Raw genomic sequence first — 55538 nt, 5'->3', positions numbered from 1 at the left:
TTCTCCGGCTGCGCGGACCGCTTCGGCGCGGGAGCCGCGGACGAAGACGGTGCGGCCGGTGCGGACGGGGCCGGCGCGGCGGGGCTCGGGGAGCTCGCCGCGGGCGGCTTCGCGCCGCCGGTCAGGATGTCGTGCAGCTTGTCCCCGAGGCCCAGCGGGTCCAGGGGGTTGGTGGCCTTGGACGCGGAAGGAGAAGGGGAAGCGGCCGGGGACGGCGCGTGGGAGGACTCGGCGGGCTTCGGAGCCGCGGACTTCTTGGAAGGCGGAGCCTTCTCCGGCTCCTTCTGCTTGCCGGCAGACGTGGACGCGTCCGCGCTCGGCGCCGTACTCGGGCCGCTGCCGGGCTTCTCGCCGGGCTTCGCGCTCGGCTTCTCACTCGGGCCGCCGCTCGGCCCGGACGGCTTCCCCGACTCCGGGGTCTCGCCCTCCGGCGCCGTGTCCGGCGCCGTGGCGCACGCGCCGTCGAACAGCTTCTTGGGCGCGGGCTTGGCGACGGCCAGCGTCGGCGTGAGCCCCATACCCATGAGGACGGCGCTCGGCATCGCCGCGAGGGCGACGGCCTTGCCCGCCGGCATGTGCAGCCGGGCGAGCAGCGGCTTTCTGGGCGCGGCGTGGCGCGGCCCCTCACTCGGCACGGTCGCCTCCGTCCCGCTCCTTGCTGAGCGATACGGCGGCCGCCGGCTCCGCGGCCGCGGTGGCGGCGGGCCTGCCGGGTGCCCAGGAGACGCCGAGGGCGCCGCCGATGAGGGCGAGCAGGAAGCCGATCAGGAACGCGCCGAAGTTGGAGACCACGAGCGAGACCAGCGCGAGCAGGATGGCCGCGACCCCGGCGAAGATCCGCGACTGCTGCTGGAACCAGAGCGTCAGGCCGAGGACGACCAGCAGCACCCCTATGATCAGCGAGCCGGCGCCCGCCGTCGTGGCCATGCGGATGTGCAGATCACCCAGCGTCATGGTCTGGTAGGGGATGTACATGATCGGGAATCCGGCCAGCAGGGTCCACAGACCGCCCCAGAACGGGCGCTGCCAGCGCCACTCCCGGAACGAACGGCGGGCGCGGCCGAATGAACTGATCTGCTGGGGTCGCGTGTCGACGCTCATGTCGTACAGCTCCTCGGGGGCATGGTCTTCGGTACGGCACGGACGCGGTACGGGTGCGGGAACTCCCGCCCCGTACCGGCCCGTTCAGCGTGTCAGCCCTTGGGCACGTCGCACTGGGCCTCGCCCATGTTGACGCCCATGTGCAGACCGGGGAGCGTGAACGTTCCGGCCGAGGTGGCCCAGGCCTTCTGGTCGACGCTGTCGAACCAGACCTCGTCCGCCTGCTGGGCGAACGAGCCGGGGACGTGCGCCCCTTCGCCGTTCTTGCCCGCGCCCGCGGGGCCGGGGCCCTTGGTGGTGTTGTCCACGGACACGCCGATGTCGACGTTCTTGAACGTGGCGTTGGCCTTCATGTCCTCGGCGTCGATGTACAGCTTCGACGCCGTGACCTGCTTGTCGCCGCCGCCCGCCTCCAGCTTCATCGACACCTTCTTGTCGGTGAGCGGGATGGGGATCGTGACGGCCTGACAGAGCTTGGTGATCTGCGCTTCGTCGATGCCGACCACCGCGACGGGCTTGCCGCCCGCCTTCGTCTGGTCCATGGCGCCGTACTGGACGAAGCCGCTGCCGTGCAGCTTCCCCGCCGTCACCTGGAACTGCTGGCCCGACACGCTGAACGACGCCGCCAGCGCACCCTGCGCGACGGCGACCCCGATCGCGGCCGTTGCCGCGACGCTCGGCACCATGACGACGGCGAACCGCCGCCATCTGGTCCCACCGCGGGTCTGAGACTCCATGACTTGCCTCCTTCTCGGACGTACATCTCCGGCTCGGGCTCCGCGTCGCGGATCCGTGCCCGGGGATGGGAGACGTGCTACGTCCTCGGGAAGGAGAGCGCCGCCGTCCGGCGACGCGAAACGCCTCCGGGAACACCGGCGATCACCCCCGAGCGACAACCACTTGGCCACGCCTTCGCGCAACCTCCGGGACAGGCCCTGCCGGAGTGCGGCCGGGACCCCCCTGTCCCTGAACCGGCCCGCGGGGGGCCGGTCCGCCCGGTGGGGACCCATCCCCCGACGCCGGCCGGCTGCCGGGTTGGAGGAATGGACCGAGCTTGGCCGATCGTGGTGCATTCGCGGCTGCCGCACAAGAGGTTCATTACTAGCGAGTAACGAGCGGATAACCGCGGGGCGTCCGGACTGCATCGGCGGGTGGGGAGAGGTCGGCCCACCGTGTCCGGAAAGAAGGGCGGATACGCGAAAAACCCGGGCGAAAGCCCGGGCTTTTCTTACTCGCAGTAACGGAGGCCGCTTCTACCAAGTTTTGGTAAAGCGATGCCGCTGAGTCATGTGGGTCAGAACAGTGCGCGAGAGAGCGCGGTCCGTGCGGCGCTCACCCGCGGGTCGTCCGCCCCGATCACCTCGAAGAGCTCCAGCAGCCGCACGCGGGCCGCGTTCCGGTCCTCGCCCGCGGTGCGCCGGACCGTGTCGATCAGACGGCCGAAAGCATCCTCGACGTGGCCGCCGACCAGGTCCAGGTCGGCCGCGGCGATCTGCGCCTGCACATCGCCGGGGGCGTCCGCGGCGGCCTGGCGGACCGCCCGCGGGTCGACGCCCTGGACGCGCTGGAGGAGCTCGGCCTGCGCGAGGCCCAGCTTCGCCTCCGGGTTGGCCGGGTCGTCCGCCAGCACGTTCTTGTACGCCTGGACGGCGCCGCCCAGGTCGCCCTTGTCCAGCGCCTCGTGCGCGAGGCTCAGCGCGCCGTCGTACGGGCCGGCGGGCTGCTCCGGCTGCTGCTCGCCCTCCTCCGCGGCCTCAGCCTGGACCGGCGCGCCCACGATGCCGAAGCGCTGCTCGGCCACCTGCACGAGCTGGTCGAGCACCTGGCGGATCTGCGCCTCCGGCGCGGCGCCCTGGAACAGCGGCAGGGCCTGGCCCGCCACCACCGCGAAGACCGCGGGGATCGACTGCACGCCGAACTGCTGGAAGAGCATCTGATTGGCTTCGACGTCGACCTTCGCGAGCACGAAACGGCCGGCGTACTCCGCCGCGAGCCGCTCCAGCAGCGGGCCGAGCTGCTTGCACGGCTCGCACCAGTCGGCCCAGAAGTCGATGACGACGGGCACCTCGGCGGAGCGCTGCAGGACCTCGGCCTCGAAGCCGGCCTCGTCGGCGTCGAAGACGAGGCGGCCCGCGGCGGCGGGCGGCGCACCCCGGCGGGCGGCCTCGGCGCGCGCCTGCTCCGCCTTCTGCTTGGCTTCCCCGGCCGCCTTCACCGCGGCGAGGTCGACGACTCCACTCATGGACATGTTCCGTGGCTGCATGCGCCCATCCTCCCCCTTCCGCGCGCGAACCGGAAAAATAGCGGTGGCGTATCGACACCGGGTCCCCACCCGGCGTCCGTGGTTGTCGCTCTTACGCTACGAGCCGTAGCGTAACTGCACCCCCCTCCCCCTCCGCAAGCCCCTCCCGCCTTTGGTTCTACTCGGCGGTAGGGTCCGGTGCCATGAGCTCCGCCGCCTCCTCCCCCGCGCCGCGCCGCACCGGCCGCCCGCGCAGCCCCGAGGCCGACCGCGCGATCCTCGACGCGACGCGCGCCGCGCTGGTCGAGCTGGGCTGGGGAAAGCTGACGATGGGCGACGTGGCCGCGCGGGCGGGGGTCGCCAAGACCACGCTCTACCGGCGCTGGGCGCACAAGAGCGAGCTCGTCGTGGACGCGGTGGCGGCGCTCTTCGACGAGCACCTCGAACTCCCCGACCGGGGCAGCCTCCAGGCCGACATCGAGGGCGTGGTGCTCCAGTTCGCCGCGCTGCTGGAGCGGCCGGAGACGAAGACGGCGCTGATGGCCGTCGTGGCGGAGTCCACGCGCGACGACGCCCTGCGCGAACGCATCCGGGGCGCGATCGTGGACCGCCAGAAGCGGCTGGTCCTGCTGGGGCGGGAACGGGCTCAGGAGCGCGGGGAACTCCCGCGCGAGGAGGATCCGGCGGCCGCGGCCCGCACGGCCGACCTGATCTTCGACGTGATCGCGGGCGCGGTCGTGCACCGCACGCTGGTCAGCGCGGAGCCGGTGGGGCCGGAGTGGGCGCGGGAGTTCGCGGTCATGCTGGTGGCGGGGCTCGGCGCGGGCCTCCGGCGCTGACGCGCACGATCCCTCGGACTCCCCCGGCGGAGGGAGTCCGAGGGACGGGAACTCAGAAGCCGGCCGGCTCCACGTAGATCCCCCACTCGTCCCGCAGGGCGTCGCAGATCTCGCCGAGCGTGGCCTCGGCCCGGACCGCCTCCAGCATCGGCTCGATCATGTTGGAGCCGTCCCGCGCGGCGGTCAGCATGGCCGCGAGGCAGTCCCGTACGCGGGCGTCGTCCCGGCCGGTCTTGCGGCCGGCGAGGACGCGGACCTGCTCGCGCTCCACCTCGTGGCTGACGCGCAGGATCTCCAGGTCGCCCGTCACCGAGCCGTGGTGGCAGTTGACGCCGACGACCCGCTTGTCGCCCTTCTCCAGGGACTGCTGGTAGCGGAAGGCGCTCTCGGCGATCTCGCCGGTGAACCAGCCGTCCTCGATGCCGCGCAGGATGCCGGAGGTGACCGGCCCGATGGGGTGCCGCCCGTCGGGGTGGGCCCGCAGGCCCCGCTCCTTGATCTGCTCGAAGATCTTCTCGGCGTCGGCCTCGATGCGGTCGGTGAGCTGCTCGACGTACCAGGCGCCGCCGAGGGGGTCGGCGACGTTGGCGACGCCGGTCTCCTCCATCAGCACCTGCTGGGTGCGCAGCGCGATCTCCGCGGCCTGCTCGCTGGGCAGGGCGAGGGTCTCGTCGAGGGCGTTGGTGTGCAGGGAGTTCGTGCCGCCGAGGACGGCGGCGAGGGCCTCCACGGCCGTCCGCACGACGTTGTTGTACGGCTGCTGGGCGGTCAGCGAGACGCCGGCCGTCTGGGTGTGGAAGCGCAGCCACTGCGCCTTCTCGGACGTCGCGCCGTAGACCTCCTTCATCCAGCGGGCCCAGATGCGGCGGGCCGCGCGGAACTTGGCGATCTCCTCGAAGAAGTCGACGTGGGCGTCGAAGAAGAAGGACAGGCCGGGCGCGAAGGTGTCGACGTCGAGGCCGCGGCTCAGGCCGAGCTCCACGTACCCGAAGCCGTCGGCCAGGGTGTAGGCGAGCTCCTGCGCGGCCGTGGCCCCGGCCTCGCGGATGTGGTAGCCGGAGACGGACAGGGGCTTGTAGGCGGGGATGGAGCGGCTGCAGTGCTCCATCAGGTCGCCGATGAGGCGCAGGTGGGGCTCGGGCGGGAAGAGCCACTCCTTCTGCGCGATGTACTCCTTGAAGATGTCCGTCTGGAGCGTGCCGTTGAGCACGGCGGGGTCGACGCCCTGCCGCTCGGCGGCCACGAGGTACATGCAGAAGACGGGCACGGCGGGCCCGCTGATGGTCATCGACGTCGTCACGTCGCCGAGGGGGATGTCCTTGAAGAGGATCTCCATGTCGGCGGCGGAGTCGATGGCGACGCCGCAGTGGCCGACCTCGCCGAGCGAGCGCGGGTCGTCGGAGTCGCGGCCCATGAGGGTGGGCATGTCGAAGGCCACGCTGAGCCCGCCGCCGCCGTTGGCGAGGATCATCTTGTAGCGCTCGTTGGTCTGCTCGGCGTTGCCGAAGCCGGCGAACTGGCGGATGGTCCAGGTGCGGCCGCGGTAGCCCGTGGCGTACAGGCCGCGGGTGAAGGGGTACTCCCCCGGCCAGCCGATGCGCTCGAAGCCCTCGTAGGCGTCGCCGGGGCGGGGGCCGTAGACGGGGGCGACCTCGTCGCCGGAGAGGGTGGTGAAGTCGGCCTCGCGCTTGCGCGCGGCGTCGAACCGGGCCTGCCAGCGGCTGCGCCCCGCCTCGATTGCGCTTGCGTCCATGGTGGTCTCGTCTGCCTCTCCGTGCGCCGTTGCGCGAATTTAGTAGGACGTCCTACTAAATCGTCGCGCAAGAGCGCCCCGAACACAAGGGGTGTCCGGGGCGCGGCGCGGTCGCGGCGGGTGGCCGTCAGGCGGTGGCCTGCGCGGGCGCGCCTTCCAGCAGGGGCTCGATCTCGCGCACGACCTGCCGCTCGACGAAGAACGCGGCCGTCGGGATGGTGCCGGAGATCAGCACCCACAGCAGCTTGCCGAACTTCCAGCGCGCCTTGGAGCCGAGGTCGAAGGCGAAGACCAGGTAGATGATGAAGAGCACGCCGTGGATCTGCGAGATCACGAGGGTGGCGTTCGCGCCGGTGTCGAAGCCGTACTTGAGGACCATGCTGGCGCAGAGGACCAGCAGCATCACGGCAGTGGCGTAGGCCATCACGCGGTATCGGGTCAGGACGCTCTTCTTCATGACAACGAGCGTAACCGGCCGTTCCGGGCCGATCTTCGCCGCCCCGCCCGGCCGCGCTACTCCTCTTCGGCGGGCTCCTCGAAATCGCCCGCCGCCACCCGCAGGGGCCGCAGCATCGCGAAGATCTCCCCGCACTCCTCCGCCCCGTACGTCCCCAGGCCGAAGTCCATCGCCATCAGGTCGCGCGTGGCCGCGTCGACCACCTCGCGGCCCTTCTCCGTGATCGACGCGAGCGTGCCCCGGCCGTCCTTGGGGTTGGGCCGCTTGGCGACCAGGCCCGAGGCGACCAGGCGGTCCACGGTGTTGGTCACCGACGTCGGGTGCACCATCAGCCGCTCGCCGATCTTCGACATCGGCAGCTCCCCGGCCCTGCTGAACGTGAGCAGCACCAGCGCCTCGTAGCGCGCGAAGGTCAGCCCGTACGGCTTGACCACGGCGTCGACCTGGCCCAGCAGGATCTGATGGGCCCGCATGACCGAGGTGATCGCAGCCATCGAGGGCACGGAGCCCCAGCGCTGCTTCCAGAGCTCGTCGGCTCGGGCGATGGGGTCGAAGGGGAGGCTGAGCGGCTTGGGCACGGTCCCGAGCCTACCGTTCGGTCACTGCACGGACGGCGGTATCTCAGATCCCGGACGTGACCGGACGGCCCGGCTCCGCGGCCACGGCGGCGGCCTCGCGCACCAGCCGCACCGCCGTCGCGAGGCTCAGCCCGCGCTCGGCCTTGCGCAGCGCCTTGATGGCGTGCAGCTCCTGGGTACGGGCGTCGACCCCGGCCTCGGCGAGGATGCCGCGCACCCACTCGGCCCGGACCTCGCGCTCCGGCCGGGCGGCGTGCTCGGCGATCAGCGCGGCGGCGCGCTCCAGGCCGGGCCGCTCCTCGGCGCCGGCGGTGGCCAGCGCCTCGCGTATCGCGGTGGCGGCCGCCTGCGAGTCGCGGAGCACGACGACCTCGAAGTCAGCGCCGGACTTCTTCGTCCCGCCGGTGAACACGTCGAGCATGGCAACTCCCCCTGCAAACCTTGATCGTGGATCACCGAGAGCCTACGACAAGCCGCACGACGCTCCCCACCACGAGGGTCCCGATCACGCCGCCGCCCGCGACGACCCAGTGCGCCGGGACGTACTCCGCGGCCGCCCCCGCGAGCGCCATACCCGTGCCCTGCACGGTCATCGTCCCCGCGGTCTGCAGGGTCATCGCCCGCCCGCGCAGCTCCTCCGGCACGGCGGCGACGAACCACTGGTCGAGGCCGAGCGTGTACGCCGCGCCCAGGCCCGCGAGCGCCACGGTGGCCAGGGCCCAGCCGAGTGACGGCCTCAGCACGTAGAGCAGGAACGGCAGCAGGAGCACGGACGCCGCGGGGAGGGTGATGCGCTCGCGGGCGCGCGGGCCCAGCAGCGAGCCCGCGAGCACCTCGCCGACGATCGTCCCCACGGGCATCCCGCACATCAGCAGCCCCACGCCGGCCGTGCCGGCGCCGATCGCGTCCGCGTACGGGGCCGCCAGGGACTCCGGTGCGACGAGGAAGAGCGGCGGGGCCCAGGAGAGGAGCAGCAGGGCGCGGGTGCGGCGGTCCGCGAGGAGCTGCCGGGCGCCGGACAGGGAGGCGCCGATGACGTCCGCTGTTCCGGCGGTCCGGGCCGGGCGGTGGGGCGTCCCGAAGCGCAGCAGCAGGGCGGAGGCGAGGAACCCGGCGACCGTGAAGAGCAGGGCCGCGCGCGGGGAGACGGCGGTCAGCAGCAGCCCGCCCGCCGCGAAGCCCGCGAGCTGCGCGCCCTGCGTCACGATCCGGATCAGGGAACGGCCGAGGACGAACAGGTCCCCTTCGCCCAGCACGTCCCCGAGCGTGGCCGACCTCGTACCCGCCAGGACGGGCCCGATCAGGGCGCTGAAGCCCCGCATCGCGAGCAGCACGGCCACCGGCGCGCCCGGCAGCGCCATCACCGCCGCGCTCGCCGCGCAGAGCAGATTGCCGACCACGAGCACGCGGCGGGCGGGAGCGCGGTCGGCGACCCCGGCGAGCAGGGTCCCGCCCAGGAGGTACGGCAGGAACCCGAGCGCGAAGGCCAGCGCGCTGAGCAGCGGCGACCCGGTCACCCGGTAGACGAGGACGGACAGCGCGATCTCCCCGGTGACGAGCCCGAGGAGCGAGAGCAGGTGCGCTGCGAACACGGCCCGGAACTCGCGCACGGCGAAGGCGGCGCGGTAGCCGGCGGGACGGCCGGACAGGGACTCGGCGGCGAATGTCATGCCCAGCAGCCTGCGCAGGCGCGCGCCCCGGACCGTACTCTTTCGGCTGCGGACGAAGGACTGGGTGCGGGCCGGGGGGCCGGAAAGGGTGGCCGGCATGCCGCTGCACATGCACTTCGCACCCGGTGACCTGCTGCGCTGCCGGTTCGGGATCTCGCCGCTGTGGGAGACCCACCAGTGCCTCTACACACTGCTGCGCCCCGAGCGCCACGGCTACCACCTGCCGTGGGTGCGGCGCGGGCGGGAGGCGGCGGCCGGGCTCGACCTGACGCTGCTGTCCCTGCTGATGCCGGGCAGGGGGCACCACCCGGATTTCCTCTGCCCGCCGCCGGAGGGGCCGGTGGAGTCCTTCGAGGACGAACTGGCGCGCGTCCGGGCCACGGACCCGGCGGTGGCCCGGGCCGACTTCGCCCGGTCGCTGGCCTGCACCCCGGGCGCGGCCGGCTCACCGGCGGGCCGGGCGCTCCTGGCCGACCCGGAGGGCGCGGTCCGGCAGCTGACGGCCCTCTTCGAGCGGGCCTGGCACCTGCTGCTCGTACCGGAATGGCCGCGGCTGCGCGCGCTGCTGGAGGCCGACGTGGCGTTCCACGCGCGCCGCCTGGCGGACGGCGGCCTGGAGCGGCTCTTCGCCGACCTGCACCCGTCGCTGGTGTGGGCCGACAACACGCTGACGGTCAGGCACCGCAACGACCACACCCGGTCGCTGGGCGGGCGCGGCCTGATGCTCGTCCCGAGCGTGTTCGCCTGGCCCGACGTGATCGGGGGCTTCGAGGCGCCGTGGCAGGCGACGGTGGTCTACCCGGCGCGCGGCATAGGCGGCCTGTGGGCGGAACGGGACCCGCGGGCCGCGGACGCCCTGGTCCGCCTCCTGGGCCCCAACCGCGCGGCCCTCCTGGCGGGCCTGACGGAACCGGCCTCCACGACGACCCTGTCCGCCCGCCACGGCCTGGCCCTGTCCTCGGTCTCCGCGCATCTGTCCGTCCTCCGCGCGGCGGGCCTCCTGGTCTCCCGCCGCCAGGGCCACCAGGTCCTGTACGAACGCACGCCACTGGGGATAGCCCTGGCGGGCGGGGCGCACGTGTGAAGGTCGCAGCGCCCTGAGGGCGGCGTCCGGCGGCTAACGATGCCGCTGAGGACGCGGAGCCGGCCAGGAGAGCTGCGTGAATTTCTCCGAACCGCCTACTCCGAAGACGCGCGAAGAGTACGGTTCTGTACATGAGTGAGACCTTGCCGATCACTGAGGCGCGAGCCCATTTCGGATCTCTGGTCCGACGGGCCTCGCACGCCCGCGAACGCATCACGATCACCGACCACGGTCAGCCCGCAGCCGTGCTGATCAACCCGGAAGAGCTCGCCGACATTGAGGACGCGCTCGCACTCGCTCAGTACCGAGAGCGGCAAGCCGCCGGCACGACAGCCGGCATCCCGCATGAGGAAGTGCGCGCACTACTCGGCCTGGAGCGTGAGTGAGCTTTCAGATCATCTGGGAGCCGCCCGCGATCGACGCAGCAACCCGGTTCCTCAAGGACGACCCCGAAGGGCTGAGCCAGGTCTTCGGCGCAGTAGACCTGCTGGCGGATGATCCTCGGCCAGCAGGATCGTTCGAGTACGGCTCACCCGACCTGCGGAGAATGCGTGTGGGCTCGTACCGGGTCATGTACGAGATCCACGATCAGTCCATAACGATCGTGATCGTCCGCCTCGGCAGGATCGGCTGACATACGTCGGCAACGACGAACGGCCCGGTCCGGGAGTGCGCCTAAACGCTCCCGGACCGGGCCGTTCCCATAGCCGAGAGGTCAGCCCTCCGCGAGGTACCGCTCGACCGTTTCCACCTTCGACGTCAGGCCGTCCGTCACGCCCTCGCGGATGTCCGCCTTCAGGACCAGGGACACGCGGCCCGCCCGGGCCTCGACCGCCGCGACCGCGCGCTTGACGACGTCCATGACCTCGTCCCACTCGCCCTCGATGGACGTGAACATCGCGTCCGTACGGTTCGGCAGACCGGATTCGCGGACGACGCGGACCGCGTCCGCCACGTACTCGCCGACGTCCTCGCCCACACCCAGGGGCGACACCGAGAAAGCGACGATCATGCGTTGACCACGCCCTCCTTGCGGGCGCGGGCGGCGATGACGCTCGCCTCGGCCTCGCGGCGCAGCATGCGGTCGGCGAAGAAGCCGCCGGTCGGCAGGACGGAGAGGACGAAGTAGAGGGCCGCGGTCTTCACGGGCCACTTGGTCTTGTTCCAGGCGTCCACCCAGAAGAGGACGTAGATGACGAAGAGGATGCCGTGGACGGCGCCCATCACCGGGACGGCGTTGAAGTCCGTCGTGCGCTTGAGCACGGAGCAGACGATCAGCAGCAGGAAGGAAACGGCCTCCGGGGCGGAGACCAGGCGGAGCCGGCGCAGGGCGGAGGCGGTCTTGATGTCCACGGGGGTACGCACCTTCGTGAGTCAGTGGCTGGACAGTGGCGGGACGACTACAGCTTGTGATGACATTCACAAGCTCGTCCATTGTTGCAGCCCGGATCCCGATCAGCGGATCCGGGGTCATTCAGGGAGCAATCGGGGGCCGATCAGGGACCGAGGGCCTGTCGACCGGCGAGTCCGCCCGCTAGCTTCGTCCCGTGGCACAGTTTCGGCTCCAGGGGAGCAAAGTCCTCGCCGTCGACCTGACGGGCGATGCGGTCAAGGCCAAGAACGGGTCGATGGTCGCGTACGAGGGCGACATGACGTTCAAGAAGATGACCGGCGGCGGTGACGGCCTCCGCGGCATGGTCACGCGCCGGCTCACCGGCGAGCAGATGGAAGTGATGGAGGTCAAGGGCCGCGGCACCTGCTTCTTCGCCGACCGGGCGACCGAGATCAACCTCGTCTCCCTCCACGGCGAGACGCTCTACGTGGAGGCCAGCAATCTCCTGGCCGCCGACTCCTCCCTGCGCACCGGCACGACCTTCACCGGCCTGCGCGGCGCCTCCCAGGGCAACGGCCTGTTCACGACGACCGTCGAGGGCACGGGCCAGGCGGCGATCATGTCGGACGGCACGGCGATCGTCCTGCGGGTGACGCCCTCCACGCCGCTCCAGGTCGACCCGGGGGCGTACATAGCGCACACCGGCAGGCTCAAGCAGCACTTCCAGTCCGGGGTCAACTTCCGCACGTTCATCGGCGAGGGCTCCGGCGAGGCCTTCCAGATCCGCTTCGAGGGCGAGGGCCTCGTCTACGTCCAGCCCAGCGAGCGCACGACGTTCGGAGGTGACGTGTGATGCCGTTCCGGCCTCTGAACTCCCGCATGGTCGAGGCGACGATCGCGCCCGGCCAGCGCCTCTTCAGCCAGCGCGGCGCCATGCTCGCCTACAAGGGCGACGTCTCCTTCACACCGAGCATCACCGGCGGCCAGGGCGGCGTGATGGGCATGATCGGGCGCCGCATCGCCAACGAGGCCACTCCGCTGATGACCGTGGAGGGCAACGGCACGGTGATGTTCGGCCACGGCGGCCACCACGTCCACGTGGTGGAGCTGGCGGGCGAGACGCTCTACGTGGAGGCGGACCGCCTGCTCGCCTTCGACGGCTCCCTCCAGCAGGGCACGATGTTCATGGGCTCGCAGGGCGGCGTGATGGGCATGGTCCGCGGCCAGGTCACCGGCCAGGGCCTGTTCACGACGACCCTCAAGGGCCACGGCGCGGTCGCCGTGATGGCCCACGGCGGCGTCATCGAGCTGCCGATCCGCTCCGGCCGCCCCGTGCACGTGGACCCGCAGGCGTACGTCGCCCACCGCGGCGACGTCCGCAACAAGCTCTCCACGGCCCTGGGCTGGCGCGAGATGGTGGGGCGCGGTTCCGGGGAGGCGTTCCAGCTGGAGCTGTCCGGCGAGGGCACGGTCTACGTTCAGGCGTCGGAGGAGAAGCTGTGAGCACGGTGAACGGTCCGGTCGTCTTCGACGCGCACACCCTGCCGTCGGACGACAACGTCAATCCGTACGCCTTCAGCGTGGATCTGGACGGGCAGTGGTTCCTCCAGAAGGGGAAGATGATCGCCTATTACGGGCGCATCGACTTCAACGGCATCGGCCACGGCCGTCTCGACCGCCTCATCGCCCACAGCTTCCACTCCCCGCTGCACGCCGCGGACTGGGTGGTCGCCGAGGGGAAGGGCAAGATGCTGCTCGCGGACCGCAGTTTCGACGTCAACTCCTACGACCTGGAGGACGGCAATCTGACGGTGCGGTCGGGCAATCTGCTGGCGTTCCAGCCGTCGCTGTCGCTCAAGCAGTCGATCGTGCCGGGGTTCCTGACGCTGATCGGCACGGGCAAGTTCGTGGCGGCCTCCAACGGCCCGGTCGTCTTTGTCGAGCCGCCCATCCGGGTGGATCCGCAGGCCCTCGTCGGCTGGGCCGACTGCCCCTCCCCCTGCCACCACTACGACCACCAGTACCTGCGGGGCGTGGTGGGCGGCGTGCGGGCGTTCACGGGGCTGGGCGGGACCTCGGGCGAGGAGCACCAGTTCGAGTTCGTGGGAGCCGGTACGGTGCTGCTCCAGTCCACCGAGCAGCTGATGGCCGACATCCCCACCGGTGAGACCCCCCAGCAGCAAGGGGTCCCCCACGCAACACCCTCGAATCAGCCATCTATGCCCCGGATGCCGGGCCAGCTCGGAGACCTCCAGCGCCGCTTCGGGCTGTGAGCGGTACTCTGCGGAGTGTGACGTCGAACGTGTGACCTCACACTCCGCACCCCGTTGGTTAATCTTTCAACTTTCTTAGGTAGAATTCCTCTATGTCTATGGACACCGAGAACGGCACCCGCTGGCTCAGCGAAGAGGAACAGCGCGCCTGGCGCGCCCACCTGGACGTCAGCCGCCTGCTGATGCACCAGCTCGAACGGGACCTGCAGCCGTTCGGCCTCACCAACAACGACTACGAGATCCTGGTCAACCTCTCGGAGTCCGAGGACCACCGCATGCGGATGAGCGACCTCGCCACCGCCACCCTGCAGTCGAAGAGCCGCCTCTCGCACCAGATCACCCGCATGGAGAACGCGGGCCTGGTCCGCCGCGAGAACTGCGAGTCGGACCGCCGGGGCCTGTACGCCGTCCTCACGGAGCACGGCTGGGACACGATGCGCCAGGTGGCCCCGCACCACGTCGCCTCGGTGCGCGAGCACTTCATCGACCTCCTGGGCGAGGCCGACCTCAAGTCGCTGCACGCCTCCCTGACCCCGGTGGCCCAGCACCTGCGCTCGCTCCGCGGCCGCAGCTGAGCCGGCCCCGCCGCTCCGCCCCGCCGCTCCGCCACCCCGCTCCGCCCGCCGTCAGGGGCGGGCCTCCACCCCGGTGTAACCGGCCCAGATGCGGGCCGGGAAGACGGTGCCGCGCCGGGAGTCCTCACCTCCCACCGCGGCCATCGGCAGGAGCGGCCCCCCGTCCGGCTTCGTGCGGAAGACCGTGACGGCCGTGGACAGGCTGTCCGTGTAGCCCACGTACCAGGCCGAGTTCATCCGGTCCTGGTCGCCGGTGCGGGCCGCCGCATGGCCCTCCGGGGTCCGCAGGGCCTCCGTGACCTCCTCCGCGGTCTCCTTCGCGAAGGCCCGCCGCGCCTTGGCGCGGCTCTCGAAACCCCCCACCGAACGGCCGTCCTTGACGACCTTGGTGACCGAATACGGGTCGTTCTGCAAGCCCTCATGGGCGAACGTCCCGTACGCGGCGGCCATCCGCACGGCGCTCGGCGTGGACGAGCCGATGGGGAACGACTCGTCCGGGCGGGCCATGCTGCCCTTGAGGAGCCCGGCGCGCACGGCCGTGTCGCGGACCTGCCCGGCGCCGGTCTCCTTGCCCAGGCGGACGTACGTGGCGTTGCCGCCGGACGTCAGCGCCCGGCGCAGGGTGGGGTGGTTGTCGTCGGGCCCCTGGCCGGCGCGCAGCTTGCCGGCGTCGTCGTAGTAGCTGTCCGCGTCCGCCCCGCCCTCCAGGGCGGCGGCCAGGACGAACGGCTTGAAGGCCGAGCCCACGGGGACGCCCGAGGTGTCGGCGTTGTTGGCGAAGTGCTTCGTGGCGTCGGGCCCGCCGTAGAGGGCGAGGACGGCGCCGTCCGAGGGGCGCACGGAGGCCGCCCCGACCTGGACGTCCGTGTCGCTGTCCGGCCGCTCGGCGGGGTCGATGCCCTTGGCGACGACGTCGTCGACGGACTTCTTCAGCCGCTGCATCCGGGCCTTGTCGAAGGTGGTGTGGATCCGGTAGCCGCCGTGGGCCAGGTCCTGCTCGGAGAGCATGGCCCGCTGCTTGATGTACTTGTTGGCGACGTCGACGAGATAGCCGGTCTGGCCGCCGAGGCCGCCGGCCACGGACGGCTTGCGGGGCTCGGGGAAGTCCCGGTACGTGTCCCGCTCGGCGCGGGACATGCGGCCGGTCCGCACCTCCCGGTCGAGGATCCACTTCCAGCGCTCCACCGCCCGCTCGTGGTTGCCCGCGCCGACCGAGGGGTCGTAGAGCTCGGCGCCCTTCAACAGGGCGGCCAGCATGGCGCTCTGACTGGGGTTCAGCTTCTTGGCGGGAATGCCGTAGTAGGACTGCGCCGCGGCCTCGATCCCGTACGCCCCGCGCCCGAACCAGCTGGTGTTGAGGTAGCCCTGGAGCACTTCCTGCTTGCTCTTGGTCCGGTCCACCTTCAGGGCGATGACGAGCTCCTTGACCTTCCGGGTGGCGGTCTGCTCCTGGGAGAGGTAGGTGTTCTTCACGTACTGCTGGGTGATCGTGGAGCCGCCCTGGGTCTCCTCGCCGCCCGCCGTGCTGGCGAAGGCCCGCATGATGCCCTTGAACGACACGCCGCGGTCGCTGTAGAAGGTCTCGTTCTCGGCGGCTATCACCGCGTTCTGCGCGGACTCCGGCACGTCGGACAGGTGGACCATGGTGCGGTTGACCTCGCCGACGCTCGCGAGCTGCGAACCGTCCGACCAGTAGTACGTGTTGGCCTCCTGGCGGGCCGCCGCGTTCTCGTCGGGGATGCCGACGGTGGCGTACACGTACGCGAACAGGCCCGCCGCGCACGCGACGAAGAACAGCACCGCCCCCAGCCACTGCCGCCACGACGGGAGCCAGCGGCGCACGCCGCGTCTGCCGCGGCGGGGGTAGTCGACGAAACGCTTGCGGGGCGCCGCGGCCGCCGTCGCCTCCTTCTCGCGGCGGCGGGTGCGCGGCTTGTGCCGGTTCTTGCTCAAGGGCTCGATCGCTCTCGACGGGAACGGGGTACGCCGTGGAAGACGGCCCCGGAGCAAGATCCGGTTCGGCTGTTCGTGTGAGCGTTCTATGACAGGCGGCGGAAAGCGCTCCCGGCCCGTACGCCCGCCGGGCGCTCAGTTGTTCGTGATCCCCGCCACCAGTTCGTCCGCGGCCGCGTACGGGTCCAGCGAGCCGCCCACGATGCGCTCCGCCAGGGCGGTCAGGCGGCGGTCGCCGTGCAGATCCGCGATGCGCTCGCGCAGGGCCGTGACGGCGATGGTCTCGACCTCGCGCGCGGCCCGGGCCGTGCGGCGGTCGGCCAGGACGCCCCGCTCCTCCATCCAGGCCCGGTGCTTCTCCAGCGCCTCGACCAGCTCGTCCATGCCCTCGCCGCGCGCGGCGACGGTCTTGACGATGGGCGGCCGCCAGTCGCCGGCGGCCCGGGCCTCGCCCAGGCCCAGCATGTGGTTGAGCTCGCGCGCCGTGGCGTCGGCGCCGTCGCGGTCGGCCTTGTTGACGACGTAGACGTCGCCGATCTCCAGGATTCCGGCCTTCGCGGCCTGGATGCCGTCGCCCATGCCGGGGGCGAGGAGCACCACGCTCGTGTCGGCCTGGGAGGCGATCTCCACCTCGGACTGGCCGACGCCGACCGTCTCGACGAGGATCACGTCGCACCCGGCCGCGTCCAGCACGCGGATGGCCTGCGGGGCGGCCCAGGCCAGGCCGCCCAGGTGGCCGCGGGTGGCCATGGAGCGGATGTAGACGCCGGGGTCGGAGGCGTGGTCGGACATCCGTACGCGGTCGCCGAGCAGGGCGCCGCCCGAGAACGGCGAGGACGGGTCGACGGCCAGCACGCCGACCCGCTTGCCCATCCGGCGGTACGCGCTGACCAGCGCCGACGTGGAGGTGGACTTGCCGACGCCGGGCGATCCGGTGAGGCCGACGACGTAGGCGCCGCCGGTCAGCGGGGCCAGGGCGGCCATGACGTCGCGCAGGTGCGGGGACGCCCCCTCCACCAGGGAGATCAGCCGGGCCACGGCGCGCGGCCGGCCTTCGCGGGCCTGCTCCACCAGGGCGGGGACGTCCACCATCACGGCTCCGTTCTCAGAAGGGCTCTCGGCAGCGCGGGTTACTTGCCGGGCACCCGGATGATCAGGGCGTCGCCCTGGCCGCCGCCGCCGCACAGGGCCGCCGCGCCGATGCCGCCGCCGCGCCGCTTGAGCTCCAGCGCGAGGTGGAGGACGGTGCGGGCGCCGGACATGCCGATCGGGTGGCCGAGCGCGATGGCCCCGCCGTTGACGTTCACCTTTTCCGGGGATACGCCGAGGTCCTTGATTGACTGCACGAGGACGGCGGCGAACGCCTCGTTGATCTCGATGAGATCGAGGTCCTCGACGGTCAGGCCCTCGCGCCGCAGCGCGTGCAGGATGGCGTTGGAGGGCTGGGAGTGCAGGGAGTTGTCCGGGCCGGCGACGTTGCCGTGGGCGCCGATCTCGGCGATCCATTCCAGGCCCAGCTCCTCGGCCTTGGCCTTGCTCATCACGACGACGGCGGCGGCGCCGTCGGAGATCTGCGAGGAGGTGCCGGCGGTGATGGTGCCGTCCTTGCTGAAGGACGGGCGGAGCTTGCCGAGGACCTCGGTGGTGGTGTCGCCGCGGATGCCCTCGTCGTGGGCGAAGACGACCGGGTCGCCCTTGCGCTGCGGGACCTCGACGGGGGTGATCTCGGCCTCGAAGATGCCGTTCTTCTGGGCGGCGGCGGCGCGCTGGTGGGAGCGGGCGCCGATCTCGTCCTGCTCGGCGCGGCCGATGCCGAGGCGGGTGTTGTGGTTCTCGGTGGAGGCGCCCATGGCGATGGACTCGAAGGAGTCGGTGAGGCCGTCGTGGTCCATCGAGTCGAGCATCTCGATCGCGCCGTACTTGTAGCCCTCGCGGGACTTGGGCAGCAGGTGCGGGGCGTTGGTCATGGACTCCTGGCCGCCGGCGACGACGATGTCGAACTCGCCCGCGCGGATGAGCTGGTCGGCCAGCGCGATGGCGTCGAGGCCGGAGAGGCAGACCTTGTTGATGTTCAGGGCGGGGATGTGCAGGGGGATGCCGGCCTTGACCGCGGCCTGGCGGGCGGGGATCTGGCCGGCGCCGGCCTGGAGCACCTGACCCATGATCACGTACTGCACCTGGTCGCCGCCGATGCCTGCCCGGTCGAGCGCGGCCTTGATGGCGAAGCCGCCCAGCTCGGCCGCGGAGAAGCTGCGCAGCGAGCCGAGCAGCTTGCCCATGGGCGTCCGGGCGCCCGCGACGATCACGGAAGTGGTGCCGGTCTTGCCGTTCGTGCCGGTCATGGCAGCGGCCCTTTCGGGTGGTGGATGGTCGACGGGGCGGCCGGTGCTTCCGGCCGGGGGTCCGGGGGTTGTCCCCCCGGAGGGTGCAGCGCGGTGGTTTCGTCAATGTACTGAGCGGTACTCCCGCGGTCACCGGGCAGCGGGTGTGATCGCAAGCACGTTGCGTACACGTTGCGTGACCAACCCGTACGGCGGTGGACTGGTTCCATGCTGACGCGTATCGACCACATCGGGATCGCCTGCTTCGACCTCGACCGGACTGTCGAGTTCTACCGTGCCACGTACGGCTTCGAGGTGTTCCACACCGAGGTCAACGAGGAGCAGGGTGTCCGTGAGGCCATGCTGAAAATCAATGAGACCTCCGACGGCGGGGCCTCCTACTTGCAGCTGCTGGAGCCGACGCGGGAGGACTCCGCGGTGGGCAAGTGGCTGGCGAAGAACGGCGAGGGCGTTCACCACATCGCGTTCGGCACGGCGGACGTGGACGGGGACGCCGAGGCCGTCCGCGGCAAGGGCGTCCGGGTGCTCTACGACGAGCCGCGGCGCGGTTCGATGGGGTCGCGGATCACCTTCCTGCACCCCAAGGACTGCCACGGCGTGCTGACGGAACTGGTCACCTCGGCGCCCCCCGCGGACCCGGAGCACTGACCCCCACTCCCCCCGGCCGGTAGAGTGCGGGTTCGGCCGGGGTCCTGGGGTGGGGGCCCGGACCGGGCTGTACCGATGATCTGACACCATTTCTTCGGAAGGGCGGGCTCCGGATTCCAACCGATACACGCGGGAACGGGCCGGCCGCCAAGGCGACCAGGGGACGGATGGGACCGCGCAGTGCGGGGCAACGAGCGCCACGAACGTGAGTGGGCTGAGGCCGACCACCTCTCGCAATTCGAAGCCGAGATGGAGCGGCTGAAGAAGGAGCGGGAGAAGGCGGTCCAGCACGCCGACGACCTCGGCTACCAGGTCGAGGTGCTGCGCGCCAAGCTCCACGAGGCGCGCCGCAATCTCGCCCACCGCCCGGCGTACGACACCGCCGACATGGGTTACCAGGCGGAGCAGTTGCTCCGCAATGCCCAGATTCAGGCGGATCAGATGCGTACGGACGCCGAGCGCGAGCTGCGCGAGGCCCGGGCGCAGACGCAGCGGCTGCTTCAGGAGCAGGCCGAGCGCCAGGCCCGGATGGAGGCCGAGCTCCACGCGGAGGCCGTCGCCCGCCGCCAGCGCCTGGACGAGGAGCTCAACGAGCGCCGCCAGACCGTCGAGTCGCACGTCAACGAGAACGTCGCCTGGGCCGAGCAGCTGCGGGCGCGTACGGAGTCGCAGGCGCGCCGGCTGCTGGAGGAGTCCCGGGCGGAGGCCGAGCAGGCCCTGGTCGCGGCCCGCACCGAGGCCCAGCGCCTGACCGAGCAGGCGCGGGCCCGCCTCAGCTCCGCCGCCGACGAGGCCCGCGCCGAGGCCGAGGCGCTGCTGCGCCGGGCGCGCGCCGACGCCGAGCGGCTGCTGACCGCCGCGTCCGCGCAGGCGCAGGAGGCCACCGACCACGCCGAGCAGCTGCGGGCGGCCGCCGGCAGCGAGAGCGAGCAGGCGCGTACGGTCGCGGCCGAGCTGAGCCGTACCGCCGACGCCCGCTTGCAGGAGGCCGACGCGGCGCTGCGCGAGGCGCGCGCCGAGGCCGAGAAGCTGGTCACCGAGGCGAAGGACAGCGCGGCGCGCACCCTGTCCGGCGCCGAGTCGGAGAACGAGCAGCGCACCCGTACGGCCCGGGCCGAGGTGGCCCGGCTGGTCAGCGAGGCCACGAAGGAGGCCGAGGCCCTCAAGGCCGAGGCCGGGCAGCTGCGGGCGGACGCCGCCGCGGAGGCCGAGCGGCTGGTCGCCGAGGCCGCGGAGAAGGCCCGCAGCGCCGCCGCGGAGGACTCCGCGGCCCAGCTCGCCAAGGCCGCCCGCACGGCCGAGGAGGTCCTGTCCAAGGCCTCCGAGGACGCCCGCGCCACCACGAAGGCCGCCGCCGCCGAGGCGGAACGCATCCGCAAGGAGGCCGAGTCCGAGGCCGAGCGGCTGCGCGAGCAGGCCGCGGACACCGCCGAGCAGCTCAAGGGCGCGGCGAAGGACGACACCAAGGAGTACCGCGCCAAGACCGTCGAGCTCCAGGAGGAGGCGCGGCGGCTGCGCGGCGAGGCCGAGCAGCTGCGGGCCGATGCCGTCGCCGAGGGCGAGCGGCTCCGGGGCGAGGCCCGGCGCGAGGCGCTCCAGCAGATCGAGGAGGCGGCGAAGACCGCCGAGGAGCTGCTGGCCAAGGCCAAGGCCGATGCGGAGGAGACGCGCGGCAGCGCGGCCGCGGACGGCGAGCGGGTCCGGGCCGAGGCCGCCGAGCGGGCCGCCTCCCTGCGCAAGCAGGCCGAGGAGGCCCTGGAGCGGGCGCGCACCGAGGCCGAGGAGATGGCCGAGGAGGCCGAGGACCACGCCGAGCGCACCCGCACCGAGGCCGAGGAGGCCGCGCGGAAGCTGCGCGAGGAGACCGAGAAGGCCGCGGAGGCGCGCCGCGCCGAGGCCGACGCGGAGCTGACCCGCCTGCACACCGAGGCCGAGCAGCGCGTGGAGGCCGCCGAGGAGGCGCTGCGCGACGCCCGCACGGAGGCGGAGCGGCTGCGCCGCGAGGCCGCCGAGGAGACCGAGCGGCAGCGCACGGAGGCCGCGGAGCGGGTGCGCACGCTTCAGTCGCAGGCCGAGACGGAGGCGGAGCGGCTGCGCACCGAGGCGGCCGAGGAGGCCGCCGCCGCGCGCAGCGAGGGCGAGTCCGCCGGTGCGCGGCTGCGCGCCGAGGCCAATGCCGAGGCCGAGCGGCTGCGCAGTGAGGCGCAGGAGACCGCCGACCGGGTGCGGGCCGAGGCGAACGCCGCCGCCGAGCGCACGGCCGCCGAGGCCGCCGAGGCGCTGGCCGCCGCGCAGGAGGAGGCCGCCCGCCGCCGGCGCGAGGCCGAGGAGCTGCTGGGCGACGCCCGTACGGAGGCGCAGGCCGAGCGGGAGGCGGCGCGCGAGCAGAGCGAGGAGCTGCTGGCTTCGGCGCGCAAGCGGGTCACCGAGGCGCAGGAGGAGGCCCGGCGCCTGGTCGAGGACGCCGAGCAGCGCGCCGCCGAGCTGGTGTCGGCCGCCGAGGCGACCGCGCAGCAGGTGCGGGACTCCGTCGCGGGGCTGCACGAGCAGGCCGAGGAGGAGATCGCCGGGCTGCGCTCGGCCGCCGAGCACAACGCGGAGCGCACCCGCACCGAGGCGCAGGAGGAGGCCGACCGGGTCCGGACCGACGCGTACGCCGAGCGCGAGCGCGCCGGTGAGGACGCGGCCCGGATCCGCGCCGAGGCGCAGGCCGCCGCGGAGGCTTCCGCCGCTGAGGCGGAGCGCACGCTCGAGGAGGCGGTCACGGAGGGCCGGCGCCTGGAGGCGGAGGCCGCCCGCACGCTGGAGGAGGCCACCGACAGCGCCCACGCCAAGCTCGCCGAGGCGGGCGTGCAGGCCGACGAGCTGCTCTCCGAGGCCATGGCCGAGGCGGAGAAGCTGATCGCGGAGGCCGAGGAGACCGCCGAGCAGGCGCGGCGCGACGCCGCCGCCACGGCCGACGAAGCGCGGGCCGCGGCAGCGGCGCGCCGCTCCGAGGCCGCCGAGCAGGCCGATGCCCTGATGGCGGAGGCCACGGCGGAGGCGGAGCGGCTGGTCGCCGAGGCCACGTCCGTCCTGGACGAGGCGCGCGAGTCGGCGCGGGCGCAGCAGGCGGAGGCGGCCGCGGAGGCCGCCCGGCTGCGCGCCGAGGCCGAGCAGACGGTCACGCAGGCCCGCAAGGACGCCGAGAAGCACCGCAGCGAGGCCGCGGAGGCCGCCGAGGCGCTGCTCGCCAAGGCGAAGGCCGACGCGGAGCGTACGGTCGCCGAGGCGTCCGCCCGGTCCAAGCAGATGCGCACCGACGCGTCCGACGCGCTGGCGTCGGCCGAGCAGGACGCGTCCCGGGCGCGGGCCGAGGCCCGCGAGGACGCGAACAAGATGCGTTCCGAGGGCCACGCCGAGGCCGCGCGGATCGTCAAGGAGGCCGAGGAGCTCACCTCCGGGGCGCAGGCCGAGGCGGACCGCATCGTCGACGAGGCCCGCGAGGCCGCGGGCCGGCGCCGCACGGAGGCGGCCGCGCAGGCCGACGAGCTGCTCGCCGAGGCCACGGCCGAGGCGGAGAAGCTGCGGACCGAGGCCGCCGCGACGGTGGAGGCCGCGCGCCGCGACGCCGCCCGGATGACCGAGGAGGCCACGGAGGCCGCCGAGGCCGCCCGTGCCGACGCCGCCGGGCAGGCCGAGCGCATGCTCGCCGAGGCGGACGCCGAGTCCGAGCGGCTGCGCGGCGACGCCGCCCGCGTCCTCGACGAGGCCCGCGAGGCGGCGAACAACCGCCGCGCGGAGGCCGCCGAGCAGGCGGACACGCTCGTCGCCGAGGCGGCCTCGGAGGCCGAGCGGATGGCGGCGGAGGCCGCCGAGGCGCTGGCCGCCGCGCAGGAGAACGCCAACAGCACGCGCGCGGACTCCGCGCGCCTCAAGGCCGACGCCGTCCAGGAGGCGGAGCGGCTGCGCGCGGAGGCGCGCGCCGAGGGCGAGCGGACCGTCGACGACGCCCGCGAGGCCGCCGCCAAGCGGCTGGCCGACGCCGGCGAGCAGGCGGACGCCCTGATCGCCAAGGCGCAGGAGGAGGCGCTGCGCACGGCCGCGGCCGCCGAGGAGCAGGCCGACACGATGGTGGGCGTGGCCCGCCGCGAGGCCGAGCGGCTCGTCTCCGAGGCCACCGGCGAGGGCAACGCCCTGGTGGAGCAGGCCCGTACGGACGCGGACACGCTGCTCGCCGAGGCCCGTGGCGACGCCACGGCGATAAGGGAGCGCGCCGACGAGCTGCGCTCGCGCGTCGAGGGCGAGGTCGAGGAGCTGCACGGCCGGGCGCGCCGCGAGGCCGCCGAGGCGATGCAGTCGGCGGGCGAGCGCTGCGACAAGCTCGTCGCGGCCGCGACGGAGCAGCTCGCGGAGGCCGAGGAGAAGGCGAAGAAGCTGCTGTCCGACGCGAGCAGCGAGGCCAGCAAGGTGCGGATCGCCGCGGTGAAGAAGGCGGAGGGGCTGCTCAAGGAGGCCGAGCAGAAGAAGGCGGCCGCCGTACGCGAGTCGGAGCGCCTGCGCACCGAGGGTGCGGAGGAAGCCGCGCGCCTTGTCGAGGAGGGAAAGCGCGAGTTGGAGGTCCTGGTGCGTCGTCGCGAGGACATTCAGGCGGAGATTTCCCGTGTCCAGGACGTGTTGGAGGCGTTGGAATCTTTTGAGGCCCCGGGGGCCGGAAGCGCCAAGGATGGCGGCGGGGTGAAGGCAGCGGCCGGTGCCGGTGCTACTCGTTCGGGTGGCAAGCAGTCACAGAAGTAGCCACTCAAACGGGGGGACATTCTCCAGATCTGCCATCCATTCACCTGATGACACGCCGCTCGCACCCCTAGGATTCCCTCTATCACCTCACCGGTCTCTTATGACAGGAACCCCATGAGTGACACTTCCTCCCCCTTCGGCTTCGAGCTTGTGCGGCGTGGATACGACCGCGGCCAGGTGGACGACCGCATTACCAAGCTCGTCGCCGACCGTGACAGCGCACTGGCACGCATCACCTCTCTGGAAAAGCGCATCGAGGAGCTGCACCTCGAGACGCAGAATGCTCAGGCCCAGGTCAACGACGCCGAGCCGTCCTATGCGGGGCTGGGAGCAAGGGTCGAGAAGATCCTGCGGCTGGCCGAGGAAGAGGCCAAGGATCTGCGTGAGGAGGCCCGGCGCGCCGCCGAGCAGCACCGCGAGCTCGCCGAGTCCGCCGCCCAGCAGGTGCGCAACGACGCCGAGTCGTTCGCCGCCGACCGCAAGGCCAAGGCGGAGGACGAGGGCGCGCGCATCGTCGAGAAGGCCAAGGGCGACTCCGCCCAGCTGCGGGCCGAGGCCCAGAAGGACGCCCAGTCCAAGCGCGAGGAGGCGGACGCCCTCTTCGAGGAGACCCGCGCCAAGGCGGCCCAGGCCGCCGCCGACTTCGAGACCAACCTGGCCAAGCGGCGCGAGCAGTCCGAGCGTGACCTGGCCTCCCGTCAGGCCAAGGCGGAGAAGCGGCTGGCGGAGATCGAGCACCGCGCCGAGCAGCTGCGCCTGGAGGCGGAGAAGCTGCGTACGGACGCCGAGCGGCGCGCCCGCCAGACGGTGGAGACGGCGCAGCGCCAGGCCGAGGACATCGTGGCCGACGCCAACGCCAAGGCGGACCGCATCCGCAGCGAGTCCGAGCGCGAGCTGGCGGCGCTCACCAACCGCCGCGACAGCATCAACGCCCAGCTGACGAACGTCCGCGAGATGCTGGCCACCCTGACCGGTGCGGCCGTCGCCGCGGCCGGCGTCCCCGGTGACGACGAGCCGATGTCCCGCGGCGTCCCGGCGCAGCAGAGCCGCTGAGCCGACCGGAGTGCCGGCGAAGCCCTGGTCCGTGCCCTGTGCGCCGCTGAGGCGGGCGCACGGGGCGGCGGTCCGGCAGGCTCCCCGCCCTGCTCCGTCTTCCTGCGCCCTCCCCCGCTCTCCTCCCTCTCCCTCCGCTCCCCTCCGCGTCCGAACGGGTGTCCTTCGCAGCCGGACGGGCCGCTACCGTCGGCAGGGTGCCCGGGTCGCCCTTACCGTGGCGGGATGATCGAGCTGCAGGGCCTGACCAAGCGCTACGGCGAGAAGCTCGCCGTCGACGGCCTCACCTGCACCGTCCGGCCCGGGATCGTCACCGGCTTCCTGGGGCCCAACGGGGCGGGCAAGTCCACGACGATGCGGATGATGCTCGACCTCGACCGGCCCACCCACGGCACGGTCCTCATCGACGGGCAGCACTACCGGCAGCTGAAGGACCCGCTGCGGACCGTCGGCGCCCTACTGGACGCCAAGGCCATGCACGGTGGTCGCAGCGCCTACAACCACCTCCTGTGCCTGGCGCAGAGCAACGGCATCCCGCGGGCCCGCGTCCGCGAGGTTCTGGACACGGTGGGCCTCACCGCGGTGGCCAGAAAGCGCTCCAAGGGCTTCTCGCTCGGCATGGGGCAGCGCCTGGGCATCGCGGGCGCTCTGCTGGGCGACCCGCAGATCCTGATGTTCGACGAGCCGGTCAACGGCCTGGATCCCGAGGGCATCCACTGGATCCGCAATCTGATGAAGAACCTCGCCGCCCAGGGGCGCACGGTCTTCGTCTCCTCGCACCTGATGAGCGAGATGGCCCTGACCGCCGACCACCTGATCGTCATCGGGCAGGGCCGGCTGCTGGCCGACACCTCGATGGCGGACTTCATCCGGCAGAACTCGCGGTCGTACGTGCGGCTGCGCTCGCCCGAGGCCGAGCGGCTGCTGGACGTGCTGGCGGGGGCCGGGATCACGGCGGTGACCACCGCGGACGGCCACCTGGAGGTCGACGGCACGGAGTCGGCGCAGCTGGGCGAGATCGCCGCGCGCCACCAGCTCGTGCTGCACGAGCTCAGCCCCCAGCAGGCGTCCCTGGAAGAGGCCTTCATGCAGCTCACCGCCGAGTCGGTGGAGTACCACGCGCACAGCGCGCCGCCGGGCGGCGCTCCTTCGCCCGTGCCGGGTGCGGACGCCCCGCCGGGCGCCGGTGTCGCGGCCCCGCCCGGCGGCGGCTGGGGAGCCGACTGGCGGAAGAAGAAGGGAGCCTGACGATGGCGGTGGTGGGACAGGTCCTCCAGTCGGAATGGACGAAGATCAAATCGGTGCGGTCGACGGTGTGGACCCTGGGTCTCGCATTGGTGGTGACCGTGGCGCTCGGGGCCCTGATCAGCGCTTTCACCAGCAGCAACTTCAAGGAAATGCCGCTGAACGAGCGGATGAATTTCGACCCGACCTTTACGAGTTTCGCGGGAATGGGACTCGGCCAGCTCGCCATGATCGTGTTCGGGGTGCTGGTGGTGTCCAATGAATACAGCACCGGAATGATCCGGACTTCTCTGGCGGCGGTTCCGCAGCGGGCCACGTTCCTCTTCAGCAAGATCGCCGTTGCGACGCTCGTCGCGTTCGTGATCGCGATGGTGACGAGTTTTGTCTCCTTCTTCGTCGGGCAGGCGATGCTCGGCGACCACCGGACGTCGATCGGCGATGCGCACGTCCTGCGCGCGGTGATCGGCGGCGGGCTCTATATGACGCTGATCGCGGTGTTCTCGATGGGTGTCGCGGCGATGCTGCGCAGCCCGATGCTCTCGCTCGGCATTCTGATGCCGTTCTTCTTCATCATCTCCAGCATCCTCGGCGCGGTGAAAGCCACGAAGAAGGTCGCGCAGTACCTGCCCGACCAGGCCGGCCACAAGGTCATGCAGGTCGTGACGGCCGGGGACGACGCCCCGTACGGGCCGTGGGGCGGCTTCGCGATCATGGCGCTGTGGGTGGTGGTGGCGCTGGCGGGCGGCTACGCGGTCCTGAAGCGGCATGACGCGTAGCCCGTACGGGGAGGCTGCCCCATGGCCGACCGCAGTCTGCGGGCCCTCGGGCTCGACGGGGTCCCCGCCGAGCTGCCGCTGACGTATCCCGGCAGACCGGTCGAGGAGCCGGCCCTGCTGGCGGACGGGCAGCTGCTGCCGCTGCGGCCGGGCCCCGGGCCGCTGGGCGGGTGGGCGGTGGTGACGGGGATGGACACGGTGGAGGCTCCGGACGGCGGAGCCCCCGCCGCCGGGCCGGCGCTCGACGCCTTCCTCGACCGCACGCACGCGGCCCGCGTCCGCTCACGCCGCCCCGTCCTCGCCGTCGGCTCCAACGCCTCCCCCGCCCAGCTGCACCACAAGCTCACCCTGCGCGCCGTAGCCGCGACCGTGCCGATGGTGCCCGTGGACGTGCGCGGCATCGGCATCGGCTGCTCCGCGCACATCGGCCGGCACGGCTACGTGGCCGCCGCGCCCTACGCCGACCCCGCCGCCCGGCACACGCTCGTCGCCGGCTGGCTGGACCCCGCGCAGCTGGCCGCCGTCGACGAAACGGAATTCAACTACCGCCGCGTACGGGTGCCCGGCGGCGCCTTCCCCATGACGCTGCCGTCCGGGGAGCCGCTCGACGGCGCGTACCTGTACGTGAGCGTGCACGGCGTCCTCACCGACCCGGCCACCGGCCGGCCCCGCCCCGGCGGCGGCGACCAGGGCGCGCTCCTGACCGCCCTGCTGGCGGCCTCGGCGGAGCTGCGGGCGCTCCTCGGCCCCGGCCCGGAGCGCTGGGTGGAGCGGGCACGGGCGGACGAGGCGGTCCGGGCCGAGGGGAAGGCGGTCTTCCGCCGGGCCGGCTGGGCCCGCCCCGAGGGCCTGCCCCGGCTTCACCACGAGTAACGGGAACCGTCAGCTCCTCGTTATGCTCCTAACTCTTACGGGGGCCATACGCCCGAAAGAGCTCGTGAGGGGCGGAGCATGATCGAGGCAGTCGGTCTGACAAAGCGCTACGGTGCCAAGACGGCCGTACACAATCTGTCGTTCCAGGTGCGGCCGGGTGCCGTCACCGGCTTCCTGGGTCCGAACGGATCCGGCAAGTCGACGACGATGCGCATGATCCTGGGCCTCGACCAGCCCACGGCGGGGCGCGTGACCATCGACGGCCACCCCTTCCGCAACCTGCCCAACGCCCCGCGCAAGGTCGGCGCCCTCCTGGACGCGAAGGCCGTGCACGGCGGCCGCAGCGCCCGGATGCACCTGCTCTCGCTCGCCCAGCTCGGCGGCATCCCGGCCCGCCGGGTGGACGAGGTCCTCGGCGTCGTCGGCCTCCAGGACGTCGCGAAGCGCCGCTTCAAGGGCTTCTCGCTGGGCATGGGCCAGCGCCTCGGCATCGCCGCCGCGCTGCTGGGCGACCCCCAGGTGCTGCTCTTCGACGAGCCGGTCAACGGCCTCGACCCCGAGGGCATCCTCTGGGTCCGCAACCTGATGAAGCAGCTCGCGGCCGAGGGCCGCACCGTCTTCGTCTCCTCGCACCTGATGAGCGAGATGGCCCTGACCGCCGACCACCTGATCGTGATCGGCCGCGGCCAGCTCATGGCCGACATGAGCGTCAAGGACTTCATCTCCGCGAACTCCGCGGACTTCGCGCGCGTGCGCACGCCCGAGACCGAGCCGGAGAGCCGCGAGAAGCTCACGGCCGCGCTCGTCGAGGCCGGCGGCCAGGTGCTGGCCGAGCCGGACGGCGGGCTGCGCGTCACCGGTCTGCCGCTCCCCCGGATCAGCGACCTCGCCCACGGCGCGGACGTCCGGCTGTGGGAGCTCTCGCCGCACCAGGCCTCCCTGGAGGAGGCGTACATGCGGATGACGCAGGGCGCGGTCGACTACCGCTCGACGGCCGACCAGGTCGCGGCCCTCGCCCCGCCGCCCCCGGGCCACGGCTACGGCCACCCCGGCGCCGGCGCCCCGCAGGGCTGGGCCCCGCCGCAGGGCGGGCCCGGCAACCCCTACCCCGTCCTGCCGGGCGAGCAGCCCAACCCGTACGCGCAGCCGCAGGCCGCCGCCCCGCGGCCGCCGCAGGCGGCTCCGCAGCCCCCGGCGGCCGCGCCCGCCCCCGCCTCCGCCCCTGCCGACCTCACCAAGCGCGACAGCGAGGACGCCCGATGACCACCCCCCAGCCCCAGGCGGCCCACCCGGCGGCTCCGCAGACCGCCCCGCAGGCCCCGCCGCACGCCGCCCCCGGCTACTGGCCCGGCACCGCGCCCGCGGGCGGCCCCGCCGGCCCCGTCGGCTACGTGTCGCCGATCCCGGTGCGCAAGGCGACGCTCATGGACGCCGTGTCGGCCGAGTGGACCAAGATCCGCTCGGTGCGCTCGACGATCTGGACGCTGAGCGTCATGGTGGCGATCATCGTCGGCATCGGTCTGCTCATCGCGGGAGCCGTCGACGCCACCGACAGCAAGATGACCGGCTCGACGGCCCTGGCCGGCGGGTTCTTCAGCGTGATGCTCGGCATGATCTGCGTGCTCACCCTCGGTGTGCTGACGATCTCCTCCGAGTACGGCACGGGCATGATCCGTACGACGCTGACCGCCTGCCCCGACCGCGTCCGGGTGCTGACGGCCAAGGCGCTCGTCTTCTTCGCCCTCACGTTCGTGATCACCCTGGTGTCCACGGCGCTGGTGGCGATGTTCGACATCGCGATGCTGGAGGACCAGTCCGAGTTCGCCGCCACCGGCGGCGACTGGCTCAAGGTGACGGTCGGCACGAGCCTGTTCATCGGCCTCCTCGGCATCATCTCGCTCGCGGTCGGCACCCTGCTGCGGCACTCCGCCGGTGCGATCACGGTCATGCTGGGCCTGGTGCTGGCGCCGCTCGTCGTGGCGATGTTCATGTACACGGAGAGCCTGTCGAGCGTCCGCAAGGCGCTGTTCGAGTACTCGATCCCCATGCTGCTGTCGGTCTTCTACGGCGCCTCCGGCGACGGGGCCAGCCTCAGCGGCTGGGACCCGCTGTGGGTCATCGCGATCGCCGCGGCGGTCGCCATGGGCGGCGCGTACGCGTCGCTGCTGAAGCGCGACGCGTAAACCCTTAATACCTCGGCGCGTTACGGGACCGCTGGAGCCTCGCGCTCCGGCGGTCCCGTGCGTTCCAGCAGGACTTGTGCCAGTGCCGCCGGTCGTCGACGCCGGCCCCGTACTGCGGCCAGGCCACCAAGTGCGGTACGCCCGGCGGGATCTCCTGGTCGCAGCCGGGGCAGCGGTAGTGCTTCGTGGCCGCGCCGCCGCCGATCGTGCGGACCGCCCACTCCTCCCCCTGCCAGTCCTCGGTGCGCTCCAGGCCGTAGCGGTCGCCGCCCTCTCCGCGGGGAGCGTCGGACTGCTTGTCTGCGCCGCCTCGCGGGCGGTTTCGGCGCGGAGACACGGGGCACCTCGGATGGTCTGGGGAGCTACGGGCCGTGACCAGGTTACGCGCCAGAGTCACCAGGGCGGGCAGGCGTCCCCCCGGCCCCTCACCGGACGCTCTCCCGATCATCATGAAAACTTAACGCGGAGCCGTGCCCATGGCACGTGTCGGCCGTTAATTCCGGTGGGGGATGCCGCGTCGGTCGCTAGGAGGAGCAAGAGCGATGCGCGTTGGAGCATTCGTCCTGTCCGCCCAGTTCCCGGGCCAGGGGCACACCGAGGCCCTGCACCGGGCGGTGCGGACGGCGGTGGTCGCCGAAGAGGCGGGGCTGGATGCGGTCTGGTTCGCCGAGCACCACTTCGTGCCGTACGGCGTCTGCCCGTCGGCGGTCACGCTCGCGGCGCTGGCCCTCGGCCGCACCCGCCGGATCCGGGTGGGCACCGCCGTCAGCGTGCTGCCCACGGTCCATCCGGTGGCCCTCGGCGAGCAGGCCGCCATGCTGCACCTCGCCTCCGAGGGCCGGTTCACCCTCGGGGTGGGCCGCGGCGGCCCGTGGGTGGACCTGGAGGTCTTCAACTCCGGTGTGGCGGCGTACGAGGAGGGGTTCCCCGAATCCCTGGCCCTGCTGATGCGGTGGCTGCGCGAGCCGCGCGTGGGCGCCGAGGGCCCGCGGTTCAGCTTCCGCGAAGTGCCGGTCGTCCCGCGCCCCGACGATCTGGAGGATCGTTCCGGCCCGCCCGTCGTCGTGGCCTGCACCTCGCCGTCGAGCGTCCGTCTCGCGGCGGCGCAGGGGCTGCCCATGCTGCTCGGGATGCACAGCGGGGACGCGGAGAAGGCGGAGATGGTCGCCCTGTGGCGCAAGTGCTCGCTGGAGGCGGGGCGTTCGCCCGAGGAGGTCGCCGCGGCCGGTCACGTCTCGGCGGGCGTCGTGCAGGTCGGGGACCGGCGCCAGGAGGCCGCGGAGACGCTCACGAAGGCCATGCCGGGCTGGCTGCACCAGGGGCTCTCCGCCCATGTGACGGTCGACGGGCGGGCCCGCCAGATGCGTGATCCCGTGGAGTACACGCGGCTGCTGTGCGAGCTCCACCCCGTGGGCCCGCCGCGGCTGTGCGCCGATCGCCTGGCCGCCACCGCGGAGCGCACGGGCATCACGCGCTTCGCCCTGCTGAGCGAGGGCTCCGGGGACCTCGCCGCCACCGAGGAGAACCTCCGCAGGCTGGGCAGCGAAGTGCTGCCGCTGCTCGCCTGAGCCCGCAGGCCCCCTCCGGCCGTCCGTCCCCGGGGCTGCTGCCGCTCCCGCACCTCACTCCACACCTCCCGCGTTGCGGAGCGGCAGCACGAACGCCTCAGCAGTCCCGGAGCTCCGGGGACTGGTTGAGCAACTGGCCCCGGACCGACGTGAAGCGGGCGAGGCGCTCGTCCGCCTCCGGGGCGAGCGGGAAGACCGCCACCCGGTGGCAGTTCTGGAAGGCCAGCCGCACTCCGAAGTGCCGCTCCAGCGCACCGCGGATGGCATCACTGGCCAGCGCCCGCAGCAGCTGGCCGCGGGCCTGCTCGTCCGGCGGAGGCGTCTGGTTGTCGGCGAACTCGCCACCGTCGATCCTGAGCCGGGCCACCAGGGAGCCGATCATCTCCCACGCGTACGGCAGGGAGGTCCGGACGCAGTCGACGAATTCCGCTTCATCGACCTCGCCTCGCTCGGCCTGTTCAAGGAGGGCCGGTGAGACGTCGAGCGACATGGGTTCTCCTCTCGCGACCCCGCGAGCGGGGTCTCACGGATGGGCGAGCGGACGACGACGCCCCGTGCCCGCACGACGACCGCCCGCTTCAACGGTAATTCGGCCACTGCGGGCGCACCAGGAGAACGCACCGACAACCAGCCAACGCCGAAGGGGCCCATCAGGGGCGAATCGCGTCAGGGGGCAGGAGTCGAGTAGCGTTGCCCACCATGCGTCTCGTCATCGCCCGTTGCTCCGTGGACTACGCGGGCCGGCTCACCGCCCACCTCCCCTCCGCCCCGCGGCTGATCCTCGTCAAGGCGGACGGCAGCGTCTCGATCCATGCGGACGACCGCGCCTACAAACCGCTCAACTGGATGTCCCCGCCCTGCACCCTCAAGGAGGGCGACGGAAGCGTGTGGACCGTGGTCAACAAGGCGGGCGAGAAGCTGATCATCACGATGGAGGAAGTGCTGCACGACTCCTCCCACGAGCTCGGCGTGGACCCCGGCCTCATCAAGGACGGCGTGGAAGCGCACCTCCAGGAGCTCCTCGCGGACCGCATCGAGACGCTCGGCGAGGGCTACACCCTGATCCGCCGCGAGTACCCCACGGCCATCGGCCCGGTGGACATCCTGTGCCGCGACGCCGACGGCGCGACGGTCGCCGTGGAGATCAAGCGACGTGGCGAGATCGACGGTGTGGAGCAGCTCACACGCTACCTGGAGCTCCTCAACCGCGACCCGCACCTGGCGCCCGTGCGCGGTGTCTTCGCGGCCCAGGAGATCAAGCCGCAGGCGCGCGTGCTGGCCACGGACCGCGGCATCGGCTGCGTCGTCCTGGACTACAACGCGATGCGCGGCATCGAGGACGACAAGCTGCGGCTGTTCTGACCGCTGCTCCGACTTCTCCGACCACTGCGCGGGACGATCGCCGGACGCCGGACGGGCTTCACCAGCCGTCCGGCGTTCGCGTTTCCCGCGAAGGGGCTCACGCCCCCGTAGAGGCGGGGCTTCCGCTGCCGCTGCCGTCGGCCGGCTTGCTGCCCGACGGGCCGCTCGCGGCGGACTGGCTGCTGCCGCCGCCCGAGGCGGGGCCGCTCGCGGAGTTCGACCCGCCGCCGGAGGGCTGGGAGGGCTGCGTGGAGGGCGTGGGCGGCGTCGCCGGAGGCTTCGACGAGGGCTGACCGCTGCCACCGCTCCCACCGCCGCTCGGCGACGCCGAGTGCGAGGGCTTGCCGCTCGGCGAGTGCGACGGGCTGGGCGACGTGCCGCCCGAGGACGGCGGACCGGACGGCTCGCCGCTCCCGCTCGGGGCGCCGCTCGGCGACGTGCTGCCGGAGGCGCCCGGCGAAGCCGAGCCGGAGCTGCCCGCACCGGGCGAACCGCCCGGCTTGCCGGGCTTGCCCGGCACCTGGGCGTGTCCGGCCTCGCCCGGGCCGGGCTGGTCGGCGGTGAGGCCGGGCTCGCCGTCCTGCTGCGAGGCGGACTGCCCCGGCTTCACCCGTTCGGGCGACTTCCCGTCCTGACCGCCGGAGGTGATCCCCAGGGTGACGACCGTGCCGAGGACGGCGGCGAGCAGGGCGCCCGCACCGGCCGCGACGAGGTTGCGGCGGGCGCCGCCCATCATCATCTGCCGGGCCCAGGGCTGCCGCCCGGGGCCGCGCCGCTTCTGCTCGCGCTCGGCCGCGAGACGGGCGATGACCGTGGTCGCCACCTGGTCCGGGTCGGCGCCGGGCGCCGCCGGGGACGCGGCGGCGGGCACGGACGGCGGCACCGCGGACTGCTCGCTGCGGGCGGCCGGGATCTCCTCGCCCGCGGGCGTGCGCCCGGCGGGCCCGCCGGAGGGCCGGGGCGCGGCCGGCGGCGCCACGGGCGGCACGCCGCCGGGGCGGCCGGCGTCGGGGCGGGACGCGGTGGCGGACGGGCCTCCCGTGGGGCTGCCCGCCGGGCCGGCCGGGGTGAACCCGGAGCGGTCGGCGACCAGCGCGAGCGCCCGGCGGCCCGCTATGGCGCCGCGCTTGTCCGCCATGACGCCGCGCATGCCGACCGACGCCTCCAGCTCGGCGCGGGCCCGCTGGAGATTGCCGGTGCACAGCGCGAGGACGCCCAACTCGTGGTGGAAGTAGGCCTCTTCGCCGACCTCTCCAGCGCGCCGGGCGGCCTCCTGGCCGTAGCGCAGGACGCGCTCCCAGGCGCTCCAGTGCAGGGCGGCGGCGAAGGCGGGCGCGGCGGTGCGGGCGAGGAGGACGGCGGCGGCGCGGTGGGCGGGGTTCCCCTCGGCGGCCAGGGCGGCGAGGGCGGCGAGGATCGCGTCGGCCTCGGCGGCGGCTCGCTCGGGGGTGACGGAGGGGTGGCCGGCCCACCAGGCGTAGTGCTGGGCGGCGGCGTGGGCGCGGTCGGCGGCGCCGCTGCCGTAGCCCGCGTCGGTGAGCTGGGCGGCGACACCCGTGGCGAGGCGGTAGTGCCCGGCGACGGTGGTGACCAGGCCGCTGGCCAGCAGCTCGCCGACGGCCGCGTCGGCGTGGGTGTCACCCGCGAGGGCGGGCAGGTGGGCCTGGTGCGGGACCTCGCCGCCGAGGGCGAGGGCGAAGCGCAGGGTGTCGCGGGCGGCCTCGCCGAGCCGGGAGGCGAGCGGGACGGCCGGGCGGGTGGCCTCGGCGAGGGAGGGCAGCGGCGTGCCCGCCTCGGCGCCGGAGTCGGCCTCGGCGGCGGCCACGTAGGGCCGCTCGGCGACGACGCCGAACTCGTCGGCGGCGGAGTCGGCGGCCGGGGCCTCGCCCGGCCGGCCGTCACCGGCCTGAGCGCCCAGCCGCAGCAGCGCACCGGCCTGCACGAAGCGCAGCGGCAGGCCCTCGGACTCGAACCACAGGTCCGCCGCCCAGCCGGCCTCCCCGTCGGTGAGGGGCCGGTCGACGCAGAGCTCCAGGAGCTCCAGGCAGGCGGTGCGGTCGAGGCCGCCGAGGAAGACCTCCTCGACGTGCGAGTCGGCGGAGGGCGCGGCGACGCCGGGGGTGGCGGAGAAGAGGAAGGCGCACTCGGGGGTGGCGTCGAGGAGCTCGTCCAGGGCGGCGCCGCCGAATTCGAGGTCGTCCAGGACGACGACGGCGCCGATCTCGCGCACGAAGCCGAGCAGCGCGGCCCGGTCGGGGCGGTGCTGGGGCGCGTGGTGGACGGCGGCGAACAGGTCGTACAGGACGTCGGTGACGGTGCGGTGGTAGCCGGTGAGGCGGACGACGCCGTCGGGGGCGAGGTCCGCGCAGTCGGCGGCGACGGCGTCCAGCAGGGCGCTGCGGCCGGAGCCGGCGGGGCCGGTCAGCCGGACGGAGCGGCCGCGCGAGAGCAGCCGGGTGAGCCGCTCGCGCTCCTCCTGGCGGTGCAGCAGGGGCAGTTCGGGGCCGGCCCGGCGGGCGGGCGGCGGGGGCGCGGCGGCGCGGAGCAGCTCGGCGCGCTCGTCGGGGGTGTGCCGGCCGGGGGGCGGGGGCACGTCGGCGGGCAGGCAGGGCTCGATCTCGCTGCCGTCGACGGGGTTGACGGTGACGGCGTAGTCGCCGGCGACGAGGCGGACGACGCGGGCGAGGCCGGGGGCTCCCTGCTCGGTGTCTCTGGCGGACCCGGCGGCTCCGGCGTCGGTGCCGGGCAGGCCGGGGCCGGGTCCCTCCGCGGACTCGTGCGCGCCCTCGCCGAATCCCTCGGGTCGGTTCGTCGGGTCCATGGTGAAAGCCCCCCAATTGCGTGGCGTGCCGTGTGCCCTCCCGGCCTGCCCCACTCCTTCAACCCTCGGCCGGGGCGTGCCGGCCGGCGCTTCATCGGTGCCCGCCGTGGGCTCTGTTATGCGGCCCTTTAGCGGCGGGAAAACCGAACCTCAGACCTGCGCACAGTATCCACGAAGCGACGGGGGTCCCGCCGCCCGGGGCACGTCACAGTCTCATGACGCGGCGCTGATGCCGCCTTCGATGGCCAGAATGCGGTGCAGCCGGGTGGCGACGAGGAGCCGCTGCATCCGGTCGGGCACGCCGCGCAGGACGAGGCGGCGGCCGGTGCGGCCGGCGCGGCGGTGGGCGCCCATGATGACGCCGAGTCCGGTGGCGTCCCACGAGTCCAGCTCGGTGAGGTCGAGCACGAGGTCGCCGCGGCCCGAGTCGAGGGCGGAGTGCAGGACCGTACGGGCGTCCGCCGCGCTGCGGACGTCGAGGCGTCCGCCGACGACCAGTTCGGCGTGGTCGCCCCTGATGTGCATGTGCGCTCCCGGAGTGATGTCCGATGGTGCGTGATGACGGTGTCGTCCTGCGGCTCTTGTGGCGCTTGCGGTTCTCAAGGACTGACTGGCTCTCACACGACAAGGTTGCCGTTCATGGGCGAACCGATACCTAATTCACCCGGGCGGGTGAACTAGATATCGGCTACCCGGTCGGCGCGGGTTCAGTGCTGGTAGAAGCCCTGGCCGCTCTTGCGGCCGAGGTCGCCCGCGTCGACCATGCGGCGCATGACCTCCGGCGGGGCGAACTTCTCGTCCTGGCACTCGGTGTAGATGTTCTCCGTGGCGTGCTTGAGGATGTCGATGCCGGTGAGGTCGGCGGTGGCCAGGGGGCCCATCGCGTGGCCGAAGCCCAGCTTGCAGGCGATGTCGATGTCCTCGGCGGTGGCCACGCCCGATTCGTACAGCTTCGCGGCCTCGACGACGAGGGCGGAGATCAGGCGGGTGGTGACGAAGCCGGCGACGTCGCGGTTGACGACGATGCAGGTCTTGCCGATGCCCTCGGCGAACTCCCGGGCCTTCGCCAGCGTCTCGTCGCTGGTCTTGTAGCCGCGGACCAGCTCGCACAGCTGCATCATCGGCACCGGCGAGAAGAAGTGCGCGCCGACGACGCGCTCGGGGCGGCGCGTGGCCGCGGCGATCTTGGTGATCGGGATGGCGGAGGTGTTCGAGGCGAGCACCGTCTCGTCCTTCACCAGGCCGTCCAGGGTGCGGAAGATGTCCCGCTTGGTGTCGATGTCCTCGAAGACCGCCTCGACCACGATGTCCGCGTCGGCGGCCGCGTCCAGGTCCGTGGTGGTGGTGATGCGGGCCAGGGCCTGCTCGGCCGCGGCGGCCTCCAGCTTGCCCTTGGAGACGAACTTGTCGTACGAAGCCTTGATGCCGTCCGTGCCCCGCTGCAGCGCCGCGTCGGTGACGTCGCGCAGCACGACGTCCCACCCGGCCTGGGCGGACACCTGCGCGATCCCGGATCCCATCAGTCCGGCCCCGATGACGGCGAGCTTCTTGGCCACGGCTGTCCCCTTACTCCCTGTGCTCAGATCTGTTCTGTACGCACTCTCTCGGCCGGACCTTAGCGCCCGTCGCGGCGCGGTTGGGCGGTAAGAGATGCGCGTCACGTCCCCCATGACGGACATCACACCGGGGCGCCCACTGGCCCGTCCCCACAGTGCAGTTGAGCCCCATGAGACCCGGGCGTCACAGGGGTGGGCCGGTTGCGCGTCGGCCTCGGCGGGGCGGCGGGCAGTGGTTACGCTCGTACCCATGGTCAACCTGACGCGCATTTACACCCGCACCGGTGACACCGGGACGACGGCCCTCGGCGACATGAGCCGCACCGTGAAGACCGACACCCGGATCGCGGCCTACGCCGACGCCAACGAGGCCAATGCCGCGATCGGCGTGGCCATCGCGCTCGGGCAGCTGCCCGCGGAGATCGTCCGGGTCCTCGTCCGCATCCAGAACGACCTCTTCGACGTGGGCGCCGACCTGGCCACGCCGGTGGCCGAGAACCCCAAGTACCCGCCGCTGCGCGTGGAGCAGTCCTACATCGACAAGCTGGAGGCGGACTGCGACCACTTCCTGGAGGACCTGGAGAAGCTGCGCAGCTTCATCCTCCCCGGAGGGACGCCGGGGGCGGCGCTGCTGCACCAGGCCTGCACGGTCGTCCGCCGCGCGGAGCGGTCCACCTGGGCGGCGATGGAGCTCCACGCGGACATCATGAACCCGCTGACGGCGACGTACCTCAACCGCCTTTCGGACCTGCTGTTCATCCTGGCAAGGGCGGCGAACAAGGAGGTCGGGGACGTGCTCTGGGTCCCGGGCGAGAACCGCTGACGCCGGCCGGGGTCAGCTCTTCGGCTGCTGTTTCGGCCAGATCGTGTAGCTCGTCGCGATCACCAGGTTGATCCCGGCCACGAGCAGCGCCTTCGTCTGCCAGTCGCGCAGTGAGCTGGTGTCGCCCCCGTCCCCCACGTACCAGACGGCCACCTGGAGGAGGCCGAGGGCGACCGCGCAGGACAGGAGCCAGCGGCCGGCCGTCTTCCACTCGTGGACGGCGCGCTCGCGGCCGTACTTCGGCGGCTTGACCGGCGGCGGGCCGCCCGCGAAGCGGTGGGCGAAGCGGACGTCGACCCACTTGATCGTGGCGTGGCCGAGGCCGACGGAGTAGCCGAGGTAGACCGCGGCGAGCCCGTGTTTCCAGTCGGCTTCCGCGCCGTTCTTCAGGTCGATCGCGGTGGCGATCAGCAGGACGAGCTCCAGTACGGGCTCCAGCAGCAGCACGGCGATTCCCGCGCGGGGCATCCTGGCCAGGTACCGCAGGCTCAGCCCGGCGGCCAGGAGCACCCAGAAGCCGACCTCGCAGGCGACGATCAGCGTGACGATCACGGTTCTCTCCCTTGCCTCCCTTCCAGGCTCCCTGCCGCGACCGGCGGATCCGTCGTCGCGTACGACGATTCCGCGCTGCATCGTTCGATGTAGTGCGCGCTCCGCCGCACCCTCCTCCGGCCCGTCCCCGCCCCCTCCGCCGCATGCTGTGATGGACGCATGTCCGTCCGCCTGCCCGCCCGCCCCGACCGCGACGCCGTCCTCATCGCGGCCACGGGCCTGCTCGGCGGCCTGGTGCTGTGGTTCCTCGGCCTGCACAACAACCCGCCGCTGGCCGCGGTCCCCGGCCGGCTGTCCCTCGTCGCGCTGGCCGTCATGTGCGGCGCCGAGCTGCTGCGGCGCAGCGCCCCGCTGACGGCCCTCGCCATCGGCACGCTCACGCTCGCCCTCGACATCTGCACGGGCTCGCTCATCGCGACGATCGCCATGTACACGGACATCGTCTACGCGGCGGTGCTCTACGGCCGCCCGTCCGTCGCCCGGCGCATCCCCCGCGTCGCCGAGGTGCTGACCGTGCTGGGGACGCTGCTGGCCGTGGCGGTGCTCCGCAAGCCCGAGGCGCTGCTGATCGGCTTCGGCTGCGGGGTGCTGATCGCGGCGCCGGCGTGGACCGGCGCGAGCGTCCGCCGGCACCGCGACGCCGCCCGCGCGGCCCGGCTGGAGGCCGAGCGGACCGCGCTGCTGGCGGAGATGGACCGCCGCGAGGCCGTGGGCGCCGAGCGGGCCCGCATGGCGCGCGAGCTGCACGACATGGTCGCGGGCCACCTGTCGGCGATCGCGATCCACTCCAGCGCGGCGCTGTCGATCGGGGAGGAGCAGGCGTCGCGGGAGGCGCTCACCGTGATCCGGGAGAACAGCGTGCAGGGCCTGGCCGAGATGCGCCGGCTCATCGGGCTGCTGCGGCAGGAGGGCGGCGCGGAGGAGCCCGCGGCGACCCCGCGGCTCGACGGCGTGGACGCCCTCCTCGCCCACGCCCGCAAGGCCGTCCGCGACGACCGGTTCCGCTTCGCCCTGGACGACGCCCGGGGGCCGGGCCCCCTGCCCGCGCCGATCGAGCTCGCCGCGTACCGCATCGTCCAGGAGTCGCTCACCAACGCCGTCAAGCACGCGGCCCCGGGGCCGGTGACGGTGCGTCTGGCGCGCGAGGGCGGCGGGCGCCTGGCGGTGGAGGTGAGCAGCGTGTTCGGCGACGGGCCGGGGCCGCGCGCGCCCGGTTCGGGGGCGGGGCTGGTCGGCATGGGCGAGCGGGTGGCCCTGCTGGACGGGGAGTTCGAGGCGGGCCCGGTGGCCGGCCCGGACGGCAAACAATGGCATGTGCGGGCGGTGCTGCCCGTACGGGAAGAGGGAGCACCGTGACCACCACACCCACCGGGGAAGGCCGGGGCATCCGCGTCCTCGTGGCCGAGGACCAGGCGTCCGTACGCTCCGGGCTGGTCCTCATCCTGCGCTCGGCGCCCGGCATCGAGGTCGTCGGGGAGGCGGCCGACGGCGAGGAGGCCGTCCGGCTGGCCCGCGAGCTGCGCCCGGACCTGGTGCTGATGGACGTGCAGATGCCGCGCCTGGACGGGGTGTCGGCGACGCGGCAGGTCGTCGCCGAGCAGTCGGCGGACGTCCTGGTGCTGACCACTTTCGACCTGGACGAGTACGTGTTCGGAGCGCTGCGCGCGGGCGCGTCCGGGTTCCTGCTCAAGGACAGCGACGCCGCGGAGCTCATCGCGGCCGTGCGGACCGTGGCGGGCGGCGAGGGGCTGATCTCCCCCGCGGTGACGCGCCGTCTGATCGCCGAGTTCGCGCGCCCCGGGCACGGGCAGCGGGCGGGGGCCCCGGAGCCGGCGGGGCTGGAGTCGCTGACGCGGCGCGAGCGCGAGGTGCTGGCCGCGCTGGGCGAGGGGCTGTCGAACGCGGAGATCGCGGGCCGCTTGGAGATGGCGGAGGCGACGGTGAAGACGCACGTCAGCAGGCTGCTCGGCAAGCTGGAGCTGCGCAGCAGGGTGCAAGCGGCGGTGCGGGCCCGGGAATGGGGACTGGTCCAGTCCTCTTGACCATTGGTACGGACCTTTCTACGCTCCCCGAGCAACTGTGCACCCCCCACCTGTCAGCACCTCTCGCCGAGGAGCACCCCCTTGAGCACAGGAACCTCAGGAAGCATCGGACGCACCTTACGGAGAGCCGTGGTCGCCCTGGCCGCACTCGCCCTCCCCGCCACCGCCCTCGTCGGCCTGGCGGCGGCCCCCGCCCACGCCGCCCCCTCCGCGACGGCCACCTTCGCCAAGACCTCCGACTGGGGCACGGGCTTCCAGGCGGAGTGGACCGTCAAGAACACCGGCACGAGCGCCATCAGCGCCTGGACCGTCGAGTGGGACTTCCCCGCCGCCACCACGGTCGGCGCCTACTGGGACGCCCTGCTCACGAGCTCGGGCTCGCACTTCACCGCGAAGAACCGCGAGTACAACGGCACCATCGCGCCCGGCGCGAGCGTCACCTTCGGCTTCGTCGCCTCCGGTGACGGCGCCCCGGCGGGCTGCAAGCTCGACGGCGGTCCCTGCGACGGCTCCTCCGCCGACACCCCGCCCAGCGCCCCCGGGCAGCCCTCCTCCACCGGCGTCACCGCGAACAGCATCGCGCTGACCTGGGCCCCCGCGACCGACGACAAGGCCGTCAAGAACTACGACGTCTACCGCGGCGACAGCGTCGTCGGCACGGTGTCCGGCACGGCCTTCACCGACACCGGCCTCAGCCCGGACACCGACTACACGTACAAGGTCGTCGCCCGCGACTCGGCCGGCCAGACGGGCCCGGCGAGCCCGTCCGCCACGCTCCGCACGGGCAGCGGCGGCGGCACCGACAAGCCGCCGACCGCCCCGGGCACCCCGCAGGCCACCGCGGTCACCGACACCTCCGTCTCGCTGAAGTGGCCCGCCGCCACCGACGACAAGGGCATCAAGAGCTACGACGTCTACCGCGGCACGGTGAAGGCCGCGACGGTCACCAAGCTCGCCTACACCGACACCGGCCTCACCCCCGGCACCGACTACACGTACACCGTCATCGCCCGCGACACCGCCGACCAGACCGGAAAGGCGAGCCCGCCGCTGACCGTGCGCACGACGGGCGGCGGGCAGCCCCAGCCCGGCGCGGGCTACGCCAAGGTGGGCTACTTCGTGCAGTGGGGCATCTACGGGCGGGGCTACACCGTGAAGTCACTGGAGAGCACGGGCGCCGCCGCCAGGCTCACCCACATCAACTACTCCTTCTCCAACATCCATCCCACGGACCTCACGTGCCTCAATGGCGTGACGAAGGCCACCACGCCCAACCCGCAGGATCCCAGCCAGGGTGACGGGGCGGGCGACTCCTGGGCCGACTACGAGAAGGGCTTCGGCGCCGGCGAATCCGTCGACGGCGCCGGCGACACCTGGGACCAGCCGCTGGCCGGCAACTTCAACCAGCTGAAGAAGCTCAAGGCCAAGCACCCCGACCTCAAGATCAATATGTCCATCGGCGGCTGGACCTACAGCAAGTACTTCTCGGACGTCGCGAAGAGCGACGCCTCCCGGCAGAAGTTCGTGAAGTCCTGCATCGACATGTACATCAAGGGCAACCTGCCGGTGACCAACGGCCGCGGCGGCACCGGCGTGGCCGCGGGCATCTTCGACGGCTTCGACATCGACTGGGAGTGGCCGGGCTCCGACGGCCACGCCGGCAACCACGTCTCGAAGGACGACAAGGCGAACAACACCCTGCTGTTCGCCGAGTTCCGCCGCCAGCTCGACGCCCTGAGCGCGACGACCGGCAAGCACTACCTGCTCACGGCCTTCACGCCGGCCGACCCGGCGAAGATCGAGGCCGGCTGGGACATCACCACCAAGGACGGCACGCCCAGCGTCTTCGACTCCATGGACTTCGCCAACGTCCAGGGCTACGACTTCCACGGCTCCGGCAGCGACAACAGCTGGGAGCCGAACCGCACGGGCCACCAGGGGAACCTCTACGAGGACGCCAAGGACCCGTACACGACGAAGTTCAGCGTCGAGAAGACCGTGAAGACCTACCTCGACGCCGGGGTCGACCCGAAGAAGGTCGTGCTCGGGCTCGCCTTCTACGGCCGCGGCTGGCAGCAGGTCGCCGACGGCGGCGCGCACGGCGCCTGGCAGACGGCGAACGGGGCGGCGCCCGGCCAGTTCCCGGAGGAGTCGGGGACGCGCGGCTACGACAACCTGATCGCCTCCGTCGCGGGCCTCACGGTCTACCACGACGAGCAGTCGGTGGCCACGTACGGCTACACCGGCGGCAACGGGCAGTGGTGGACGTTCGACGACGCCTGGTCGATCGGCAAGAAGACGGCCTGGCTCAAGCCGAAGGGCCTGGGCGGCGTGATGATCTGGGAGATGTCGGGTGACAGCGGCACGCTGATGACGGCTGTCGACAACGGCCTGCGGTGACGTGGGCCCCGGGCCGGGGGGTTACGCCACGTTCACCCTCTGGCCCGGAGGCGCTGCCTCCAGCCATGCCAGGAAGCCCGTCAGGGCATCCTCGCTCATCGCCAGCTCCAGCCGCGTGCCCTCGTGCAGACAGATGAGGATGACCGCGTCCGACAGGAGCGCCAGTTCCTCGTCGCCGAAAGGCGACCTCCGCTCCAGCACCTCGATGGACGCGCGCTCCAGCATCCGCCGCGGCCGCGGTGCGTACGAGAAGACCCGGAACCACTCGATCCGGTCACTGTTGTAGCGGGCGACGCCGTACACCCAGCCCTTGCCGTCCGCGGGGCCCTGCTCCGGGACGTTCCAGCGCAGACTGCAGTCGAACGTACCGCCGGAGCGCTGGATCAGGCGCCTCCGCAGCCCGAAGACGAAGAGTCCCACCAGCACCAGCAGGACGACGACGCCGCTCACGAGCAGAGCGAGGACCATCTCCACCGACCTCCTCGCATCATCTAGAGCAACGGGCTTGTATTACCTCAGCCGCGGACCGCCCTGGAATGTTCCAGTGCGGTCCGCGGCTGAGGGACGAACTCATCGGGCCGTGGGCTAGTGCCCCGCGACCGCTCGCAGCCGGACGTCGGCGCGCCGCTCGGCGGCGGCGTCCGCCGCCGACTTGGCACGCTCCAGCGCCCGCTCCGCACGCTGGATGTCGATCTCATCGGCGAGCTCCGCGACCTCGGCGAGCAGCGAGAGCTTGTCATCCGCGAACGAGATGAACCCGCCGTGCACCGCGGCGACGACATTGCCGTCGGCGGTCCTGATGGTCACCGGGCCGGACTCCAGCACACCGAGCAGCGGCTGGTGGCCGGGCATGACGCCGATGTCACCCGATGTGGTACGCGCGATGACCAGAGTGGCCTCGCCGGACCAGACGCTTCGGTCCGCCGCGACCAGCTCGACGTGCAGCTCAGCAGCCAACGTGGCTCCTCGGGTCTTCACCTGCCGGGCACGACAGGTGTTGGGTCAAAGAATAGGGGACGTGGCTGCCGGGGGCGGGAGCGCCCCGCCCCCGGCAGCGGACGAGCACGGGGCTCAGGAGACGCCCAGCTCCTTGGCGTTCTTCTTCAGGTCCTCGAGACCACCGCACATGAAGAAGGCCTGCTCGGGGAAGTGGTCGTACTCACCGTCGCAGATGGCGTTGAACGCCGAGATCGACTCGTCCAGCGGGACGTCGGAGCCGTCGACACCGGTGAACTGCTTCGCCGCGTGGGTGTTCTGCGACAGGAAGCGCTCGACGCGACGGGCGCGGTGGACAACGAGCTTGTCCTCCTCGCCGAGCTCGTCGATACCGAGGATCGCGATGATGTCCTGGAGGTCCTTGTACTTCTGCAGGATGCCGCGGACCCGCATGGCGGTGTCGTAGTGGTCCTGCGCGACGTAGCGCGGGTCCAGGATGCGGGACGTCGAGTCCAGCGGGTCGACCGCCGGGTAGATGCCCTTCTCCGAGATCGGACGCGACAGCACGGTCGTGGCGTCCAGGTGGGCGAAGGTGGTCGCCGGGGCCGGGTCGGTCAGGTCGTCCGCGGGGACGTAGATCGCCTGCATCGAGGTGATCGAGTGACCACGGGTCGAGGTGATGCGCTCCTGGAGGATGCCCATCTCGTCCGCGAGGTTCGGCTGGTAACCCACCGCGGAGGGCATGCGGCCCAGCAGGGTGGAGACCTCGGAACCGGCCTGGGTGAAGCGGAAGATGTTGTCGATGAAGAACAGCACGTCCTGCTTCTGCACATCGCGGAAGTACTCCGCCATGGTCAGACCGGCCAGGGCCACGCGCAGACGGGTGCCCGGGGGCTCGTCCATCTGGCCGAAGACCAGCGCGGTCTTGTCGAGAACGCCGGCCTCCTCCATCTCGACCATGAGGTCGTTGCCCTCACGGGTGCGCTCACCGACGCCGGCGAAGACGGAAACGCCCTCGTGCAGCTTCGCCACACGCATGATCATTTCCTGGATCAGCACGGTCTTGCCGACACCGGCACCACCGAACAGACCGATCTTGCCGCCCTTGACGTACGGGGTCAGCAGGTCGACGACCTTCAGGCCGGTCTCGAACATCTCGGTCTTGGACTCGAGCTGGTCGAAGGCCGGGGCCTTGCGGTGGATGGTCCAGCGCTCGGCGTCGGCCACCGAGGACGGGTCCTCGTTGAGGACCTGGCCCAGGGTGTTGAACACCTTGCCCTTGGTCACGTCACCGACGGGGACGGTGATGCCCGTGCCGGTGTTGGTCACCGGGGCCTGGCGGACCAGGCCGTCGGTGGGCTGCATGGAGATCGCGCGGACCAGGCCCTCACCCAGGTGCTGGGCGACCTCGAGGGTCAGGGTCTTGCGACCGCCCTCCTCGGCCGGGTCGTCGACCTCGACGTGCAGAGCGTTGTAGATCTCCGGCATCGCGTCGACGGGGAACTCCACGTCGACGACGGGGCCGATGACCCGCGCGACGCGGCCCGTGGCGGCGGCCGTCTCAACAGTGGTCGTCATTAGTTGTCACTCCCCGCGGTCGCGTCGGCCAGAGCGCTGGCGCCACCGACGATCTCGCTGATTTCCTGGGTGATGTCGGCCTGTCGGGCCGCATTGGCAAGCCGCGTGAGCGACTTGATGAGCTCTTCTGCGTTGTCGGTCGCGGACTTCATCGCACGGCGGCGGGCGGCGTGCTCGGAAGCGGCGGCCTGCAGCAGCGCGTTGTAGATCCGGGACTCCACGTACCGCGGAAGCAGTGCGTCGAGGACCCCTTCGGCCGACGGCTCGAAGTCGAACAGCGGCATGAGCCTGCCGGGCGCCGAAGCCTCCGTGGCCTCCTGCTCCACCGGGGCCTTCTCCAGGCTCAGCGGCAGCAGGCGGTTGTCGACCGGCGTCTGCGTCATCATCGAGACGAACTCGGTGAAGACGATGTGCAGCTCGTCCACGCCGCCCTCGGCGGTGTCCTTCTGAACGGCCTCGATCAGCGGCCCCGCGATGCGCTTGGCATCGGCGTAGGCCGGGCTGTCCGTGAAACCGGTCCAGGACTCCGCCACCGGGCGCTCCCGGAAGCCGTAGTACGCGACGCCCTTGCGGCCGACGATGTACGTGACGACGTCCTTGCCCTCGGCCCGGAGGCGCTCGGTGAGCGTCTCCGCCGCCTTGATGGCGTTCGCGGAGTACCCGCCGGCCAGACCGCGGTCGCTCGTGACGAGCAGCACCGCGGCCCGGACCGGGTTCTCCGCCTCGGTGGTCAGGGCGTGCTTGGTGGTGGACCCGGTGGCAACCGCGGTCACTGCCCGGGTGAGCTCACTGGCGTACGGAGTCGATGCGGCCACCTGGCGCTGCGCCTTGACGATGCGCGAGGCGGCGATCATCTCCATCGCCTTGGTGATCTTCTTGGTCGCGGAGACGGACTTGATCCGCCTCTTGTAGACCCGGATCTGGGCACCCATGCTCAGCCCTCGCCCAGCAGCTTGCCGTCCGAGGTCTCGAACTGCTGCTTGAAGGACGCGATCGCGTCGCCCACGGCCTGCAGCGTGTCGTCGGACATCTTGCCGCCCTCACGGATGGAGGTCATGAGGCCCTTGTGCTCGCGGTGCAGGAAGTCCAGCAGCTCGCGCTCGAAGCGGCGGATGTCCTCGACCGGGACGTCGTCCATCTTGCCGGTGGTGCCGGCCCAGATGGAGACGACCTGGTCCTCGGTGGAGTACGGGGCGTACTGCGCCTGCTTCAGCAGCTCGACCATGCGCTTACCGCGCTCCAGCGAGGCCTTGGAGGCCGCGTCCAGGTCGGAACCGAAGGCCGCGAAGGCCTCCAGCTCACGGAACTGGGCGAGGTCCACGCGGAGCCGGCCGGAGACCTGCTTCATGGCCTTGTGCTGGGCGGAGCCACCGACACGCGAGACCGAGATACCGACGTTCAGGGCCGGGCGCTGGCCGGCGTTGAACAGGTCGGACTCCAGGAAGCACTGGCCGTCGGTGATGGAGATGACGTTGGTCGGGATGAACGCCGAGACGTCGTTGGCCTTGGTCTCGACGATCGGCAGACCGGTCATCGAGCCGGCACCCATCTCGTCGGAGAGCTTGGCGCAGCGCTCCAGCAGACGCGAGTGCAGGTAGAAGACGTCACCCGGGTAGGCCTCGCGGCCCGGCGGGCGGCGCAGCAGCAGCGAGACGGCGCGGTAGGCGTCGGCCTGCTTCGACAGGTCGTCGAAGACGATCAGGACGTGCTTGCCCTGGTACATCCAGTGCTGACCGATGGCCGAGCCGGTGTAGGGGGCGAGGAACTTGAAGCCCGCCGGGTCGGACGCGGGAGCGGCGACGATCGTCGTGTACTCCAGCGCACCGGCCTCCTCCAGCGCCGCGCGCACGGAGGCGATGGTCGAGCCCTTCTGGCCGATGGCGACGTAGATGCAGCGGACCTGCTTCTTCGGGTCGCCGGTGCGCCAGTTGTCGCGCTGGTTGATGATCGTGTCGACGGCCAGCGCGGTCTTGCCGGTCTGGCGGTCACCGATGACCAGCTGACGCTGACCACGGCCGACCGGGGTCATCGCGTCGACGGCCTTGTAGCCCGTCTCCATCGGCTCGTGGACCGACTTGCGCTGCATGACCGTGGGGGCCTGCAGCTCAAGGGCGCGCCGTCCCTCGGTCGCGATCTCGCCGAGGCCGTCGATCGGGTTGCCCAGCGGGTCGACGACGCGGCCGAGGTAGCCCTCGCCGACCGCGACGGAGAGCACCTCACCGGTGCGCTGCACCGGCTGGCCCTCCTCGATGCCGCTGAACTCGCCGAGGACGACCGCACCGATCTCGCGCTCCTCGAGGTTGAGGGCGAGACCGAGGGTTCCGTCCTCGAACCGCAGCAGCTCGTTCGCCATGGCCGAGGGAAGGCCCTCGACCTTAGCGATGCCGTCGCCGGCAACGCTGACCGTACCGACCTCCTCGCGCGAGGCCGCGTCCGGCTTGTACGCCTGGACAAAGTTCTCCAGCGCGTCCCGGATCTCCTCCGGCCGGATCGTGAGCTCCGCCATCTGGGTTCCCTGCTCTCCTTGTTGGGCCCGAAGTATTTCTTCTCCGGAGGCCGGTTTCCGCAGCTCGCGCTGCTGGCCCCCGGAGGACACCGTCGGCCCAACTCGGGCCGTCAGTCATGCTCTTGAGTTGGTGGCTGTCAGCCGGCCATCCGCCGGTCCGCCTCGGCGAGGCGGTCCGCGATGCTGCCGTTGATGACCTCGTCGCCGATCCGCACCTGCACACCGCCGAGGATCTCGGGGTCGATGTCCAGGTTGAGGTGGACGCGGCGCCCGTACAGCTTGGCGAGGGCGTCGCCGAGCCGCTGCTTCTGGGCGTCGCTCATCGGCACCGCGGACGTGACCACCGCGACCACACGGTCCCGGCGATCGGCCGCCAGCTTGGAGAGGGCGTTCAGCCCCGCCTCCAGGCTACGGCCCCGCGGCTGTGCCACAAGGCGGACAACGAGTCGCTCGGTGACCGGATTGGCCCGGCCCCCCAGCAGCTCGCGCACCAGGGCGGCCTTCGCCGAGCGGTTCGCGACCTTGTCCGTCAGCGCGGCCCGCAGCTCGGAGCTGGAGGCGACGATCCGGCCGAAGCGGAACAGCTCGTCCTCGACGTCGTCCAGGACACCGGCGCGCTCGGCGGCGATGAACTCGGCGCCGGAGGCCAGCTCCTCGATGGCGTCCACCAGGTCGCGCGAGCGCGACCAGCGGGAGCGGACCATCCCGGAGACCAGGTCGGCGCACTCGCCGCCCACCTGGCCGCCGAGCAGCCGCTGGGCCAGCTGGGACTTGGCCTCGCCGGCCTGCGCCGGGTCGGTCAGGACCCGGCGCAGCGACACCTCGCGGTCCAGCAGCGCGGTGACCGCGGCAAGGTCCTCGGCGAGCTTCGCCGCGTCCACGGACGTGTTGTCCGCCAGCGCGTCGAGGCGCTCACGTGCGGAGGCCAGCGCCTCCCGGCTCGCTCCGCTCATCGGTTCGCCTCTGCCTTCGTCGCACCGGCCGCCGCCTTGGCCTCGAGGTCGTCGAGGAAGCGGTCGATGGTCCGGCTCTGCCGGGCCGCGTCGGCGAGGGACTCGCCGACGATCCGGCCGGCCAGGTCGCCGGCGAGCTTGCCCACGTCCTGGCGGAGCGAGGCCGAAGCGGCCTTGCGGTCGGCCTCGATCTGGGCGTGGCCGGCAGCGATGATCTCCTCGCGCTGACGCTCACCCTCGGACCGCATCTCTGCGATCATCGACGCACCCTGCTCCTGCGCCTCCTGGCGCATGCGGGCGGCCTCATGGCGGGCGTCGGCGAGCTGTGCCCGGTAGTCCTCGAGCACCTGCTGCGCCTCGGCCTGGGCGGCCTCGGCCTTCTCCATGCCGCCTTCGATGGCCTCGCGGCGCTCGTCCAGAGTCTGGTTGATCTTCGGGAGGAGCTTCTTGCCGAGGAAGATGAAGACGATGGCGAAGGCGATCAGGCCGATGACGAGCTCTGGGAGCGGGGGCAGGAGCGGGTTCTCCAGCTCCCCCTCGCTCGCCAGGACTGCCAGGGGATTCACATCAATGCCTTCCGTCGAAAACAGTGGTCGTCAGGCTGTGATCAGGCGGACGGGTAGACGAACGGCATGACCAGACCGATCAGGGCGAGCGCCTCACAGAAGGCGAAGCCGAGGATCTGGTTGGCGCGGATCAGGCCGGCGGCCTCGGGCTGGCGGGCCAGGGCCTGGGTGCCGTTACCGAAGACGATGCCGACGCCGACGCCGGGGCCGATCGCGGCCAGGCCGTAGCCGATCGAGCCCAGGTTGCCCTTGATCTCGACACCAGCGGCGATGGTCTGGAGAGCAGCAGACATGCTCGTTCTTCCTTCTCTTTCACGGACCGGTGGGGGTTGGCCACCGGACGACTGTTGGTCTGGGGAGCGGGGGTGCTCAGTGGTGCTCTGCGAGCGCGCCCTGGACGTAGTTGGTGGCCAGCAGCACGAAGACGTACGCCTGGACGGCCTGGATGAAGAGCTCGAAGGCGGTCATCACGATCGTCATCACGAAGGAGACGCCCGCGTACGCGATCCCGATCCCGTTCAGCAGGTACCAGCTGGCGATGGTGAACATCAGGATCAGCAGGTGGCCGGCGAACATGTTGGCGAAGAGCCGCACCGCGTGGGTGAAGGGGCGGATGATCACGTTCGAGAAGAACTCGAGGGTCACCGCGAGCGGGAGGATCGGGCCCAGCGACTTGTCGTAGCCCGTGATGTTCTTCAGGCCGCCGACGAAACCGTGCTTCTTGAACGTCAGGAACATCCACAGGACGTAGACGATCAGTGCGAGCGCCGCCGGGAAGGCGATGATCGACGTCACCGGGAACTGGGCGACCGGAATGATCGACCAGAGGTTCATGATCCAGACGAAGAAGAACAGCGAGACCATGAAGGGGACGTACTTCTCGCCCTCCTTCTTGCCGAGCGAGTCGTAGACGATGCCGCGGCGCACGAAGTCGTAACCCGCCTCACCGACCATCTGCAGCTTGCCGGGGACCACCTTGGCCCGGCCGAACGCCGCCCAGAAGAAGCCGATGACGATGACCGTGGTCAGCACGGCCAGCAGCATGGGCTTGTTGAACTCGATCCCACCGACAGTGAAGAGCGGCTCGAACAGGAAGGAGTTGAGGCCTGGGGCCGGGAAGCCGCACCCGTCGAAGATGTGGCAGTTGGTCTCGAAGGCGAGCATCTCGTTAGCACTCACCGCGAGCTCCTTCAGCGTGGCGCATAGGTACGGCAACCTCGTTGTGTCGGCACGGCTCGAAGCCGCGGAACGGCACTGGACTGGTCTTGCGGATGGGGGGGCGGTCGATCGGCGCGGGGCCGGTCGCGGGCATCAGCTGCATGGACTGCCGATTCCGGCCCGGGAAACTCGGGTGTTCAGCTGCCTGCGCCCACTGTGCCTCAGATGGCACCGGACGATAGCAGGTGAGCGCCGGCACCTTTATCGCGGCCCTACCGGTCACGTCGGGGACCCGGCGGGCGCGGACTTCTTCGCCTCGGCGGATTCCGGATCGACATAAAGGATCTTGGCCTTCAGATACGCCCGGGTCTGCGCGGCGGTCCACACGAGGACCGCTCCGAGCAGCGCAAAGGCGAACGCCCGGGTGTTGAAGAGCGACGTGTCCCGGAAGACCGCGAGAACGACCGCGGAGATCAGGAACTGCGTCACGTAGAGCACCAGGCCCATGGCCTGGAACAGGTGCGGGAAGGACTTGGCCGTGCGCTGGAGAACGAAGAGGCCGAGGGCCATCACGCCGCCCGCCACGAGGGTGCCGACGACGGCGCCGACCGCACCCTTGCCGCCGGCGAGCACACCGCTGACGGCGGCGGCGACGAGGCCGGCCACGGCGGTCGGGACGGCGCACTGCAGGAGTGTTCGGGCGTCGTTGGACTGCATGAAGGGTTTCTCCGGCGATGAGGTCGGAAGCAACGATTCGTCGTGGACGAGCGTATCCCCGGAAATGCTCACGGCTTGCGACGAAGGACCGCCGCACTACGGTCCATCGGCTCTAGCACCGGGTTTCGTGAACGGTATCACAAACTATTTGATGAGGTCTTTACCTACATCGTGTGCCGGACGTCACACGCAAGGGTCACGTCGCTGGTCAGGGCGCTGACGAGGGGTGGGTTCTCTGATAGAGAACCCGTCCCGAACCCGGCCGGACCCGGGCCTAGCCGTTGCTGCTGATCCTCGTGAAACGCGAGCGGTCGCCGATGGCGGTGGCGCCGTGGATGCCCGCCGGGACGGGCTCGCGCTCCTCGCCGGGCTCCCCCGCTTCCGCGGCCGGCTCCCCCGGCTCCGCGGCGGCCTCCGCCGACGGGGCGGGGGCCGGCTTGCGGCGGCGGTAGCGCGGCGGGACGAACGCCTCGGCCCAGCGCGGGGCGCGCGGCTTGAAGCGCGGGAGCAGCAGGAGGACCAGGCCCGCCGCGCTCAGCGCGACGATCAGCAGCAGGATCCAGGTGCTCGCGGAGTGCACGGAGTAGGCGACCGTGCCGAAGGCGATGAGCCCCGACCAGAAGTACATGATCAGCACCGCGCGGCTGTGCGAGTGCCCGATCTCCAGCAGCCGGTGGTGGAGGTGGCCGCGGTCCGCGGCGAACGGCGACTGGCCGTTCCAGGTGCGCCGCACGATGGCGAGCAGCAGGTCGGCCACCGGCACCGCGATCACCGTCAGCGGCAGCAGCAGCGGGATGTAGACCGGCACCGTGGCGTGCACGACGGCGCGCTCCGAGCCGCCCGTGAACGCGTTGAGCACATCGGGGTCGACCTGGCCGGTGATGGAAATGGCGCCCGCGGCCAGCACCAGCCCGATGAGCATCGAGCCGGAATCGCCCATAAAGATTCGTGCAGGGTGCATGTTGTGCGGGAGGAATCCCAGGCACATGCCCATCAGGATCGCGGCGAACAGCGTCGCGGGGGCGGCCGCCTCCACGTTGTGCCCGAACCAGAGCCGGTACGCGTAGAGGAAGAACGCGGCGGCGGCGATGCACACCATCCCGGAGGCCAGGCCGTCCAGGCCGTCGACGAAATTGACCGCGTTGATGGTGATGACCACGAGCGCGACGGTGAGCAGCGTGCCCTGCATGGGGGTGAGCCCGACGGTGCCCACGCCGGGCACGGGGATCCACAGGATCGTCAGGCCCTGGAGCACCATCACACCGGCAGCGATCATCTGGCCGCCCAGCTTGACCAGGGCGTCCACGCCCCACTTGTCGTCGAGCACGCCGAGGATCCAGATCAGCCCGGCGCCGGAGAGCAGCGCTCTCGGCTCGCTGTGGAGCTCGAAGACCTTGCCGAGGTTGGACAGGTGGGCGGCCACCAGCAGCCCCGCGCACAGCCCGCCGAACATCGCGATCCCGCCCAGCCGTGGCGTCGGCTCCCGGTGGACGTCGCGAGCGCGGATCTCCGGCATCGCGCCGGCCACGATCGCGAACTTCCGCACCGGTCCCGTCAGCAGATAGGTGACTGCCGCGGTGACGCACAGCGTCAGCAGGTATTCACGCACGGGCTGCCCCAGAGGTCGCGCTGGACATCACAGCCCCACACCATATTCGCGTCCGCCCCCGATCCGTGAATACAGCCGTAGACGTACGGCCACGCGCGATGGTTGCACCCGTCAGATGTGGCCGGGATAAGGAGCGTAGACGGGGAAGCCCGCCGCGAGCCGGGCGACCTCCCCGCGCAGGCCTCCGTCGCGGCCCGCGCCCCTGAGCGCCGCCCCGATGAGCATCCCGATCCGCGCCATCTCCGGCTCGCGCATGCCCTGCGTGGTGACGGCGGCGGTGCCCAGCCGCAGGCCGTGGGCCGTGTCGTGCGGCAGCCCGCAGACGTCCAGGACGATGCCCGCCGCGGCGAGCCTGCCGCGGGCCGTGGCGGCCTCCAGGGCGAGCCCGGAGACGTCGGCGGTGATGATGTGCGTGTCCGTGCCGCCCGTGGTCACAGAGAGGCCCTCAGCGGCCAGGGCGGAGGCGAGGGCGCGCGCGTTGGCCACCACCTGATGGGCGTACGCGGCGAAGGCCGGCGCCGACGCCTCCCCGAAGGCCACCGCCTTCGCCGCGACGGTGTGCATCTGGGCGCCGCCCTGCGTGAACGGGAAGACCGCCCGGTCGACGCGGCCCGCGAGCTCCGCGCGGCAGAGGACCATCCCGCCGCGCGGGCCGCGCAGCACCTTGTGGGTGGTCGCGCACACCACGTCGGCGTACGGGACGGGGTTCGGCGCCGCTCCCCCGGCGACCAGCCCGATGGGGTGGGCGGCGTCCACGATCAGGTACGCGCCGACGTCGTCGGCGATCTCTCGGAAGGCCGCGTAGTCCGGGTGGCGCGGGTACGAGATCGAGCCGCAGACGATGGCCGCGGGCCGGTGCTCGCGGGCCAGGACCTGCACCTGGTCGTAGTCGATGAGGCCGGTGTCGCGGCGGACGCCGTAGCCGGTGAAGGAGAACCAGCGGCCGGAGAAGTTGGCGGGCGAGCCGTGGGTGAGGTGGCCGCCGTACCGCAGGCCCATGGCCAGCACCGTGTCGCCCGGGCTGAGCAGCGCGGCGTAGGCGGCGAGCATCGCGGAGGAGCCGGAGTGGGGCTGCACATTGGCGTGCTCGGCGCCGAACAGGGCCTTCGCGCGCCCGACGGCCATGCGCTCGGCCAGGTCGACCAGCTCGCAGCCGCCGTGATGGCGGGCGCCGGGATAGCCCTCGGCGTACTTGTTGGCCAGCGGGGAGCCGAGGGCGGCGAGGACGGCCGGCGAGGTGAAGTTCTCGGCGGCGATCAGCTGGAGGCCCGTGGACTGGCGCTCCAGCTCGGCGAGCACCAGGCCCGCCAGTTCGGGGTCCTGACGGCGCAGCGCGTCGAAGTCGGGGCTCCAGTGGGTACGGGGGGCTGCTGCGGTGACCGGCATGGCGCGCTCCGGGCCTCGGGAGGTGCACGGAATTCAGAGACCGACGTTCAGGGACCGGATGCAGGGATCCGACACCACTCAGCGTAGGCCCGCCCGCGCGGCGGTGCAGGCGGCGTCGGCCGGTCGGGACCCGGCGCAGCCACCGGGCGGGTCAGGGCCGGTCAGGGCGCGCCGGCACGCCCGGTGAGCGCCGTGAGGACCGGGTCGAGGGCCTGGTTGATCTCGTCGCCGATGGAGCGGAAGAAGGTGATCGGGGCGCCGTAGGGGTCGTGGACCTCGTCGGCCTCCGCGTTCGGCGCGAGGAGCCAGCCGCGCAGGGCGGCGGCGGCCTGCACCAGGGCGCGGGCGCGGTCGACCACGCCGCCGGCCCGCTCGGGGTCCGGCAGCGTCGCCGGGTCTATGGCCCGCACCAGCCGGGTGAACTCCTTCAGCGTGAAGGTGCGCAGCCCCGCCGAGTGGCCCATGGAGATGACCTGGGCGCGGTGGTCGCGGGTGGCGGTCAGGACCAGGTCGGCGCGGATGACGTGCTCGTCCAGCAGCTCCCGGCCGGTGAACCCGTCCGGGTCGGCGCCGAGGTCGGCGAGGACGGTGGCGGCGTGCGCCTCCATCGGGGCGCCCTCGTGACCCCAGGTGCCGGCGCTCTCCACCACCAGGCCGCCCGCGAAGGGGTCGCCGAGGCGGTCGGTGAGGGCATGGCGGGTCAGCCGCTCGGTGATGGGCGAGCGGCAGACGTTGCCGGTGCTGACGTGGAGGATGCGGAACGTGCCGGCCTCGGCCGCCGTGCCGTGTCCCGCTATGCCACGCCCCTGCGGGGCGATCAATTCGCCACCTCGAGGTCGGGTACCACCTCGCGGAGCTGCTCGGCGCTGATCGCGCCGGCGCGCAGCAGGACGGGCACCTTGCCCGTGACGTCCACGATGGAGGACGGCACGTCGGCGGGGGTGGGGCCGCCGTCGAGGTAGACGGAGACGGAGTCGCCGAGCATCTCCTGGGCGGCGTCGCAGTCCTGCGGCGCCGGGTGGCCGGTGAGGTTGGCGCTGGAGACGGCCATCGGGCCGAACTCGGTGAGCAGCTCGATGGCGACCGGGTGCAGCGGCATCCGGACGGCCACGGTGCCGCGGGTCTCGCCCAGGTCCCAGGTCAGGGAGGGCTGGTGGGTGGCGACGAGGGTGAGCGCGCCGGGCCAGAAGGCGTCGACGAGCTCCCAGGCCTGCTCGGAGAAGTCGGTGACGAGCCCGTGCAGGGTGTTCG

56 protein-coding genes (2 of these 56 only partly in view) are annotated in these 55538 nt (G+C 72.2%); 22 read left to right on the top strand and 34 right to left on the bottom strand.

Annotated elements, in window-relative coordinates; all coding sequences use genetic code 11:
• The 4 genes from PS271_RS20530 to PS271_RS20515 all read right to left on the bottom strand — a co-directional run.
• A protein-coding gene (locus PS271_RS20530) for a hypothetical protein (protein ID WP_398383604.1) crosses the window boundary here: on the bottom strand, positions 1 to 635 show its 5' portion. 631 nt of this gene lie to the left of the window's left edge; the window shows 635 of its 1266 coding nt (coding positions 1-635); it begins with the start codon at positions 633 to 635; its stop codon lies beyond the left edge, outside the window.
• Positions 625 to 1101: a DUF6114 domain-containing protein gene (locus PS271_RS20525; RefSeq protein ID WP_398383602.1), complete on the bottom strand. Its 477-nt coding sequence runs from the start codon at positions 1099 to 1101 to the stop codon at positions 625 to 627. Before PS271_RS20525 ends, PS271_RS20530 begins: the two co-directional genes overlap by 11 nt.
• A gap of 92 nt (positions 1102 to 1193) precedes the next feature.
• On the bottom strand, positions 1194 to 1838 hold the full coding sequence (locus tag PS271_RS20520; RefSeq protein WP_398383600.1) for a DUF6230 family protein: 645 nt from the start codon (positions 1836 to 1838) through the stop codon (positions 1194 to 1196).
• A gap of 557 nt (positions 1839 to 2395) precedes the next feature.
• Entirely contained in the window at positions 2396 to 3364 is a 969-nt protein-coding gene (locus PS271_RS20515; RefSeq protein ID WP_398383598.1) for a tetratricopeptide repeat protein, read from the bottom strand.
• Positions 3365 to 3546: 182 nt separating this feature from the next.
• Here PS271_RS20515 and PS271_RS20510 point away from each other — a divergent pair, with 182 nt between their 5' ends.
• A complete protein-coding gene (locus tag PS271_RS20510) occupies positions 3547 to 4182 on the top strand; it encodes a TetR/AcrR family transcriptional regulator (RefSeq protein WP_398383596.1) in 636 nt (211 codons plus the stop codon).
• 52 nt (positions 4183 to 4234) lie between these two features.
• Here the strand turns inward: PS271_RS20510 and icmA are convergent, their stop codons facing one another.
• The 5 genes from icmA to PS271_RS20485 all read right to left on the bottom strand — a co-directional run bounded on the left by icmA (position 4235) and on the right by PS271_RS20485 (position 8640).
• Positions 4235 to 5935 (bottom strand): coenzyme B12-dependent isobutyryl-CoA mutase large subunit, encoded by a 1701-nt coding sequence (gene icmA / locus PS271_RS20505; RefSeq protein WP_398383594.1) that lies wholly within the window; start codon positions 5933 to 5935, stop codon positions 4235 to 4237.
• A 127-nt stretch (positions 5936 to 6062) separates the two neighbouring features.
• Positions 6063 to 6392, bottom strand: a complete 330-nt coding sequence (locus PS271_RS20500; RefSeq protein ID WP_398383593.1) for a DUF3817 domain-containing protein — start codon at positions 6390 to 6392, stop codon at positions 6063 to 6065.
• A 56-nt stretch (positions 6393 to 6448) separates the two neighbouring features.
• Complete coding sequence (locus tag PS271_RS20495; protein WP_398383591.1) at positions 6449 to 6970, bottom strand: MarR family winged helix-turn-helix transcriptional regulator; 522 nt, start codon at positions 6968 to 6970, stop codon at positions 6449 to 6451.
• A 43-nt stretch (positions 6971 to 7013) separates the two neighbouring features.
• Positions 7014 to 7391, bottom strand: coding sequence for a hypothetical protein (locus tag PS271_RS20490; RefSeq protein ID WP_398383590.1), 378 nt, complete (start codon positions 7389 to 7391; stop codon positions 7014 to 7016).
• 31 nt (positions 7392 to 7422) lie between these two features.
• The gene (locus tag PS271_RS20485; protein ID WP_398383589.1) at positions 7423 to 8640 is read right to left on the bottom strand and encodes an MFS transporter; all 1218 of its coding nucleotides are present in this window, start codon (positions 8638 to 8640) and stop codon (positions 7423 to 7425) included.
• 97 nt (positions 8641 to 8737) lie between these two features.
• Here PS271_RS20485 and PS271_RS20480 point away from each other — a divergent pair, with 97 nt between their 5' ends.
• The 3 genes from PS271_RS20480 (at position 8738) to PS271_RS20470 (ending at position 10358) form a co-directional block, all read left to right on the top strand.
• Positions 8738 to 9724 carry an ArsR/SmtB family transcription factor gene (locus tag PS271_RS20480; protein WP_398383588.1) on the top strand — a complete coding sequence of 329 codons (987 nt, stop codon included), beginning with the start codon at positions 8738 to 8740 and terminating at the stop codon, positions 9722 to 9724.
• A 131-nt stretch (positions 9725 to 9855) separates the two neighbouring features.
• Positions 9856 to 10110, top strand: coding sequence for a type II toxin-antitoxin system Phd/YefM family antitoxin (locus PS271_RS20475; protein WP_398383587.1), 255 nt, complete (start codon positions 9856 to 9858; stop codon positions 10108 to 10110).
• On the top strand, positions 10107 to 10358 hold the full coding sequence (locus PS271_RS20470; RefSeq protein WP_398383586.1) for a type II toxin-antitoxin system RelE family toxin: 252 nt from the start codon (positions 10107 to 10109) through the stop codon (positions 10356 to 10358). Before PS271_RS20475 ends, PS271_RS20470 begins: the two co-directional genes overlap by 4 nt.
• An 81-nt stretch (positions 10359 to 10439) precedes the next feature.
• Here PS271_RS20470 and PS271_RS20465 read toward each other — a convergent pair whose 3' ends face one another.
• Both PS271_RS20465 and PS271_RS20460 read right to left on the bottom strand, forming a co-directional pair.
• On the bottom strand, positions 10440 to 10736 hold the full coding sequence (locus PS271_RS20465; protein WP_398383585.1) for an MTH1187 family thiamine-binding protein: 297 nt from the start codon (positions 10734 to 10736) through the stop codon (positions 10440 to 10442).
• Positions 10733 to 11077 (bottom strand): DUF3817 domain-containing protein, encoded by a 345-nt coding sequence (locus PS271_RS20460; protein ID WP_398383583.1) that lies wholly within the window; start codon positions 11075 to 11077, stop codon positions 10733 to 10735. The genes PS271_RS20465 and PS271_RS20460 overlap by 4 nt, the downstream gene beginning before the upstream one ends.
• Before the next feature lie 194 nt (positions 11078 to 11271).
• Here PS271_RS20460 and PS271_RS20455 point away from each other — a divergent pair, with 194 nt between their 5' ends.
• From PS271_RS20455 to PS271_RS20440, 4 genes are all read left to right on the top strand, one after another.
• Positions 11272 to 11910, top strand: a complete 639-nt coding sequence (locus PS271_RS20455) for an AIM24 family protein (RefSeq protein WP_398383582.1) — start codon at positions 11272 to 11274, stop codon at positions 11908 to 11910.
• Complete coding sequence (locus tag PS271_RS20450) at positions 11910 to 12560, top strand: AIM24 family protein (protein ID WP_398383580.1); 651 nt, start codon at positions 11910 to 11912, stop codon at positions 12558 to 12560. The genes PS271_RS20455 and PS271_RS20450 overlap by 1 nt, the downstream gene beginning before the upstream one ends.
• Positions 12561 to 12565: 5 nt before the next feature.
• Positions 12566 to 13330: an AIM24 family protein gene (locus tag PS271_RS20445; RefSeq protein ID WP_398386953.1), complete on the top strand. Its 765-nt coding sequence runs from the start codon at positions 12566 to 12568 to the stop codon at positions 13328 to 13330.
• A gap of 98 nt (positions 13331 to 13428) precedes the next feature.
• Positions 13429 to 13905 carry a MarR family winged helix-turn-helix transcriptional regulator gene (locus PS271_RS20440; RefSeq protein WP_398386951.1) on the top strand — a complete coding sequence of 159 codons (477 nt, stop codon included), beginning with the start codon at positions 13429 to 13431 and terminating at the stop codon, positions 13903 to 13905.
• Between the two features lie 51 nt (positions 13906 to 13956).
• On the opposite strand, the gene PS271_RS20435 is transcribed toward PS271_RS20440, so the two are convergent.
• The 3 genes from PS271_RS20435 to PS271_RS20425 all read right to left on the bottom strand — a co-directional run bounded on the left by PS271_RS20435 (position 13957) and on the right by PS271_RS20425 (position 18200).
• Positions 13957 to 15858: a transglycosylase domain-containing protein gene (locus PS271_RS20435; RefSeq protein ID WP_398383579.1), complete on the bottom strand. Its 1902-nt coding sequence runs from the start codon at positions 15856 to 15858 to the stop codon at positions 13957 to 13959.
• Positions 15859 to 15993: 135 nt separating this feature from the next.
• Positions 15994 to 16950, bottom strand: coding sequence for a methylmalonyl Co-A mutase-associated GTPase MeaB (gene meaB, locus PS271_RS20430; protein WP_398383577.1), 957 nt, complete (start codon positions 16948 to 16950; stop codon positions 15994 to 15996).
• A 38-nt stretch (positions 16951 to 16988) separates the two neighbouring features.
• Positions 16989 to 18200 (bottom strand): acetyl-CoA C-acetyltransferase, encoded by a 1212-nt coding sequence (locus PS271_RS20425; protein WP_398383575.1) that lies wholly within the window; start codon positions 18198 to 18200, stop codon positions 16989 to 16991.
• A 207-nt stretch (positions 18201 to 18407) separates the two neighbouring features.
• On the opposite strand from PS271_RS20425, the gene mce reads away from it, so the two are divergent.
• From mce to PS271_RS20385, 8 genes are all read left to right on the top strand, one after another.
• A complete protein-coding gene (gene mce, locus PS271_RS20420; protein ID WP_356277308.1) occupies positions 18408 to 18848 on the top strand; it encodes a methylmalonyl-CoA epimerase in 441 nt (146 codons plus the stop codon).
• A gap of 180 nt (positions 18849 to 19028) precedes the next feature.
• Entirely contained in the window at positions 19029 to 23624 is a 4596-nt protein-coding gene (gene scy, locus PS271_RS20415; protein WP_398383573.1) for a polarized growth protein Scy, read from the top strand.
• 114 nt (positions 23625 to 23738) lie between these two features.
• Positions 23739 to 24677 (top strand): coiled-coil domain-containing protein, encoded by a 939-nt coding sequence (locus PS271_RS20410; RefSeq protein ID WP_030368023.1) that lies wholly within the window; start codon positions 23739 to 23741, stop codon positions 24675 to 24677.
• Between the two features lie 225 nt (positions 24678 to 24902).
• Positions 24903 to 25925 (top strand): ATP-binding cassette domain-containing protein, encoded by a 1023-nt coding sequence (locus PS271_RS20405; RefSeq protein WP_398383571.1) that lies wholly within the window; start codon positions 24903 to 24905, stop codon positions 25923 to 25925.
• 2 nt (positions 25926 to 25927) lie between these two features.
• Positions 25928 to 26698: an ABC transporter permease gene (locus PS271_RS20400; RefSeq protein WP_398383570.1), complete on the top strand. Its 771-nt coding sequence runs from the start codon at positions 25928 to 25930 to the stop codon at positions 26696 to 26698.
• Positions 26699 to 26719: 21 nt separating this feature from the next.
• Positions 26720 to 27571, top strand: a complete 852-nt coding sequence (locus PS271_RS20395) for a hypothetical protein (protein ID WP_398383569.1) — start codon at positions 26720 to 26722, stop codon at positions 27569 to 27571.
• Between the two features lie 78 nt (positions 27572 to 27649).
• Complete coding sequence (locus PS271_RS20390) at positions 27650 to 28834, top strand: ABC transporter ATP-binding protein (protein ID WP_398383568.1); 1185 nt, start codon at positions 27650 to 27652, stop codon at positions 28832 to 28834.
• Positions 28831 to 29754: an ABC-2 transporter permease family protein gene (locus PS271_RS20385; protein WP_398383567.1), complete on the top strand. Its 924-nt coding sequence runs from the start codon at positions 28831 to 28833 to the stop codon at positions 29752 to 29754. Before PS271_RS20390 ends, PS271_RS20385 begins: the two co-directional genes overlap by 4 nt.
• A gap of 4 nt (positions 29755 to 29758) precedes the next feature.
• Here PS271_RS20385 and PS271_RS20380 read toward each other — a convergent pair whose 3' ends face one another.
• Entirely contained in the window at positions 29759 to 30091 is a 333-nt protein-coding gene (locus PS271_RS20380) for an Rv1322 family protein (protein WP_120753757.1), read from the bottom strand.
• A gap of 205 nt (positions 30092 to 30296) precedes the next feature.
• Here PS271_RS20380 and PS271_RS20375 point away from each other — a divergent pair, with 205 nt between their 5' ends.
• Positions 30297 to 31322, top strand: a complete 1026-nt coding sequence (locus PS271_RS20375) for an LLM class flavin-dependent oxidoreductase (protein WP_398383565.1) — start codon at positions 30297 to 30299, stop codon at positions 31320 to 31322.
• 97 nt (positions 31323 to 31419) lie between these two features.
• Here PS271_RS20375 and PS271_RS20370 read toward each other — a convergent pair whose 3' ends face one another.
• Complete coding sequence (locus PS271_RS20370; RefSeq protein WP_120753755.1) at positions 31420 to 31812, bottom strand: SCO5389 family protein; 393 nt, start codon at positions 31810 to 31812, stop codon at positions 31420 to 31422.
• 209 nt (positions 31813 to 32021) lie between these two features.
• Between PS271_RS20370 and nucS the strand changes: the two genes are divergently transcribed.
• On the top strand, positions 32022 to 32684 hold the full coding sequence (gene nucS, locus PS271_RS20365; RefSeq protein ID WP_367131541.1) for an endonuclease NucS: 663 nt from the start codon (positions 32022 to 32024) through the stop codon (positions 32682 to 32684).
• A gap of 97 nt (positions 32685 to 32781) precedes the next feature.
• Here nucS and PS271_RS20360 read toward each other — a convergent pair whose 3' ends face one another.
• The 3 genes from PS271_RS20360 to PS271_RS20350 all read right to left on the bottom strand — a co-directional run bounded on the left by PS271_RS20360 (position 32782) and on the right by PS271_RS20350 (position 37061).
• Complete coding sequence (locus tag PS271_RS20360) at positions 32782 to 35505, bottom strand: P-loop NTPase family protein (RefSeq protein ID WP_398383563.1); 2724 nt, start codon at positions 35503 to 35505, stop codon at positions 32782 to 32784.
• 213 nt (positions 35506 to 35718) lie between these two features.
• Positions 35719 to 36030 carry an STAS domain-containing protein gene (locus PS271_RS20355; RefSeq protein ID WP_356277275.1) on the bottom strand — a complete coding sequence of 104 codons (312 nt, stop codon included), beginning with the start codon at positions 36028 to 36030 and terminating at the stop codon, positions 35719 to 35721.
• Between the two features lie 182 nt (positions 36031 to 36212).
• A complete protein-coding gene (locus tag PS271_RS20350; protein WP_398383562.1) occupies positions 36213 to 37061 on the bottom strand; it encodes a 3-hydroxyacyl-CoA dehydrogenase family protein in 849 nt (282 codons plus the stop codon).
• Positions 37062 to 37311: 250 nt separating this feature from the next.
• Between PS271_RS20350 and PS271_RS20345 the strand changes: the two genes are divergently transcribed.
• Complete coding sequence (locus PS271_RS20345) at positions 37312 to 37884, top strand: cob(I)yrinic acid a,c-diamide adenosyltransferase (protein ID WP_120753751.1); 573 nt, start codon at positions 37312 to 37314, stop codon at positions 37882 to 37884.
• 12 nt (positions 37885 to 37896) lie between these two features.
• Here PS271_RS20345 and PS271_RS20340 read toward each other — a convergent pair whose 3' ends face one another.
• The gene (locus PS271_RS20340) at positions 37897 to 38436 is read right to left on the bottom strand and encodes a hypothetical protein (RefSeq protein ID WP_398383559.1); all 540 of its coding nucleotides are present in this window, start codon (positions 38434 to 38436) and stop codon (positions 37897 to 37899) included.
• 159 nt (positions 38437 to 38595) lie between these two features.
• Between PS271_RS20340 and PS271_RS20335 the strand changes: the two genes are divergently transcribed.
• From PS271_RS20335 to PS271_RS20325, 3 genes are all read left to right on the top strand, one after another.
• Entirely contained in the window at positions 38596 to 39792 is a 1197-nt protein-coding gene (locus tag PS271_RS20335) for a sensor histidine kinase (protein WP_398383557.1), read from the top strand.
• Positions 39789 to 40478, top strand: a complete 690-nt coding sequence (locus PS271_RS20330; RefSeq protein ID WP_398383555.1) for a response regulator — start codon at positions 39789 to 39791, stop codon at positions 40476 to 40478. The genes PS271_RS20335 and PS271_RS20330 overlap by 4 nt, the downstream gene beginning before the upstream one ends.
• Before the next feature lie 81 nt (positions 40479 to 40559).
• Complete coding sequence (locus PS271_RS20325; protein WP_398383553.1) at positions 40560 to 42878, top strand: glycosyl hydrolase family 18 protein; 2319 nt, start codon at positions 40560 to 40562, stop codon at positions 42876 to 42878.
• A gap of 21 nt (positions 42879 to 42899) precedes the next feature.
• Here PS271_RS20325 and PS271_RS20320 read toward each other — a convergent pair whose 3' ends face one another.
• The 14 genes from PS271_RS20320 to PS271_RS20255 all read right to left on the bottom strand — a co-directional run.
• On the bottom strand, positions 42900 to 43346 hold the full coding sequence (locus PS271_RS20320; RefSeq protein WP_398383551.1) for a DUF2550 domain-containing protein: 447 nt from the start codon (positions 43344 to 43346) through the stop codon (positions 42900 to 42902).
• Positions 43347 to 43463: 117 nt separating this feature from the next.
• Complete coding sequence (locus PS271_RS20315) at positions 43464 to 43835, bottom strand: F0F1 ATP synthase subunit epsilon (protein ID WP_120753745.1); 372 nt, start codon at positions 43833 to 43835, stop codon at positions 43464 to 43466.
• 114 nt (positions 43836 to 43949) lie between these two features.
• On the bottom strand, positions 43950 to 45392 hold the full coding sequence (gene atpD, locus PS271_RS20310) for a F0F1 ATP synthase subunit beta (RefSeq protein WP_398383549.1): 1443 nt from the start codon (positions 45390 to 45392) through the stop codon (positions 43950 to 43952).
• Entirely contained in the window at positions 45392 to 46324 is a 933-nt protein-coding gene (locus tag PS271_RS20305) for a F0F1 ATP synthase subunit gamma (RefSeq protein ID WP_398383547.1), read from the bottom strand. The genes atpD and PS271_RS20305 overlap by 1 nt, the downstream gene beginning before the upstream one ends.
• Before the next feature lie 2 nt (positions 46325 to 46326).
• The gene (atpA, locus tag PS271_RS20300; RefSeq protein WP_235484414.1) at positions 46327 to 47898 is read right to left on the bottom strand and encodes a F0F1 ATP synthase subunit alpha; all 1572 of its coding nucleotides are present in this window, start codon (positions 47896 to 47898) and stop codon (positions 46327 to 46329) included.
• 137 nt (positions 47899 to 48035) lie between these two features.
• Positions 48036 to 48851 (bottom strand): F0F1 ATP synthase subunit delta, encoded by an 816-nt coding sequence (locus tag PS271_RS20295; RefSeq protein WP_398383544.1) that lies wholly within the window; start codon positions 48849 to 48851, stop codon positions 48036 to 48038.
• Positions 48848 to 49417 carry a F0F1 ATP synthase subunit B gene (locus PS271_RS20290; protein ID WP_106679179.1) on the bottom strand — a complete coding sequence of 190 codons (570 nt, stop codon included), beginning with the start codon at positions 49415 to 49417 and terminating at the stop codon, positions 48848 to 48850. The genes PS271_RS20295 and PS271_RS20290 overlap by 4 nt, the downstream gene beginning before the upstream one ends.
• A 41-nt stretch (positions 49418 to 49458) precedes the next feature.
• Positions 49459 to 49710, bottom strand: coding sequence for an ATP synthase F0 subunit C (gene atpE, locus PS271_RS20285; RefSeq protein ID WP_087926250.1), 252 nt, complete (start codon positions 49708 to 49710; stop codon positions 49459 to 49461).
• A gap of 76 nt (positions 49711 to 49786) precedes the next feature.
• A complete protein-coding gene (atpB, locus tag PS271_RS20280; protein WP_120753740.1) occupies positions 49787 to 50581 on the bottom strand; it encodes a F0F1 ATP synthase subunit A in 795 nt (264 codons plus the stop codon).
• Between the two features lie 273 nt (positions 50582 to 50854).
• Entirely contained in the window at positions 50855 to 51292 is a 438-nt protein-coding gene (locus tag PS271_RS20275) for a Cg1360 family ATP-synthase-associated protein (protein ID WP_120753739.1), read from the bottom strand.
• Positions 51293 to 51566: 274 nt separating this feature from the next.
• The gene (locus PS271_RS20270; RefSeq protein WP_398383541.1) at positions 51567 to 52901 is read right to left on the bottom strand and encodes an MraY family glycosyltransferase; all 1335 of its coding nucleotides are present in this window, start codon (positions 52899 to 52901) and stop codon (positions 51567 to 51569) included.
• 111 nt (positions 52902 to 53012) lie between these two features.
• Positions 53013 to 54287 carry a serine hydroxymethyltransferase gene (gene glyA / locus PS271_RS20265; protein WP_398383539.1) on the bottom strand — a complete coding sequence of 425 codons (1275 nt, stop codon included), beginning with the start codon at positions 54285 to 54287 and terminating at the stop codon, positions 53013 to 53015.
• Positions 54288 to 54448: 161 nt separating this feature from the next.
• Positions 54449 to 55108, bottom strand: a complete 660-nt coding sequence (locus tag PS271_RS20260; protein ID WP_398383537.1) for an arsenate reductase/protein-tyrosine-phosphatase family protein — start codon at positions 55106 to 55108, stop codon at positions 54449 to 54451.
• Positions 55105 to 55538: the 3' portion of an L-threonylcarbamoyladenylate synthase gene (locus PS271_RS20255; RefSeq protein WP_356277232.1), read on the bottom strand. Its footprint extends 214 nt past the window's final position; only the last 434 of its 648 coding nucleotides appear in the window; its start codon lies beyond the right edge, outside the window; the stop codon is at positions 55105 to 55107. Before PS271_RS20255 ends, PS271_RS20260 begins: the two co-directional genes overlap by 4 nt.

This window comes from Streptomyces sp. SCA2-17 (assembly GCF_044336695.1).
This window is presented reverse-complemented; position numbering and strand designations above follow the sequence as displayed.

Coding starts and splice junctions, on each gene's coding strand:
- PS271_RS20525 (WP_398383602.1), bottom strand. CDS start 1,101: ATGAGCGTCGACACGCGACCCCAGCAGATCAGTTCATTCGGCCGCGCC.
- PS271_RS20520 (WP_398383600.1), bottom strand. CDS start 1,838: ATGGAGTCTCAGACCCGCGGTGGGACCAGATGGCGGCGGTTCGCCGTC.
- PS271_RS20515 (WP_398383598.1), bottom strand. CDS start 3,364: ATGCAGCCACGGAACATGTCCATGAGTGGAGTCGTCGACCTCGCCGCG.
- PS271_RS20510 (WP_398383596.1), top strand. CDS start 3,547: ATGAGCTCCGCCGCCTCCTCCCCCGCGCCGCGCCGCACCGGCCGCCCG.
- icmA (WP_398383594.1), bottom strand. CDS start 5,935: ATGGACGCAAGCGCAATCGAGGCGGGGCGCAGCCGCTGGCAGGCCCGG.
- PS271_RS20500 (WP_398383593.1), bottom strand. CDS start 6,392: ATGAAGAAGAGCGTCCTGACCCGATACCGCGTGATGGCCTACGCCACT.
- PS271_RS20490 (WP_398383590.1), bottom strand. CDS start 7,391: ATGCTCGACGTGTTCACCGGCGGGACGAAGAAGTCCGGCGCTGACTTC.
- PS271_RS20485 (WP_398383589.1), bottom strand. CDS start 8,640: ATGACATTCGCCGCCGAGTCCCTGTCCGGCCGTCCCGCCGGCTACCGC.
- PS271_RS20480 (WP_398383588.1), top strand. CDS start 8,738: ATGCCGCTGCACATGCACTTCGCACCCGGTGACCTGCTGCGCTGCCGG.
- PS271_RS20475 (WP_398383587.1), top strand. CDS start 9,856: ATGAGTGAGACCTTGCCGATCACTGAGGCGCGAGCCCATTTCGGATCT.
- PS271_RS20465 (WP_398383585.1), bottom strand. CDS start 10,736: ATGATCGTCGCTTTCTCGGTGTCGCCCCTGGGTGTGGGCGAGGACGTC.
- PS271_RS20450 (WP_398383580.1), top strand. CDS start 11,910: ATGCCGTTCCGGCCTCTGAACTCCCGCATGGTCGAGGCGACGATCGCG.
- PS271_RS20440 (WP_398386951.1), top strand. CDS start 13,429: ATGGACACCGAGAACGGCACCCGCTGGCTCAGCGAAGAGGAACAGCGC.
- meaB (WP_398383577.1), bottom strand. CDS start 16,950: ATGGTGGACGTCCCCGCCCTGGTGGAGCAGGCCCGCGAAGGCCGGCCG.
- PS271_RS20425 (WP_398383575.1), bottom strand. CDS start 18,200: ATGACCGGCACGAACGGCAAGACCGGCACCACTTCCGTGATCGTCGCG.
- mce (WP_356277308.1), top strand. CDS start 18,408: ATGCTGACGCGTATCGACCACATCGGGATCGCCTGCTTCGACCTCGAC.
- PS271_RS20410 (WP_030368023.1), top strand. CDS start 23,739: ATGAGTGACACTTCCTCCCCCTTCGGCTTCGAGCTTGTGCGGCGTGGA.
- PS271_RS20405 (WP_398383571.1), top strand. CDS start 24,903: ATGATCGAGCTGCAGGGCCTGACCAAGCGCTACGGCGAGAAGCTCGCC.
- PS271_RS20400 (WP_398383570.1), top strand. CDS start 25,928: ATGGCGGTGGTGGGACAGGTCCTCCAGTCGGAATGGACGAAGATCAAA.
- PS271_RS20395 (WP_398383569.1), top strand. CDS start 26,720: ATGGCCGACCGCAGTCTGCGGGCCCTCGGGCTCGACGGGGTCCCCGCC.
- PS271_RS20390 (WP_398383568.1), top strand. CDS start 27,650: ATGATCGAGGCAGTCGGTCTGACAAAGCGCTACGGTGCCAAGACGGCC.
- PS271_RS20385 (WP_398383567.1), top strand. CDS start 28,831: ATGACCACCCCCCAGCCCCAGGCGGCCCACCCGGCGGCTCCGCAGACC.
- PS271_RS20375 (WP_398383565.1), top strand. CDS start 30,297: ATGCGCGTTGGAGCATTCGTCCTGTCCGCCCAGTTCCCGGGCCAGGGG.
- PS271_RS20370 (WP_120753755.1), bottom strand. CDS start 31,812: ATGTCGCTCGACGTCTCACCGGCCCTCCTTGAACAGGCCGAGCGAGGC.
- nucS (WP_367131541.1), top strand. CDS start 32,022: ATGCGTCTCGTCATCGCCCGTTGCTCCGTGGACTACGCGGGCCGGCTC.
- PS271_RS20360 (WP_398383563.1), bottom strand. CDS start 35,505: ATGGACCCGACGAACCGACCCGAGGGATTCGGCGAGGGCGCGCACGAG.
- PS271_RS20355 (WP_356277275.1), bottom strand. CDS start 36,030: ATGCACATCAGGGGCGACCACGCCGAACTGGTCGTCGGCGGACGCCTC.
- PS271_RS20345 (WP_120753751.1), top strand. CDS start 37,312: ATGGTCAACCTGACGCGCATTTACACCCGCACCGGTGACACCGGGACG.
- PS271_RS20335 (WP_398383557.1), top strand. CDS start 38,596: ATGTCCGTCCGCCTGCCCGCCCGCCCCGACCGCGACGCCGTCCTCATC.
- PS271_RS20320 (WP_398383551.1), bottom strand. CDS start 43,346: ATGGTCCTCGCTCTGCTCGTGAGCGGCGTCGTCGTCCTGCTGGTGCTG.
- atpD (WP_398383549.1), bottom strand. CDS start 45,392: ATGACGACCACTGTTGAGACGGCCGCCGCCACGGGCCGCGTCGCGCGG.
- PS271_RS20305 (WP_398383547.1), bottom strand. CDS start 46,324: ATGGGTGCCCAGATCCGGGTCTACAAGAGGCGGATCAAGTCCGTCTCC.
- atpA (WP_235484414.1), bottom strand. CDS start 47,898: ATGGCGGAGCTCACGATCCGGCCGGAGGAGATCCGGGACGCGCTGGAG.
- PS271_RS20295 (WP_398383544.1), bottom strand. CDS start 48,851: ATGAGCGGAGCGAGCCGGGAGGCGCTGGCCTCCGCACGTGAGCGCCTC.
- atpE (WP_087926250.1), bottom strand. CDS start 49,710: ATGTCTGCTGCTCTCCAGACCATCGCCGCTGGTGTCGAGATCAAGGGC.
- atpB (WP_120753740.1), bottom strand. CDS start 50,581: ATGCTCGCCTTCGAGACCAACTGCCACATCTTCGACGGGTGCGGCTTC.
- PS271_RS20275 (WP_120753739.1), bottom strand. CDS start 51,292: ATGCAGTCCAACGACGCCCGAACACTCCTGCAGTGCGCCGTCCCGACC.
- glyA (WP_398383539.1), bottom strand. CDS start 54,287: ATGCCGGTCACCGCAGCAGCCCCCCGTACCCACTGGAGCCCCGACTTC.